The organism is Pseudalkalibacillus sp. R45, assembly GCF_052246725.1.
Lineage (GTDB): Bacteria > Bacillota > Bacilli > Bacillales > Fictibacillaceae > Pseudalkalibacillus.
Map to the genome: position 1 here is coordinate 1 of NZ_JBQQCL010000023.1, position 53154 is coordinate 53154.

General features: G+C 44.2%; 50 protein-coding genes, 2 tRNA genes, 1 rRNA gene, 2 pseudogenes and 2 riboswitches. Of the genes and pseudogenes, 51 read left to right on the forward strand and 4 right to left on the reverse strand.

Going from position 1 to position 53154, the window contains the following annotated elements; all coding sequences use genetic code 11:
* Positions 1–11 precede the first annotated feature (11 nt).
* The 22 genes and pseudogenes from rrf to ACTWQL_RS22360 all read left to right on the forward strand — a co-directional run bounded on the left by rrf (position 12) and on the right by ACTWQL_RS22360 (position 19949).
* Positions 12–127 (forward strand): 5S ribosomal RNA (rrf, locus tag ACTWQL_RS22255).
* 586 nt (positions 128–713) lie between these two features.
* Positions 714–1847, forward strand: a complete 1134-nt coding sequence (locus tag ACTWQL_RS22260; protein ID WP_443144571.1) for a trans-sulfuration enzyme family protein — start codon at positions 714–716, stop codon at positions 1845–1847.
* Between the two features lie 197 nt (positions 1848–2044).
* A complete protein-coding gene (locus ACTWQL_RS22265) occupies positions 2045–2170 on the forward strand; it encodes a hypothetical protein (protein ID WP_443144572.1) in 126 nt (41 codons plus the stop codon).
* A tRNA-Met gene (locus ACTWQL_RS22270) sits at positions 2148–2224 on the forward strand. The genes ACTWQL_RS22265 and ACTWQL_RS22270 overlap by 23 nt, the downstream gene beginning before the upstream one ends.
* A gap of 183 nt (positions 2225–2407) precedes the next feature.
* Positions 2408–2483 (forward strand) — tRNA-Asp (locus ACTWQL_RS22275).
* A 532-nt stretch (positions 2484–3015) separates the two neighbouring features.
* Positions 3016–3918, forward strand: coding sequence for a branched-chain-amino-acid transaminase (gene ilvE, locus ACTWQL_RS22280; RefSeq protein ID WP_443144573.1), 903 nt, complete (start codon positions 3016–3018; stop codon positions 3916–3918).
* 21 nt (positions 3919–3939) lie between these two features.
* A pseudogene (ilvD, locus tag ACTWQL_RS22285) lies at positions 3940–5606 on the forward strand (dihydroxy-acid dehydratase).
* A gap of 534 nt (positions 5607–6140) precedes the next feature.
* The gene (gene ilvB / locus ACTWQL_RS22290) at positions 6141–7850 is read left to right on the forward strand and encodes an acetolactate synthase large subunit (RefSeq protein WP_443144574.1); all 1710 of its coding nucleotides are present in this window, start codon (positions 6141–6143) and stop codon (positions 7848–7850) included.
* Positions 7847–8371: an acetolactate synthase small subunit gene (gene ilvN / locus ACTWQL_RS22295; RefSeq protein WP_221569091.1), complete on the forward strand. Its 525-nt coding sequence runs from the start codon at positions 7847–7849 to the stop codon at positions 8369–8371. The genes ilvB and ilvN overlap by 4 nt, the downstream gene beginning before the upstream one ends.
* 19 nt (positions 8372–8390) lie before the next feature.
* Positions 8391–9416 (forward strand): ketol-acid reductoisomerase, encoded by a 1026-nt coding sequence (gene ilvC / locus ACTWQL_RS22300; protein WP_443144575.1) that lies wholly within the window; start codon positions 8391–8393, stop codon positions 9414–9416.
* On the forward strand, positions 9403–10944 hold the full coding sequence (locus ACTWQL_RS22305; protein WP_443144576.1) for a 2-isopropylmalate synthase: 1542 nt from the start codon (positions 9403–9405) through the stop codon (positions 10942–10944). Before ilvC ends, ACTWQL_RS22305 begins: the two co-directional genes overlap by 14 nt.
* Positions 10945–11166: 222 nt before the next feature.
* Complete coding sequence (gene leuB / locus ACTWQL_RS22310; protein ID WP_443144577.1) at positions 11167–12279, forward strand: 3-isopropylmalate dehydrogenase; 1113 nt, start codon at positions 11167–11169, stop codon at positions 12277–12279.
* A 30-nt stretch (positions 12280–12309) separates the two neighbouring features.
* Positions 12310–13722: a 3-isopropylmalate dehydratase large subunit gene (gene leuC, locus ACTWQL_RS22315; protein WP_443144578.1), complete on the forward strand. Its 1413-nt coding sequence runs from the start codon at positions 12310–12312 to the stop codon at positions 13720–13722.
* A gap of 14 nt (positions 13723–13736) precedes the next feature.
* Positions 13737–14324, forward strand: coding sequence for a 3-isopropylmalate dehydratase small subunit (gene leuD, locus ACTWQL_RS22320; protein WP_443144579.1), 588 nt, complete (start codon positions 13737–13739; stop codon positions 14322–14324).
* A 56-nt stretch (positions 14325–14380) separates the two neighbouring features.
* The gene (gene ilvA / locus ACTWQL_RS22325) at positions 14381–15334 is read left to right on the forward strand and encodes a threonine ammonia-lyase (RefSeq protein ID WP_443144616.1); all 954 of its coding nucleotides are present in this window, start codon (positions 14381–14383) and stop codon (positions 15332–15334) included.
* Between the two features lie 152 nt (positions 15335–15486).
* Positions 15487–16461: a thiamine-phosphate kinase gene (gene thiL, locus ACTWQL_RS22330; protein ID WP_443144580.1), complete on the forward strand. Its 975-nt coding sequence runs from the start codon at positions 15487–15489 to the stop codon at positions 16459–16461.
* Positions 16462–16477: 16 nt separating this feature from the next.
* Entirely contained in the window at positions 16478–16948 is a 471-nt protein-coding gene (gene tsaE / locus ACTWQL_RS22335; RefSeq protein WP_443144581.1) for a tRNA (adenosine(37)-N6)-threonylcarbamoyltransferase complex ATPase subunit type 1 TsaE, read from the forward strand.
* Complete coding sequence (tsaB, locus tag ACTWQL_RS22340) at positions 16929–17621, forward strand: tRNA (adenosine(37)-N6)-threonylcarbamoyltransferase complex dimerization subunit type 1 TsaB (RefSeq protein ID WP_443144582.1); 693 nt, start codon at positions 16929–16931, stop codon at positions 17619–17621. Before tsaE ends, tsaB begins: the two co-directional genes overlap by 20 nt.
* 9 nt (positions 17622–17630) lie before the next feature.
* Positions 17631–18087 (forward strand): annotated as a pseudogene (gene rimI, locus ACTWQL_RS22345) (ribosomal protein S18-alanine N-acetyltransferase).
* The gene (gene tsaD, locus ACTWQL_RS22350; protein WP_443144583.1) at positions 18087–19109 is read left to right on the forward strand and encodes a tRNA (adenosine(37)-N6)-threonylcarbamoyltransferase complex transferase subunit TsaD; all 1023 of its coding nucleotides are present in this window, start codon (positions 18087–18089) and stop codon (positions 19107–19109) included. The pseudogene rimI and the gene tsaD overlap by 1 nt, the downstream one beginning before the upstream one ends.
* Before the next feature lie 397 nt (positions 19110–19506).
* Positions 19507–19701, forward strand: a complete 195-nt coding sequence (locus ACTWQL_RS22355) for a hypothetical protein (protein ID WP_443144584.1) — start codon at positions 19507–19509, stop codon at positions 19699–19701.
* 116 nt (positions 19702–19817) lie between these two features.
* A complete protein-coding gene (locus ACTWQL_RS22360) occupies positions 19818–19949 on the forward strand; it encodes a hypothetical protein (protein WP_443144585.1) in 132 nt (43 codons plus the stop codon).
* 330 nt (positions 19950–20279) lie between these two features.
* Here ACTWQL_RS22360 and ACTWQL_RS22365 read toward each other — a convergent pair whose 3' ends face one another.
* Positions 20280–22211, reverse strand: coding sequence for an ABC-F family ATP-binding cassette domain-containing protein (locus ACTWQL_RS22365; RefSeq protein WP_443144586.1), 1932 nt, complete (start codon positions 22209–22211; stop codon positions 20280–20282).
* Between the two features lie 311 nt (positions 22212–22522).
* Between ACTWQL_RS22365 and moaC the strand changes: the two genes are divergently transcribed.
* From moaC to tatC, 4 genes are read left to right on the forward strand one after another with little or no spacing between them, the layout of a single operon-like run.
* Positions 22523–23002: a cyclic pyranopterin monophosphate synthase MoaC gene (moaC, locus tag ACTWQL_RS22370; protein ID WP_443144587.1), complete on the forward strand. Its 480-nt coding sequence runs from the start codon at positions 22523–22525 to the stop codon at positions 23000–23002.
* A gap of 56 nt (positions 23003–23058) precedes the next feature.
* Positions 23059–23697, forward strand: coding sequence for a redox-sensing transcriptional repressor Rex (locus ACTWQL_RS22375; protein ID WP_443144588.1), 639 nt, complete (start codon positions 23059–23061; stop codon positions 23695–23697).
* A gap of 34 nt (positions 23698–23731) precedes the next feature.
* Positions 23732–23929 carry a twin-arginine translocase TatA/TatE family subunit gene (locus ACTWQL_RS22380; RefSeq protein WP_443144589.1) on the forward strand — a complete coding sequence of 66 codons (198 nt, stop codon included), beginning with the start codon at positions 23732–23734 and terminating at the stop codon, positions 23927–23929.
* 18 nt (positions 23930–23947) lie between these two features.
* Positions 23948–24703 (forward strand): twin-arginine translocase subunit TatC, encoded by a 756-nt coding sequence (tatC, locus tag ACTWQL_RS22385; RefSeq protein ID WP_443144590.1) that lies wholly within the window; start codon positions 23948–23950, stop codon positions 24701–24703.
* 281 nt (positions 24704–24984) lie between these two features.
* Here the strand turns inward: tatC and ACTWQL_RS22390 are convergent, their stop codons facing one another.
* Together ACTWQL_RS22390 and ACTWQL_RS22395 are read right to left on the reverse strand one after the other, a co-directional pair.
* Entirely contained in the window at positions 24985–25191 is a 207-nt protein-coding gene (locus tag ACTWQL_RS22390) for a YdiK family protein (protein ID WP_443144591.1), read from the reverse strand.
* The gene (locus ACTWQL_RS22395) at positions 25188–25901 is read right to left on the reverse strand and encodes a lysostaphin resistance A-like protein (protein WP_443144592.1); all 714 of its coding nucleotides are present in this window, start codon (positions 25899–25901) and stop codon (positions 25188–25190) included. The genes ACTWQL_RS22390 and ACTWQL_RS22395 overlap by 4 nt, the downstream gene beginning before the upstream one ends.
* Positions 25902–26127: 226 nt before the next feature.
* Here ACTWQL_RS22395 and groES point away from each other — a divergent pair, with 226 nt between their 5' ends.
* The 25 genes from groES to ACTWQL_RS22520 all read left to right on the forward strand — a co-directional run bounded on the left by groES (position 26128) and on the right by ACTWQL_RS22520 (position 52548).
* Positions 26128–26412: a co-chaperone GroES gene (groES, locus tag ACTWQL_RS22400; RefSeq protein WP_221569110.1), complete on the forward strand. Its 285-nt coding sequence runs from the start codon at positions 26128–26130 to the stop codon at positions 26410–26412.
* A 67-nt stretch (positions 26413–26479) separates the two neighbouring features.
* Positions 26480–28123, forward strand: a complete 1644-nt coding sequence (groL, locus tag ACTWQL_RS22405; protein WP_261134608.1) for a chaperonin GroEL — start codon at positions 26480–26482, stop codon at positions 28121–28123.
* Positions 28124–28451: 328 nt separating this feature from the next.
* The gene (locus tag ACTWQL_RS22410) at positions 28452–28631 is read left to right on the forward strand and encodes a hypothetical protein (RefSeq protein WP_443144593.1); all 180 of its coding nucleotides are present in this window, start codon (positions 28452–28454) and stop codon (positions 28629–28631) included.
* Between the two features lie 225 nt (positions 28632–28856).
* Complete coding sequence (locus ACTWQL_RS22415; protein ID WP_443144594.1) at positions 28857–29603, forward strand: hypothetical protein; 747 nt, start codon at positions 28857–28859, stop codon at positions 29601–29603.
* Positions 29604–30360: 757 nt separating this feature from the next.
* Entirely contained in the window at positions 30361–30669 is a 309-nt protein-coding gene (locus ACTWQL_RS22420) for a WGxxGxxG family protein (protein ID WP_443144595.1), read from the forward strand.
* A gap of 487 nt (positions 30670–31156) precedes the next feature.
* Positions 31157–32131, forward strand: coding sequence for an AAA family ATPase (locus ACTWQL_RS22425; RefSeq protein WP_443144596.1), 975 nt, complete (start codon positions 31157–31159; stop codon positions 32129–32131).
* Positions 32128–33393: a DUF58 domain-containing protein gene (locus ACTWQL_RS22430; RefSeq protein WP_443144597.1), complete on the forward strand. Its 1266-nt coding sequence runs from the start codon at positions 32128–32130 to the stop codon at positions 33391–33393. Before ACTWQL_RS22425 ends, ACTWQL_RS22430 begins: the two co-directional genes overlap by 4 nt.
* On the forward strand, positions 33380–35599 hold the full coding sequence (locus tag ACTWQL_RS22435) for a transglutaminase domain-containing protein (RefSeq protein ID WP_443144598.1): 2220 nt from the start codon (positions 33380–33382) through the stop codon (positions 35597–35599). Before ACTWQL_RS22430 ends, ACTWQL_RS22435 begins: the two co-directional genes overlap by 14 nt.
* A 39-nt stretch (positions 35600–35638) precedes the next feature.
* A riboswitch (purine riboswitch) is annotated at positions 35639–35740 on the forward strand.
* A gap of 226 nt (positions 35741–35966) precedes the next feature.
* On the forward strand, positions 35967–37505 hold the full coding sequence (gene guaA, locus ACTWQL_RS22440) for a glutamine-hydrolyzing GMP synthase (RefSeq protein ID WP_443144599.1): 1539 nt from the start codon (positions 35967–35969) through the stop codon (positions 37503–37505).
* 125 nt (positions 37506–37630) lie between these two features.
* A riboswitch (purine riboswitch) is annotated at positions 37631–37732 on the forward strand.
* Between the two features lie 232 nt (positions 37733–37964).
* Positions 37965–39260, forward strand: coding sequence for an NCS2 family permease (locus ACTWQL_RS22445; protein WP_443144600.1), 1296 nt, complete (start codon positions 37965–37967; stop codon positions 39258–39260).
* Between the two features lie 597 nt (positions 39261–39857).
* A complete protein-coding gene (locus ACTWQL_RS22450) occupies positions 39858–40595 on the forward strand; it encodes a hypothetical protein (RefSeq protein WP_443144601.1) in 738 nt (245 codons plus the stop codon).
* A 15-nt stretch (positions 40596–40610) separates the two neighbouring features.
* Complete coding sequence (gene cpaB / locus ACTWQL_RS22455; RefSeq protein ID WP_443144602.1) at positions 40611–41375, forward strand: Flp pilus assembly protein CpaB; 765 nt, start codon at positions 40611–40613, stop codon at positions 41373–41375.
* 14 nt (positions 41376–41389) lie between these two features.
* Positions 41390–42511 carry an AAA family ATPase gene (locus ACTWQL_RS22460; RefSeq protein ID WP_443144603.1) on the forward strand — a complete coding sequence of 374 codons (1122 nt, stop codon included), beginning with the start codon at positions 41390–41392 and terminating at the stop codon, positions 42509–42511.
* 15 nt (positions 42512–42526) lie between these two features.
* Entirely contained in the window at positions 42527–43867 is a 1341-nt protein-coding gene (locus tag ACTWQL_RS22465; RefSeq protein WP_443144604.1) for a CpaF family protein, read from the forward strand.
* The gene (locus ACTWQL_RS22470; RefSeq protein WP_443144605.1) at positions 43864–44796 is read left to right on the forward strand and encodes a type II secretion system F family protein; all 933 of its coding nucleotides are present in this window, start codon (positions 43864–43866) and stop codon (positions 44794–44796) included. Before ACTWQL_RS22465 ends, ACTWQL_RS22470 begins: the two co-directional genes overlap by 4 nt.
* 4 nt (positions 44797–44800) lie before the next feature.
* The gene (locus ACTWQL_RS22475; RefSeq protein ID WP_443144606.1) at positions 44801–45742 is read left to right on the forward strand and encodes a type II secretion system F family protein; all 942 of its coding nucleotides are present in this window, start codon (positions 44801–44803) and stop codon (positions 45740–45742) included.
* 123 nt (positions 45743–45865) lie between these two features.
* Positions 45866–46078 carry a hypothetical protein gene (locus tag ACTWQL_RS22480; protein WP_221569141.1) on the forward strand — a complete coding sequence of 71 codons (213 nt, stop codon included), beginning with the start codon at positions 45866–45868 and terminating at the stop codon, positions 46076–46078.
* Positions 46079–46090: 12 nt separating this feature from the next.
* Positions 46091–46471 (forward strand): TadE/TadG family type IV pilus assembly protein, encoded by a 381-nt coding sequence (locus ACTWQL_RS22485; RefSeq protein ID WP_443144607.1) that lies wholly within the window; start codon positions 46091–46093, stop codon positions 46469–46471.
* 5 nt (positions 46472–46476) lie between these two features.
* The gene (locus ACTWQL_RS22490) at positions 46477–47205 is read left to right on the forward strand and encodes a hypothetical protein (protein WP_443144608.1); all 729 of its coding nucleotides are present in this window, start codon (positions 46477–46479) and stop codon (positions 47203–47205) included.
* Between the two features lie 49 nt (positions 47206–47254).
* Positions 47255–48466: a hypothetical protein gene (locus ACTWQL_RS22495; RefSeq protein ID WP_443144609.1), complete on the forward strand. Its 1212-nt coding sequence runs from the start codon at positions 47255–47257 to the stop codon at positions 48464–48466.
* Between the two features lie 21 nt (positions 48467–48487).
* A complete protein-coding gene (locus tag ACTWQL_RS22500; RefSeq protein ID WP_443144610.1) occupies positions 48488–48799 on the forward strand; it encodes a hypothetical protein in 312 nt (103 codons plus the stop codon).
* A 22-nt stretch (positions 48800–48821) separates the two neighbouring features.
* Positions 48822–49118 carry a hypothetical protein gene (locus ACTWQL_RS22505; protein ID WP_443144611.1) on the forward strand — a complete coding sequence of 99 codons (297 nt, stop codon included), beginning with the start codon at positions 48822–48824 and terminating at the stop codon, positions 49116–49118.
* 39 nt (positions 49119–49157) lie between these two features.
* Complete coding sequence (locus ACTWQL_RS22510; RefSeq protein ID WP_443144612.1) at positions 49158–50489, forward strand: VWA domain-containing protein; 1332 nt, start codon at positions 49158–49160, stop codon at positions 50487–50489.
* 86 nt (positions 50490–50575) lie between these two features.
* The gene (locus tag ACTWQL_RS22515) at positions 50576–52240 is read left to right on the forward strand and encodes a transglutaminase domain-containing protein (protein WP_443144613.1); all 1665 of its coding nucleotides are present in this window, start codon (positions 50576–50578) and stop codon (positions 52238–52240) included.
* Entirely contained in the window at positions 52240–52548 is a 309-nt protein-coding gene (locus ACTWQL_RS22520) for a hypothetical protein (RefSeq protein WP_443144614.1), read from the forward strand. The genes ACTWQL_RS22515 and ACTWQL_RS22520 overlap by 1 nt, the downstream gene beginning before the upstream one ends.
* A 40-nt stretch (positions 52549–52588) precedes the next feature.
* Here ACTWQL_RS22520 and ACTWQL_RS22525 read toward each other — a convergent pair whose 3' ends face one another.
* Positions 52589–52786, reverse strand: a complete 198-nt coding sequence (locus ACTWQL_RS22525) for a hypothetical protein (protein ID WP_443144615.1) — start codon at positions 52784–52786, stop codon at positions 52589–52591.
* Positions 52787–53154 lie beyond the last annotated feature (368 nt).

Here is a 53154-nt window from a genome sequence, read left to right on the forward strand (position 1 = left end):
TTGAAACTTGGTCTGGTGACGATGGCGAAGAGGTCACACCCGTTCCCATGCCGAACACGGAAGTTAAGCTCTTCAGCGCCAATGGTAATTGGGGGCTTCCCCCTGTGAGAGTAGGACGTCGCCGGGCAATCAAGAGAGCAGCTGCAGAGCTGTTCTTTTTTGTATTTGAGAAACAAATGAAAAACTCAAGAAGGTACTGAGTACATGAAAGTACAAAAAAGCCAGTATGTTGTATTCAGGAAGCCGTTCTGAATACATGAAAAAGAAAAAAACCAGATTTGATGTATTCAGAAAGCTGTTCTGAATACATGAAAAAGAGAAAAACCAGATTTGATGTATTCAGGAAGCCGTGCTGAATACATGAAAAGGGAAAAAAACGGATTTGATGTATTCAGAAAGGTGGTTGTACAAAAAATGGGGGGCTTATACCGTTATTCGTACCGTCAAAGCGTAGATACGTGATTTGACGTACAGCAAGAGGTCTATTCGTACCGTCAAAGTGCAGAAATCGTGATTTGACGTACAGTAAGAGGGCTATTCATACCGTCAAAAAGCATAGATGGCAATTTAATGTATAGAAAGAGGCTCATTTGGATTCTGTAAACCGAGAACAATGAACTTACAAGAACTCGGAGAAAATACCATGTAAGGTGTATGATTTTCCGGTGTTGTTTCGTTCGTGTTATATTTATTTGTAGATGGAGGCGATGGTATTGGATAATTTCCGTTTTGATTCAAAAGCTGTACATTTTCATAAACGACTAAAATCAGAAGCAACAAGTAAAGCGCAACCGATCTATCAAACCTCAGCTTTCAAGTTTAAAAACCTTGAGGAGCTTGAGGGATTTTTTGAAGGTAAATCACCATTTATGTACTCGAGAGTTAATAATCCAAATACTGATGACTTGGGGAGAGGTGTAGCCCAGCTAGAGGGAGCACCAAATGGGATTGCGACCTCCTCTGGGATATCAGCAATTTTAGCAGGAATCCTCTCAGTAGCTGAACAAGGATCGCATATCGTCGCATGTGAAGATTTATACGGTGGTACATATCAGTTACTCGCTAAAGAATTACCGTCTATAGGAATTGATGTGTCATTCACTTCTTTTGAAAATGAAGAGAGCATCCGCTCAGCTATGAAGCACAATACGGTTCTACTATATTCCGAAACGATTACAAATCCATTTTTGCGAGTGGAGAATGTAGATCTAATCGTGAAAATTGCAGAAGAAACTGGCGTCCACACGATGATTGACAACACGTTTGCAACACCTTATTTGCTCCAGCCGTATTTAAAAGGAGTGAACCTGGTAGCACATAGTGCAACGAAATATATTGGAGGACATTCAGATATTTCGGCAGGTGTACTTGTCGGTGATGCTGCTCTTGTCGAAAAAGCAAGGAGCAAAGTCACGAATTTCGGGAGCAATCTAAGCCCATTTGAAGGCTGGTTGACATGCCGAGGACTAAAGACTTTAAGTCTTCGTATGGAGAGGCATGTGAGCAATGCTAATAAGCTTGCATGTTTTTTATCAGAGCACGAAGGTATAGAAAAAGTTTATTATCCGTCGGACGCATCTGAAAAAGGGAATGGAGCGATTGTATCGATTGTTTTACGTGAGGGTATCGATCCTAATCAATTTACTGAGAAGCTTGATTGGATCGGTGTAGTACCGACATTGGCAGGAGTGGAAACGACTGTATCGTATCCGATCGGGACTTCACATCGAGCTATACCGACCTCGGAGCAAGAGCGGTTAGGGATAACCAAACAATTGATTCGAATCTCAGTCGGGATTGAGGATTACCTGGATATAGAGGATGCATTCCGAATGGCTTTATCCTAATATGGCGGAAAGTGCTGCTGATTTTTGGCAGTACTTTCCTTCCCTAACAAAAAGTTTTAAAAAAAGACTTGCAGTCGTTTGGTTACCGTGGTATATTAGTTATTGTCCGGTTGAAAGGGACAACGCAAAAAAATGAGACGAAGACATCGTCCGATTACTATTATTGTCGCGGGGTGGAGCAAGGAGCATAACTCCTTATGAAATCACGTCGACTTGTCCTGACACAGCTAGCAACGATAGCAAAGCTAGTAGAGGAAAGGACAACAAACAGGACAAACATCGTCCGATTACTATTATCGTCGCGGGGTGGAGCAGTCTGGTAGCTCGTCGGGCTCATAACCCGAAGGTCGTAGGTTCAAATCCTATCCCCGCAACCAATTAAAACTCACTACGTCGAGTAATCACCTCAGTTAGTTTTGGATCGTGGTGCCAGTGGTGCAACCAAATTAAGTTCATTGCACTACGCTGAGTTATCGTGCTTTCAATGAACATAGGGAGTACCCGTATGGTGCAACCAATTAATATTTCTGAAGTACATAATGATTCAAAAATACATATTTGGACCCGTGGTGTAGGGGTTAACATGCCTGCCTGTCACGCAGGAGATCGCCGGTTCGAATCCGGTCGGGTCCGCCATCAACATGAAACAAAGGTTTCGTGTTTTTTTATATCTTAAAACGGAATCCAATGGACCTTTTTACTGTTTTACCGGCTTGCAAATAACGATTATAATAATCTTCATCTTCATCAAAAGAAATCCACCATCTTTTAATAGTCAAAAGGGATTAAAATGAAATTCCTCAAATCCCGACTTTTCTCTCAACAAATACAATTGATCCAATCAATTATGAATCCCTGTACTGTCTTCTATTCCTCTTTAATTTACCTTTAATGTGGAAACGATTCCCTTCATACCGCGAGTCGCTTTATCTTTAAAGCGCTTCCAATAAAAAAATTTTAAACCTCCAAAAAGCCCGTGGTTAATACGATGTAAGCGTTTACTAAATAACTGATTAGTCTAAATTATCAAAAAATAAGGTTGACCTCTCGAAAACATCGGAGTAATATTGTCATCAACATAATTTTCTGACAAAAGTTCATGCCCCGTCAGAAAGGGCTTCAACCAATTTATTTTAAAAGAAAAAATGATATGAAAGGAGCGATCGACATGAGCGAACAATGGATTTACCTGAACGGCCATTTTGTTAATAAAAATGAGGCTGTTGTATCTGTGTATGACCACGGATTTTTATACGGAGATGGGGTGTTCGAAGGTATTAGAATGTATGACGGCAATATATTTCGCCTGAAAGAACATGTTGATCGCCTATATGATTCGGCGAAATCAATCATGCTCGACATCCCGAAAACGAAAGAAGAATTATCGGAAATCATCGCAGAAACACTGCGTCGGAATGATTTACGTAATGCATATATTCGTGTCGTTGTATCAAGAGGAGTCGGAAACCTTGGTCTCGATCCAAATAGTTGCCGGAATCCTCAGATCATCGTCATTGCTGAACAGCTCGCTTTGTTCCCAAGGCAGCTGTATGATGCAGGTATTGAAATCGCAACAGTAGCAAGCAGAAGGAACCGTGCGGATGTATTATCTCCAAAAGTGAAATCGTTGAATTACTTGAACAACATCCTTGTGAAAATCGAAGCGAATCTCGCTGGTGTGAGCGAAGCATTGATGCTCAATGATCAAGGATATGTGGCGGAAGGTTCCGCAGATAATGTGTTCATCGTTAAAGGAAATGTCATCAAAACCCCGCCTGGCTATGTTGGCGCATTAGAAGGTGTTACAAGAAACGCAATCATCGAAATTGCCCAGCTGTTAGGCTTTGAAATGCGGGAAGAAGTATTTACTCGTCATGATGTTTATACCGCTGATGAAGTATTTCTCACTGGAACTGCTGCTGAAGTGATCGGCGTCGTAAAAGTCGATGGCAGACAGGTGGGAGATGGACGTCCAGGTAAATATACCAATCAGCTTTTAGAAGCGTTTCGAAATACAGTGGCTGAAGATGGATATAAAGTGTACTCAGATAAAAAGGTTCAAGCAGGATAATTGCAGGTTGGTGTTGATTAAATGCGAAGTGACATGATCAAAAAAGGGATAGACCGTGCACCGCACAGGAGTCTGTTGCGTGCTACGGGCGTCAAGACAAGAGATATAGAAAAACCATTCATTGGTGTTTGCAACTCTTACATCGATATCATTCCTGGCCATATGCATTTGAATGTTTTTGCTCAAGTCGTGAAAGACGCGATTCGCGAAGCAGGCGGCATTCCATTCGAATTCAACACGATTGGAGTGGATGATGGAATCGCGATGGGACATATCGGAATGCGATATTCCTTACCAAGCAGGGAAGTCATTGCTGATTCAGCCGAAACCGTAATCAACGCCCACTGGTTTGATGGGGTCTTCTTCATTCCTAACTGTGACAAAATCACACCAGGAATGCTGATGGCAGCGGCAAGGACAAATGTACCTTCTGTGTTCGTATCAGGAGGTCCGATGGAAGGTGGAACTTCCAAAGACGGTAAACCGTTATCTCTCGTATCCGTTTTTGAAGGCGTCGGTGCCCATCAATCAGGGTCAATGACATCCGAGGAACTTCTTGATATTGAACAAAACGCTTGTCCAACATGCGGTTCATGTTCAGGAATGTTCACGGCGAACTCGATGAATTCCATGATGGAGATGGTCGGCATGGCGTTACCAGGAAACGGGACGATCGTCGCTACATCAGATGAACGTCATCGACTGATTAAAGAAGCTGCTCATCATCTGATCCACATGATCAAGAAGGATATCAAACCAAGAGACATCATTACGAAAGATGCGATTGATGATGCATTCGCACTTGATATGGCGATGGGCGGATCAACGAATACCGTCCTTCACACCTTAGCGATCGCGAATGAAGCAGAGGTTGATTATGACATCAACCGAATCAATGAAATCGCAGAAAAAACGCCGTACCTGGCAAAAATTAGTCCAGCATCGGATTATACGATGGATGATGTACACCATGCTGGAGGAATCAGCGCAATCATCAAAGAGCTTTGTGAAATCGATGGATTAGTCAACCGGGATCGAATTACTGTAACCGGAAAATCGTTATATGAAACGGTCAAACCGTATGATATCAAAAATGACGAAGTGATCCGGCGAATGATAACCCTTATAGTAAAGTCGGCGGCTTATCAGTCCTCAATGGGAATATCGCTCCAGAAGGCGGCGTCATCAAAGTCGGTGCTGTCGATCCATCAATCAAGACATTCATGGGAAAAGCGATATGCTTTGACTCACAGGACGAAGCACAGCAAGGAATCGATGACGGAACAGTCCAAGAAGGCGATGTAGTCGTTATCCGATATGAAGGTCCGAAAGGCGGGCCAGGGATGCCGGAAATGTTAGCACCAACTGCAGCAATTGCAGGTCGAGGGCTGGATAAGAAAGTCGCCTTAATGACAGATGGCCGGTTCTCAGGGGCCTCCAGAGGCATCTCCGTCGGACACATCTCACCGGAGGCGGCAGAAGGCGGACCAATCGCTTTTGTACAAGATGGCGATTCGATCTTCATCGACCTTCAAAACCGTACAATCAACCTGATGATTTCAGAGGAAGAACTAGAGGAGCGCAGGCAAAATTTCGTTCAGCCTCCTCCAAAGATCAAAAAAGGTTATTTAGCTCGATATGCCAAACTAGTCACATCCGCGAGTACAGGCGGAATCATGAAAATTTGATATCACCAAATCGACGACGAGGTAAAAGTAGATGGATTCCGTATTTCCAGAGAGCCGGTACAGGTGGAAGCCGGTAATACACCCATCCACGACATCCCCTCTGAGTGTCGCATTGAACTTTAGTAGGTGCGACCGAGTGTTAGTAAACACTTGTTACTAAAAAGGGACTGACCAATTGGATCAGCCCCATGAGATAGCATCTGTAAGGGTGCTATGAACGAAGGTGGTACCATGAAGAGGATCAGATCATAGCCTTTTCATCCTTTACGAAATGAAACATTGTCGTAGTGGGTGGAAAGGCTTTTCATTTTGTGAAAAAGCCTTTATGAATACAAAGTTGATGTTCAAGAGCTACTTTCTTCAGGTGAATTCCCGCCATTCCTTCGGGAAAAGCGAGCCAAACAAGACCTCGCAACGTAACGTCGAAGCCAGTACATCGATGTCAAGTGAGGATGCTTACGGATCGCCAGCGGAAATGGAGGAGAATTCAAAAGAACCAACCATTAAGCAAAAAAAATTCAGGGAGGAGATTAAATGAAGGTGAAAATGAAGGCAGAACCTGAAGAGCAGCGGCTGACTGGTGCCGAGACTCTGATCCACGCCTTGAAGCAAGAAAAAGTCGAAGTTGTTTTTGGGTATCCGGGAGGAGCGGTTTTACCAATCTATGATGCACTTTATCGTAACCCGATCAGGCATGTACTAGCACGACATGAACAAGGAGCAATTCACGCGGCTGAAGGTTATGCAAGAGTTTCAGGTAAACCCGGCGTCGTTTTGGCAACATCAGGGCCGGGTGCTACGAATCTGATCACAGGGATTACCGACGCGATGATGGATTCACTGCCGCTTGTCATTTTTACAGGTCAGGTGGCATCTGGTGTCATCGGTACAGACGCCTTTCAAGAAGCGGATGTCACCGGGATTACGATGCCGATTACAAAGCATAATTACCAGGTCCGTGACTTGAAAGACCTCCCTAGAATTGTAAAAGAAGCATTTCATATTGCAACGCATGGTCGTCCGGGTCCAGTACTTGTCGATATTCCGAAGGATGTTTCCGCGACAGCGACGGATGTGAACTTTGACGGAGCGGTACATCTTCCGGGATTTCAGCCGACAACGAATCCGAATGTCTTGCAAATCAAAAAGCTGAATGAAGCAATCGAATCAGCAAAGAAACCAGTGATTTTAGCAGGAGCAGGTGTATTGCACGCCAAGGCATCTGAACAATTACGATCAGTAGCGGAATCGAAAAATATCCCGGTCGTCCATACATTGCTTGGATTAGGCGGTTTCCCAGCAGACCATCCGCTTTTTCTTGGAATGGGAGGAATGCATGGATGTTATGCCGCAAACATGGCGTTATACGAATGTGATCTGCTCGTGAATGTCGGTGCACGGTTTGACGATCGGCTGACTGGTGATCTTAAGACCTTCGCACCGAATGCTACAGTCGCTCACATCGATATCGATCCCGCTGAAATAGGGAAAAACGTGAAAACACACATTCCGATCGTCGGAGATGCGAAATCGGCACTGCAGAAGCTTGTAGACGAGCAAGGATCAAGTTCGGTGTGTGAGGAATGGGTCGAGCACCTGCGGCAATACAAACAAGAATATCCGTACTGGCATCAGGAGTTGGAGGATGCGATTTCTCCTCAAAAACTGATTACGGAAATCCACTCGCTGACAGACGGAGAGGCGATCGTGACAACGGATGTCGGGCAGCATCAGATGTGGGCGGCCCAATATTATACCTTCAACGACCCGCACAAATGGGTCACTTCCGGAGGACTTGGAACGATGGGATTTGGATTCCCGGCAGCAATTGGCGCCCAAATCGCAGAGCCGGATAAAAAGGTTGTAAGCATTGTCGGAGACGGCGGCTTTCAAATGACATCAGAGGAGCTCATCCTTTTAAAGGAATTGGATCTCCCGGTCAAAATCATTATCGTCAACAATGGGGCTCTCGGAATGGTAAGGCAATGGCAGGAATCCTTTTACGAACAACGGTATTCACAATCTGTCTTCAGCCTGCAACCTGACTTTGTCAAACTGGCTGACTCATATGGCGTGAGAGGGTTCAAGGTCGAAACAGAGGAAGAGGCAAAGGCATTGCTTACTGAAGTATTGGCTGACGATGAACCGGCATTGATAGATTGCCGTGTTTGCCCGGTAGAAAACGTTTATCCGATGGTAGCACCAGGAACAGGGCTCCACGAAATGATCGGGGTGAAACCATGAAAAGGAGAATCGTAACAGCAACAGTCATCAACCAGAGTGGTGTTTTGAATCGAGTGACAGGACTTTTTACGAAACGTCACTTCAACATTGAGAGTATTACAGTCGGTCATACCGAAACAGAAGGAATCTCGAAAATGACATTCGTGGTCAATGTCGAGGATGATCGGCAAATCGAACAGCTCTTGAAACAGCTGAATAAGCAGATCGATGTCCTCAAGGTATCCGACATCACCAATCAGGCGATTGTAGCCAGGGAACTTGCACTCATCAAGGTGCTCGTGAATGGGCAGACCCGAGCGGAAATCAGCGGTATCGTCGAGCCGTTCAGGGCTTTGATCATCGATATGTCCCGGGATACACTCACTGTCCAGGTGACTGGTGATACGGAAAAGATCGAAGCGATCATCGAGCTGTTAAGACCATACGGAATCAAGGAGCTTGCACGAACCGGAATCACAGCATTCACAAGAGGATTTCAGAAATCAGTCACTGACCTTAAGCAATATACACTTTTAAAATAACCTGAAAGGATGATGAAAAATGGTCAAAGTATATTATAACGATGATGTAACGAACGATGTATTGAAAGGGAGGAAAGTCGCTGTTGTCGGTTATGGTTCCCAGGGTCACGCACACGCCCAGAACTTACGCGAGAGTGGCTATGACGTTGTTGTCGGGCTTCGGCCAGGGAAGTCATGGGATCAGGCAGAAAAAGACGGATTTGCTGTAAAATCTGTACGGGAAGCGAGTGAAGAAGCGGACGTCGTCATGGTACTGCTTCCAGATGAATGGCAGCCTACCGTCTATAAGAACGAAATCAAGCCTGTATTGACACCAGGGAAAGCATTGGCTTTCGCGCACGGCTTCAACGTCCATTTCAATCAGGTGGTCCCTCCGGAAGATGTTGATGTTTTCCTTGTAGCACCTAAAGGACCAGGACATCTGGTGAGAAGAACATTTGAAAGCGGCGCTGGGGTCCCTGCACTTTTCGGTGTCCAACAGAACGTGACTGGTGAAGCGGCGAACCTTGCGTTGGCTTACGCGAAAGGCATCGGTGCCGGTCGAGCTGGAATTTTAGAAACGACCTTCAAGGAGGAAACGGAAACCGATCTATTCGGTGAACAGGCTGTCCTTTGCGGAGGACTCACTTCTCTCGTAAAGGCAGGCTTCGAAACGTTAACAGAAGCTGGTTACCAGCCAGAAGTCGCTTACTTCGAGTGTCTCCACGAGCTGAAACTGATCGTCGATCTCATGTATGAGGATGGAATCGAAGGAATGAGGTATTCGGTATCGGATACGGCACAATGGGGTGATTTCGTATCAGGTCCACGAGTCGTGAACGAAGAAACGAAAGCAAGGATGAAAGACGTATTGGAAGATATCCAATCTGGGGAATTCGCCAAGGGCTGGATTCTTGAGAACCAATTGAACCGTCCTGTCTATAACGCTACGAATGAGCGGGAGAAGAACCATCAGATCGAAGTAGTAGGAAGGAGATTACGAGAGCTGATGCCGTTCATCAAAAAAGAAAAAGAAAAGGAAGTGGTCGGCAGTGGCCAAAATTGATGTCTTTGACACAACCCTGAGAGACGGTGAACAATCAGCTGGCGTCAATCTAAACCATCTTGAGAAGCTTGAAATCGCTCATCAATTAGAACGTTTGGGCGTCGATATCATTGAAGCCGGCTTTCCGGCAGCGTCCAAAGGGGATCTGCAATCAGTCAAACGGATTGCGGAATCTGTGAAAAACAGTTCGGTGACGGGGCTTGCCCGCGCGAACCGCAAAGACATCGACGCAGCTTGGGAGGCGTTGAAGGGATCGGCTGAACCAAGACTCCATGTGTTTCTTGCAACATCACCGATCCACATGACCTACAAGCTGAAAATGACGACAGATCAGGTGCTTGAAAAAGCGGTCGAGGCTGTCAGTTATGCGAAAAAGAATTTTCCACATGTCCAATGGTCAGCGGAAGATGCGTGCCGTTCAGACAAACACTTTCTCGTAAAGATCATTACGGAGGTCATCAATGCAGGTGCGACGGTCATCAACCTTCCTGATACAGTCGGCTACATGACGCCTGAAGAATACGGCGGACTGTTCCGGTTCATCAAGGAGAACGTACCGAACGTCGATAAGGTAAAACTTTCAGCACACTGCCACAATGATCTCGGGATGGCTACAGCCAATACACTAGCCGCGATTGAAAATGGAGCGGATCAGGTCGAAGGAACGATCAATGCAATCGGTGAAAGGGCCGGAAACACAGGTCTTGAAGAAATCGCTGTTGCACTTCATATCCGGGACGATTTTTACAGGGCGAAGACAGGATTGAAGCTCGATGAATTGAAACGTACGAGCAACCTTGTCAGCAAGCTTACCGGAATGAATGTACCCGGAAACAAAGCGGTTGTTGGAAACAACGCATTTGCTCATGAATCCGGAATCCATCAGGACGGTATGTTGAAGGAGAAGACGACCTACGAAATCATCAGTCCAGAGTTAATTGGCGTACAGACCAACCGCCTTGTGTTAGGGAAGCATTCTGGACGTCATGCATTCAAGAACAAAGTGAAGGACATGGGCTTCGAATTGACGGATCAGAAGCTGAACGAAGCGTTCCAGATGTTCAAGGATCTTGCTGACAAGAAGAAAGAAGTATCCGACGATGATATCTTCGCTCTCCTTATGGAGAAGCAGACCGAAGCGGAAGGCGTGCCAACTTACGACTTGAAGAGCTTGCAAGTGCAATACGGAATGGATAACATTCCAACCGCGACGATTGCAGTCGTGAAGCCGGATGGAACGTATACTCAGGAAGCGGCGACAGGCTTCGGCAGTGTCGAAGCAATCTATAACACGATCGAGAAGCTCGTTGAAGATTCGGTCGTTCTGCTCGACTACAAGATCCACTCAGTCGGCGGGGGACGAGATGCACTGGCAGAGGTTTATGTACAAGTCAAATACAATGACGTCCAATCAAGCGGACGGGGAACTGCCCAGGACGTACTCGAAGCATCCGCCAGAGCATACCTGGATGCAGTCAACAGGGTTCGAAACGTACACCAACGCGAAAAGAAAAAAGCGTCTGTGTAAGTAAAAATAGCTAAAGATCAGACCTATTGGAAATTAACGGACATGAGAGACCCTATCTTCGGCAAAAAGGTGTGATTTAAAATATTAACGGACATGAGGGACCTTATCTGTGACAAAAGCAGTTGTTTTACGCTCATTTGAGGCAAATAAGGTCTCTGGTGTCCACTAAACTTATGTCAATTCAGCAATACAACTAAACTTTGAAAAAATGGAGGGATTATGATGAAAAAGCAAGTGGCAGTACTACCAGGTGATGGAATCGGGCAAGAAGTCATGAATGGGGCCCTTGAAGTGTTAAAAGCTGTCGAAGACCACTATGGACATCAATTCAAGGTTGTTCAAGCAGATATTGGTGGTGTTGCCATTGATCATCATGGCACTCCTCTCCCTAAGGAAACGCTTGAAGCCTGTAAACAAAGCGATGCCGTCTTACTCGGTGCAGTAGGCGGACCGAAATGGAACGATGTACCTGTAGAAATCCGCCCAGAGAAAGGTTTACTAGGAATCCGCAAAGAGCTCGGGCTGTTCGGGAACCTTCGTCCAATTAAAACATTTGAAGCTCTCGTCGACGCTTCACCACTTAAACGGAGTGTCGTCCAGGGTGTCGATTTCATCATCGTAAGGGAATTGACCGGCGGCCTTTATTTCGGTGAACCGAGAGAACGAAGAGGAAAGAATCAGGAGATTGCTGTAGATACGCTCCAATACGAGAAGAAGGAGATCGAGAAGGTCGTCCGCAAAGCATTCGAACTTGCCTCCAAACGTCGGAAGAAGCTAACTTCCGTTGATAAAGCGAATGTGTTGGAATCAAGCAGGATGTGGAGAGAGGTCGTCGATGAGCTCGCACCGGAATATCCGGATGTGGAAGTCGAGCATCTTCTTGTAGACGTAGCAGCTATGAAACTCATCTATCAACCGAACCAATTCGATGTGATGGTGACGGAGAACATGTTCGGAGACATCCTTAGTGATGAAGCCTCCATGTTGACCGGTTCTCTAGGAATGCTTCCATCCGCTAGTTTACGAGAAGACGATTTCGGACTCTATGAGCCTGTCCACGGTTCAGCACCGGACATTGCCGGTAAAGGCCAGGCGAATCCACTCGGAATGGTTTTATCCGTTGCGATGATGCTGCGCCACTCTTTCGGGATGACGGAAGAGGCAGATATGGTCGAAGCTGCCGTTGAGGAAGTCCTTCGTACCGGGGCACGTACCGCCGACTTGGCAGGCAATGCAATCGTTCCTGTTTCGAGAACGAAAGAAATGATCGACTTAGTCGTCGAACAAATGAAGCCGAATTATGCAATGTCAGGTATCCTAGCGGCATATTTGTAAGAATGACACTGTTCAGTGGAGGAAATTGAAGTGAAACCAAAAAATATCATTGAAAAGTTGTGGGATGAACATATTGTCTATAAGGAAAGCGGCAAGCCCGATCTCCTTTACATCGATCTCCACCTGGTTCATGAAGTGACGTCTCCACAAGCCTTTGAAGGACTGAGACTTAAAGGTCGATCAATGAGGCGTCCTGATCTGACTTTCGCCACGATGGATCATAATGTTCCGACGATCAATCGGACAGTGATCAAGGACGAAGTGGCAAAAACCCAGATGACCAGGCTCGAGGAAAATTGTAAGGAATTCGGGATCGAGCTTGCAGATATCCATCATCCGGATCAAGGAATCGTCCATGTCATCGGACCAGAACTTGGTCTGACGCAACCCGGTAAAACGATCGTGTGTGGAGACAGCCATACCTCCACGCACGGTGCATTCGGAGCTCTGGCATTCGGGATCGGGACGAGTGAGGTCGAACATGTCCTCGCTACCCAGACACTGTGGCAAGCCAGACCGAAAACGCTGCAGATCGAAATCACAGGAAAACTCGGTTTCGGGGTCACAGCCAAGGATCTGATTCTCGGGATCATTGCAAAATTCGGGGTCGGTGTAGGAGCAGGGCATGTCATCGAATTCACAGGAGAAGCAATTCGAAATCTCTCGATGGAAGAGAGGATGACAGTCTGCAACATGTCGATCGAAGCAGGTGCTAAAGCCGGAATCATCAGCCCGGATAAGGTTACATTCGATTATTTGGAAGGAAAGCGCCATGTTCCAGATGGAGACCGGTTCATGGCAGCTGTTGAGAAATGGAAATCATTCGCAACAGATGAAGGCGCAAGCTATGACAAAACCCTTCAAATTGATGGAGCTGAAATCGAGCCTCAAGTGACCTGGGGGACGAATCCTTCGATGGGTATCGGCATTAGCGATTTAGTGCCTTCACCAGATCAGTACGACAGGAAATCAGATCAGGATGCCGTGCAAAGAGCCCTTACCTATATGGATCTTATAGGTGGAACGAAAATCGATGAAGTTTCGATCGATTTCGTCTTCATCGGGTCCTGTACCAATTCACGGTTGAGTGACCTTCGGGCAGCCGCCGAGGTTGTGAAAGGACGGAAGGTCAAAAGGAGTGTCACAGCTCTTGTCGTTCCGGGTTCACAATCAGTCAAAAACCAGGCAGAGCAAGAAGGTTTGCACGAAATTTTCCAGGATGCCGGTTTTGAATGGCGCGAGTCCGGCTGCAGCATGTGTCTCGCCATGAATGATGACATCGTTCCGCCAGGAAAACGATGTGCGTCGACGTCGAACCGTAACTTTGAAGGGCGGCAAGGGAATGGCGCAAGAACACATCTTGTCAGTCCGGCAATGGCTGCGGCAGCTGCGATCGAAGGCCGTTTTACAGATGTCCGTGAAATGATGTCAGTAGTACACTAGAGGAAGTGAGAATCATGAAAGGAATCCGTGAAATCAGCGGGAAGGTTTTTCCGTTAAACAGGGACAATGTTGATACTGACCAGATCATCCCCAAGCAATTCCTGAAAAAGATCGACCGCCAGGGGTTTGGCAAGTTCCTTTTCTATCATTGGCGATATGACGACGATGGATCGTTGCGCAGTGATTTCCACTTGGATGATGGGAAATATGCTGAAGCCTCGGTACTGGTCGGGGGCGAGAACTTCGGCTGCGGTTCATCAAGAGAGCATGCGCCATGGGCTCTGCAAGACTTCGGTTTTGATGTGGTCATTGCACCGAGCTTTGCAGACATTTTTTACAACAATTGTTTGAAGAACGGGATGTTGCCGATCAGATTGAGCGATCAGGAAGTCAAGAGGTTGCTCGATAAAGGATTGCAATCGGATTATACGTTAACCGTAAATCTAGAGGAACAATCCGTCCGTGATGCAGAAGGATTCGAATCATCATTTGACATCGATCCTTACTGGAAGCAGATGCTGTTGAACGGATGGGATGAAATATCGATCACCCTCACCTATGTGGATCAGATCGAACAATATGAAAAATCAAGACAGGAGTGAAGTGTGTTGGGAATTTCTTAAATGGAACTGAGATCGTAAAAGCAGTAGAAAATTTGATGCATGACGTCCACAGGACACCTTTGAAACAGTCGAAAACCATTAACCGTCTAACAGGCCGTCAAGTCTTTTTGAAAATGGAGAATCAGCAACGGACCGGCTCTTTCAAATTGCGTGGAGCCTTGAATAAAATCTGTTCATTGACAGAGGAAGAGGCTTCACATGGAATCGTTTGTGCTTCAGCAGGCAACCATGCACAAGGGGTTGCGCTTGCAGCTTCAGAAAGAGGGATTTCAGCTAAAATCTTCATGCCGAAAAAAACGCCCCTCGCTAAAGTAGAAGCGACGAAATCGTATGGTGCTGAGATCAAGCTGACAGGTGAGACGTATCAGGAAGCTTTTACAGCTGCGAGTGAAGATATGCTTGCGAATGGATCTACCTTCGTCCATGCCTTTGATGATGTGAAAGTGATGGCCGGACAGGGAACAATCGCATTAGAAATGATGCAGCAATGTCCGGATTTGGATGCAATCGTTGTACCAGTCGGAGGTGGCGGCTTAATTTCAGGCATAGCTGTAGCGGCTAAGACCTTTCATCCACAGTTGAAGGTGATCGGGGTACAATCACAGGGAGCCCCGGCAACGTACAATCAGTTCACAGGGAAGAACACGGGATACATGAACCAGGCGAAAAGCATCGCGGATGGAATCGTCGTGAAAAAACCTGGGAAGCGCACCTATCCGGTCATTGAACAATTCGTCGATGAAATGGTGACGGTCAGTGATGAAGAAATCGCTTATGCCATCATGTTCATGCTCGAAAGGGAAAAGACGCTAGTTGAAGGAGCAGGTGCAGCAGCTGTTGCCTCTCTTCTATGCAACAAGATTGATGGTCAACGGAATAAGGTCGGCTGTATCGTTAGTGGAGGGAATGTCGATCTCAGTAAAATCGAACATTATAGGAAATTAAGTCATCGATTTCTGGATGAGAAACCGCTGACCTCAATGTCTTGAACTCGAATGATTGAGTGGGATTTTCATTAGAAGTAGGATAAAATAAAGAGTGTAAATGTTAGAAAAACCTTAGGAGAAAATGCCTAAGGTTTTTCTTTGGCACAATAGACTATAATGGAAAATAGATAGAGAACCAAAAGGGGTTGTATCCGATGAAGGATGAATTCGAATGGATCGAGAGCATCACACCAAAAAAGAATCATCAGCCGACAATGATCGAAGGGATTGGGGATGACGCAGCACTCATCCGCGCGGAAACAGAGTTCGATGATATTTTATGTGTGGATACGATGGTCGAAAACATCCATTTCAGCCGAAAAACGATGGGTCCTTATCAAATCGGGTACAAAGCTTTAGCTGTAAACATCAGTGATGTCGCTGCCATGGGTGGCGCACCGAAGTTTTACCTCGTATCGATCGCGATTCCTCAGGAATGGACAGAGGAAGAGCTTCAAGAGATCTACAAGGGAATGGAAGCACTCGCTGACAAATACAACGTTGATCTTATCGGCGGCGATACGGTCTCTACATCAGGTCCTCTCGTGATTTCAGTAACCGCTCAGGGCCGGGTCCAAAAGGGGCGAAAGCTGTTACGGAGAAATGCCCAGCAAGGTGATACTGTATTTTTGACAGGTCCAGTCGGTTTATCGGCTGCAGGACTTGAGCTTCTGTTGAACGATCAGGTTTCCAATGATTTCAAAAGACTGATCGATGCCCATCAGCTGCCAGAGCCGCAAGTAGGGGCGGGGTTGCTTCTCGCTGAGAGTGGGTTTAAAATTGCGTTAAACGATATTAGTGACGGACTAGCCAGTGAATCGCATGAAATTGCGGAAGCCAGCCAGGTCAGCATCCAGCTTCGATATGATCAGCTTCCTTCAGTTGATGAATACAATCACTTTAAAGCTGAACAAGTGTTGGACTGGATGCTTTATGGAGGAGAAGACTTTCAATTAGTCGGCTCTGTGCCGCGTGATGACTGGCCTGCTCTAGCAAAGCTTTTCAGTGAAAATGGACAACCGCTCCATGAAATCGGCGAAGTAGTGGAAGGGAACACAGGTGTCATCCTTCTGAAAGGCAACGATCTGATTCCGATTTCCAAAAAAGGTTATAATCATTTTAGTCAATGAGAACCAGGTGATAGAAATGGATACATTACAAATCAAACTGACAAGTCCAGAAGAAACGATACAGTTCGGAGCGCAGCTGGCGGAATACTTGAAGCCAGGCGATGTCATCACTTTAGAGGGTGACCTCGGAGCAGGGAAAACGACGTTTACGAAAGGACTTGCGAAAGGGTTACATATCAAAAGGGTTGTGAAAAGCCCGACGTTCACGATCATCCGTGAATATAAAGGACGCCTTCCCTTATATCACATGGACGTCTATCGCTTGGAAGACAGCGATGAAGACCTGGGTTTCGATGAGTATTTCGAAGGAGAGGGCGTAACGGTCGTTGAGTGGGCTCATCTCATCGAAGATTTTTTACCGGATGATCGGCTCGCAATCACGATCCGCCGTCTAAGTGATAATGAGCGTGAATTGACGATCGAACCGACAGGAGAACGTTCGAACAGCGTATGTGAGGAGTTTAGGAATGAAAGCATTAGCGATTGATACATCCAACCTTGTCATGGGTGTTTCTGTGATATCCGATGGCAAAATCGTCGGAGAACTGACGACGAATATGAAAAAGAACCATTCTGTGCGTTTGATGCCGGCGATCGACAGTCTTCTCAAAGAAGTCGATATGACACCGAAGGAACTCGACCGCATCATTGTAGCAAAAGGTCCTGGATCTTTCACAGGTGTCCGGATCGGCGTTTCTGTGGCAAAAACGATGGCATGGTCGCTCGGCATTCCGGTTACTGGTGTATCAAGCCTTGGGGTCCTAGCCCAGAACGGGAAGTATTTTGATGGATTGGTGTGCCCTTTGTTCGACGGCAGGAGAGGGCAGATTTATACCGGTCTTTATGGGGTATCGGATGGACGTTTCCAGCTTTTGCAGGAAGAGCGAATCATCCAGCTGACCGAGTGGCTCGAGCTGTTGGAGGAAGGATCTGAGAAGGTGTTGTTTTTAGGGAATGACCTTCCGCTCCATCAGGAGAAAATTGAAGAACGGTTCGGGGAGAGAGCTGTATTCGGACAAGCAGCCGATCATAATCCTCGTGCTTCAGAGCTTGCAGCACTTGGCGTGGAGCGAGAAGGAGAGGATCCTCACACCTTCACTCCAAGCTATTTGCGATTAGCTGAAGCAGAAGCCAAGTGGCTTGCGAACCAAAAAAAGTAGGTGCCTGAAATGGTTGAAAATCTGACTTTTCGCGTCATGACATTAGATGACCTCGAAGACGTGATGAAAATAGAAAAATCCTCTTTTCCGAATCCATGGATTCGGGAGCAAGGATGCATTTTACAATGAGGTCGTAAACAATCAGTTCGCCACCTATCTGATCCTCGAGGTGGATGAACGGCCGATCGGCTATTGTGGGATCTGGATCATCATCGATGAAGCGCATATCACGAATATCGCGATCATTCCTGAATTCAGAGGGAAGAAATACGGTGATGTCCTGATGAAAAAAGCGATGGAACAAGCTCGTACGATGGGTGCCAAGACGATGACACTCGAAGTCCGGTTAAGCAATGTGGTCGCGCAACGGCTCTATCGTAAATACGGATTCGAAAACGGTGGTATCCGGAAAAACTATTACACGGATAATGGAGAAGACGCGTTAGTAATGTGGGTGAATTTATAATGCAGGAAAAAGATGAAATCATATTAGGAATTGAAACAAGCTGTGACGAGACAGCAGCGGCCATTGTAAAAAACGGTACGGAGCTGCTTTCGAACGTCGTCGCCTCTCAAATTGAAAGCCATAAACGGTTTGGTGGTGTAGTACCGGAAATTGCGTCCCGCCACCATGTTGAACAGATCACAATTGTCATCGAAGAAGCGATGAAAGAAGCGGGCGTCGGTTTTGAGGATTTGTCTGCAATCGCTGTAACGGAAGGCCCTGGCTTGGTCGGTGCATTGTTGATCGGGGTCAATTCAGCGAAAGCACTCGCTTTAGCGCATAGCATACCGCTAGTATCGGTCCATCATATTGCTGGACATATCTACGCGAACCGCTTGCAGAAACCAATGGAAGAGTTCCCTTTGCTTGCGCTGGTGGTTTCGGGCGGTCACACTGAGTTGATTTTGATGCAGGAGCATGGATCCTATGAAATTATCGGGGAAACCCGTGATGACGCAGCCGGTGAGGCTTATGACAAGGTTGCTCGTACGTTGAAGCTTCCATATCCGGGTGGTCCGCATATTGATAAAATGGCGGCAGAAGGCACGACGGTCATCGATCTTCCGAGGGCTTGGCTCGAAGCCGATTCGTTCGACTTCAGCTTCAGCGGTCTGAAATCAGCGGTGATCAACACCCTTCACAATGCTTCGCAACGCGGGGAAGAGATCAACCCGAATGATCTTGCCGCAAGCTTCCAGGAGAGTGTCATCGACGTCCTTGTCGAGAAGACTTTTCGGGCTGCTAAGGAGTATGGCGTGAAGCAGGTTGTAGTAGCAGGTGGAGTAGCAGCGAATAGAGGCTTGCGGGAACGGCTGACTGGGCGGTTTGCTGAGGCAGGGATCCGGTTGTCGATCCCGCCGTTATGGTTATGTACCGATAATGCGGCGATGATTGCCGCAGCAGGTTCGATCGAGTACCAAAAAGGAAAACGCGCCGATATGAAGCTCAATGGTAACCCGGGATTGGAGCTGGAAGTATTTTAAGTGTGCCCGGCGTGGGTTCCGGCGTTTTTGCAGTTAATTTCTCGGAATTGTAGATAAAAACTTATTTTTGTAGTCAATTCTAAATTTGTGTAGTTCTACCCTGGATTTTTGTAGTTACTTTCTCGGCAGCTTGGTGGTAGAGCGTTATTTTTCAACTGAAATTTGATAAAACTCACACTTTGGTGAGTATTTACCATTAAATTGAACGAAAAGACCTGAATTGAGAAGCTTTTTCTTTATTCAGGTTGTTTTTTTGTACGCGGGAGATTAGCCAAGACCACGCTCATTTTTTTCAGTCTGATTACTACAATGTCGAAAAAGGAAAGCGGACTATAGTCGCTTTCCACCCGAACAATGTCTTTTTGAAGCTGAGGAATTTTGTTGGATTGAGGATTAAATGCAAGATTCCTCCCGTTTTTCAGCTGATTTCGCGATCGTGACAATCATCGAAATCGGGTTCTGCCATCGCCAAAGGCTTGGCTTTACCAAGTTTTCTTTAGTCGCTGATTATCAGGCGATGCGATTATCCCCAATTGTTGTGGATAAGGACAGCATCCACATCCAAATTGGAATACTCGATCAATCACCATAAATCGACAAAATGTATTATCCATCAATAATTTTGAAGGTGAATCTCAAGAAATCAAAAACGAGAAGAATGCCTTTTTAGCCATCCTTCCCCAATTTTTCGATGAGCCCCCTCAGTATGTGATCGAGTTGAAGAAACCCCAACAAGCCAGTGGTTTTTATGGGAAAAGGAAGTCTGTTTTAAAGGTCTATATTTCAATGGATGAACCCGAAGCCTTTAAAAAGGCAGTAGAATCAGAAATGGTCGAATAGCGTCGAAACGCAATGTGGAAAACTCTTATCCACAAGTTGTGAACAATGTGGATAACAGCTTGATACCAAAAGAAAATAAGCCCTTGTGGATGTGAATAATTTTTTGTGGATAAATTAAGGGTTTTGTGTGGATATTGTGGAAAAATCGACAATAAAACGGAAGAATTGCTACTGAATCTGTGTATAACTCTGTGGATTATGTGTATATGTTGATTGTTTTTGTCTGATAAAGAAAAATAAGGTTCGCAAAAAATCACACTAATCAAAAAAAGAGTCTAAATGTAAAAAAGAATGAAGGCTCAATGAGCCATTCATTCTTACCTACCCTTCCTAATTCAATTGTAAACTTTCCCATTCTTCCATAAGGTTCTCCAGCTCTTGATTGGATTCTTCCAGCTTTTGATTGTATTCCTGGGACTTTTCATAGTCTTGGAAGACTTCGGGCTTGCTGAGCTCGTTTTCATAGGTTTCGATTGCATTCTCTAATTCTTCGATTTTCACTTCAATCTCTTCGATTCGGCGGAGACGTTTCCGCTCTTCTTTTTTCGCCTGCTTATCAATCTGGAATTTTTCCTTCTGCTCTGTGGCAGGGGTGTGCTGCTGAAGTTGATTCTGCTCTTCGGCCTCAATCCGTTCAAGCTCCGCCTGTTCCGCTTTTTTCTCTGTATAATAGTCGTAATCACCAAGGTAGTTTTCCAGTCCATCTAGAGACAATTCTGCGACTCTCGTGGCGATCCGGTTGATGAAATAACGGTCGTGCGAGATGAAGAGGATCGTGCCCGGATAGTCGATCAAGGCGTTTTCCAAAACTTCTTTGCTGTCCAAATCCAGATGGTTCGTAGGTTCATCAAGAATGAGGACATTCGCTTTCTGCAGCATCAGCTTGGCAAGGGCGAGTCTAGCTTTTTGGCCACCGCTCAGTTCATTGACGCCTTTCAGGACATCATCTCCGCTGAAAAGGAAGTTTCCAAGAACCGTCCGGATATCCTTTTCAAGATGGGTAGGGTACTCATCCCAGAGCTCTTGCAACACGGTCTTATTACTATTGAGATTCGCCTGTTCCTGATCATAATATCCAATCTGCACATTAGAACCGAATTGGATTGTCCCATTTAATTTACGTTCGGGATACATGATGGTTTTGATCAACGTCGATTTGCCGATTCCGTTCGGTCCAACAAGCGCGATGCTTTCTTCTTTTTGAATCTGGGAATTGATGTTTCTCGCGAGAATTTCCTTGTTGTAGCCGATTGCCACATCATTAAGCTTCAGCACATCATTTCCAGTGGGGCGTTCAATTGTAAAACCGAACTGTGCGGATTTCTCACCGCCTTCAGGTCTGTCCAATTTTTCCATCTTGTTCAGCTGCTTCCGTTTGCTTTGTGCCCGTTTTGTTGTGGAAGCACGGGCGATGTTCCGCTGCACAAAATCCTGGAGCTTGGCAATTTCCGTCTGTTGTTTCTCGTATTCTTTCATTTCTTGCTCATATTGCTCGGCTTTCATTTCGAGGTATTTGCTATAGTTTCCGAGATACTTCTTGCTTTTTTGCCGTGAGATTTCATAAACCTGCGTGACGACCTTGTCAAGAAAGTACCGGTCATGGGATACGATGAGCAGTGCCCCAGGATAGGATTGAAGGTATCCCTCCAGCCAGTTCAGCGTTTCAATATCGAGATGGTTGGTCGGCTCGTCCAAAATCAAGAGGTCCGGACGGGTGAGAAGCAGCTTGACGAGAGCGAGTCTCGTTTTCTGTCCACCACTTAAAGAAGAGATCGGTTTATCATAATCCTCTTCAAAAAAACGGAACCCGTGAAGAATTGAACGTATATCATTCTCGTATTGATAGCCGCCTCTCAGCTGAAAGTCATGCTGAAGAGCATCGTATTCAGCCAGTACCTTAGTATAAGAAACCTCATCATTCAGGATATGCTCTTTCCCCATCTTCTCCTCAAGTGTACGGATCTGCTTTTCCATGTGTTGAAGATGACTGAAAACCCCGATCATCTCTTCCCATATCGAGTGATGGGATTCAAGGCCAGCATTCTGGGCGAGATACCCGATTTCGATTTCTTTCGGTTTCATGATGGAACCAGAATCATGGGAGAGCTGTCCGCTGATGATTTTCAGCAATGTGGATTTGCCTGCACCATTCCTGCCGACAAGCGCGATGCGGTCGCGGGATTGTACTTCAAGTTTAATATTCGATAAAATAAGGTCAGCACCAAAATATTTAGTTATGTCTTGGACTTGCATGACGATCATGTTTGTTCACCTCAGTAGTTGAGGTTCAAAGGTCAACGAATGATAAACGGCGAATTTCATCGTTACTCGGTTTTACCGGTCCTCATGTATCAATGACATACATTCCGGTCCTCAAAACCATCGTGCCTTGAACTTCTTGTTTCTAATTCGTTGATAGCATAATGAACCTTTGAACAGCTACTATTAGTGTAGCTTATCTTAGAAAGTTGAGGCAACCAAACAATATTCAAGGATTTGTGATAATTTCCCTTATTTGATGCCTTACTTTTTTATAAAAAAGGGTGTATAGTCTCTGTTAGGGTGGTGATTCTGTGGGCGATTTCACGCATTTCAATGATCAGGGCCGCGCAAGGATGGTCGATATTTCAGAAAAAGAAGAAACAGTCCGGACGGCAAGAGTACGAAGCAGTGTCCAGATGACTGAAGAAATTTACAACGCGATCCAGGGTGGTAAGGTCAAAAAAGGCGATGTCTTGTCCGTGGCCCAGGTTGCAGGGATCATGGCTGCCAAAAAGACTCCTGATATCGTTCCAATGTGTCATCCATTGCCTTTGAAAGCGGTAGATGTATCGTTTGACTGGAAAATCGAAGACAGCTATGAATTGCTCATCGATGTGATGGTCAAGACAAAGGGGAATACCGGGGTAGAGATGGAGGCTTTGACAGCCGCATCCGCAGTAGCTCTCACCGTCTACGATATGTGTAAAGCAATCGACAAAGGTATGGTGATCGGCCCGACTTACCTGCTTGAAAAGACAGGTGGTAAAAGCGGCGATTATCGTAAAAGATAAAACATAGATCAAACAATAGATTCAGTTGATGTTCTGATAACGAATGGAGGGGTCCGATGAGCGTTGAAGATCAAAAAATTCCGCAAGCTACAGCAAAACGTCTGCCATTGTACTATCGGTTTTTAAAAAATCTTTCTTCATCAGGAAAGCTTCGTGTATCCTCTTCTGAACTTAGTGAAGCTGTGAAAGTAGACTCTGCCACAATAAGAAGGGATTTTTCCTATTTTGGAGCACTAGGTAAGAAGGGTTATGGATACAATGTCAATTATCTGCTGACGTTTTTCAGGAAAACACTTGATCAAGATGAAGTGACAAAGGTCATGTTGATCGGGGTAGGAAACCTGGGGACAGCCCTATTGCATTATAACTTCTTGAAAAATGACAACACGCGTATCGAGTTGGCTTTTGACGTTGATGAAAAGAAAGTAGATACAGATATCAGTGGTGTGCCGATCCATCATTTGGATGATTTGAAGAATTTCGCTGACGCTGACGTGTCCGTCGCAATCTTGACTGTTCCTGCTAACAACGCACAGTCTGTAGCAGATCAATTGGTTGGAATCGGGGTCAAAGGGATCCTGAACTTCACACCAGCACGACTGACGGTACCCGAACACGTACGCATTCATCACATAGATCTTGCAGTTGAGTTGCAATCGTTAATTTATTTTTTAAAGCATTACCCGTTGGATTAATTTGTTCATCCATTTTTTGAGGGAGGTGACCAGGATGCTTGGTCCAGGAAGTTGGATAATAATCGGAGTTGTGGCACTATTGATTTTCGGCCCTAAAAAGTTGCCTGAGCTTGGAAGAGCGGCAGGAAAAACGTTGAAAGAGTTCAAGAACGCAACAAGCGGTCTTGTAGAAGACGATGATGATAAAAAGAAAGAAAAGAAGAACAATCAAACGAAAACAGATGAGGAATAGATAGGAAGGTAGTTTTGTATGACGGAAAAACAAATGACACTTCAAAATCATATTGAAGAACTACGCAAAAGGGTTTTTATCGTCATACTTGTTTTTGTAGGAGCGTTCATTGCGGGCTTCTTTCTAGCGATGCCGCTTATACAATATTTGCAGCAAACCCCTGAGGCGGCTGGATTGGAGCTGAACGTCTTCAATCTGACAGACCCTTTGAGGGTATTCCTGGATTTCGCCTTTCTGATTGCGTTATTGATCACTTCGCCGATTGCACTTTTTCAGCTTTGGGCGTTTATAAGTCCTGGTTTGTATGAAAAAGAGCGACAGACGACGCTGATGTATATTCCGCTTACCTTCATATTGTTTTTAGCGGGATTATCCTTCTCCTACTTCATTTTGTTTCCATTCGTCATCGATTTCATGAACGGTCTGGCTGATCTTTTGGGAGTAGAAGAAGAGTATGGAATCAATGAATACTTCCATTTCCTATTCAGGTTGACGCTGCCATTCGGGATTCTGTTCCAGTTCCCGGTTGTGATCATGTTTTTGACGCGGTTAGGGCTGGTGACGCCGTCTGTACTTCGTAAAATACGAAAGTATTCCTATTTTGTCTTGCTCGTGGTAGCAGGGCTGATCACACCGCCAGAGCTCATCTCACATTTAATGGTGACAGTGCCGTTGATCCTGTTATATGAAATCAGCATCCTGATCTCTGGATTCGCATATCGAAAAGCGATGAGGACAGCAGCAAAAGCAGAAGAGGAAGAAGACAGTGCATGATTATGAAAGTGATCGCCTCAGGGTGGTCGCTTTTTTTGCACAGTTAGAAAGTTTAAATACTTTCTTCAGTATAAGGACAGCTATGGCTCAGCCATCGCCAAAGGCTTGGCTTTACCAAGCTTTCTTTATGGGAAGAGGAGTGAACAGAATAATTAGGAAAGTGAACAGAATATTTGAAGAAGTGAACAGATTAATTAGAAAAGTGAACAGAAAAAAACAAGCCCGCTCTGAGGCAAACTTATTCCCAAAAATCAAAAAAGGACTGCGCCTGCAGTCCTCTTCTATTTCTTATTTTTCATCTTATTTATCTTTCTCCGTAATTCGATCATCCGGTATGCATTGAAGAAGTCGTATGCTGCGAGGGCCATGTTGATGAGCGGCCAGAACGACCATACCCCGTATTCTCCTGCATAGAAGATCGCTAAATACGTAAAGATCACGCCTAAGATGAAATAGGCGAAGATCCAAAATGTCGGTGAAAATTTCATAGTAAGCCTCCAATGATAAGTTGAGTGCTCTGTAGTTGTTTTTCAAGCTCTTGTATTTCGTCCCGGAAGACCACTTGTACAAGCATGACCGAGGTATTGACGGCAACATGTGCCACAATCGGTACGATCAAGCGCTTCGTTTTCACATATAAAAAACTGAAGGTGAACCCAAGCGCTGCATACACGAGAAGATGAGTGAAGTCTCGATGGACGACAGCGAATATAAGAGAGCTGATTGAAGCAGCTATGATGAAATTAGTTCGTTTATAGATTGTGCCAAAAATGACTTTCCGAAACACGATTTCTTCAAGGATCGGACCGATGACAGAAACCACAAGAATCAGTAATGGAACTGATAATGTCAAATCTACGATCATCTCCGTGTTCTTTGAGCCTGGCTCTACTCCAAAAACCTGCATTTCAATCGTAGCTGCGATGATTTGTGCAATGAAAACCATCGGGACACCAAGTAATGCCCAGCCGATGGTCTGCGGAATCGTCGCCCGCTCATCCCGGTACATCGGATTTTTGATATCCGGTATCAACATGATCAGTATGATAATGAGACCGATGGAAAAGCTGATCACGTTCCACAGTCCGGGAATTTTTTCTCTTGGAACATCTAATGAGAGTAAAAGCTGACCCCCGACGATTCCAGAAAGCAGCATCAATATATATATGATTAGGATCCATGCGTATCGTTTGTTCAAACTTTTCTCCTCTTTCATTCGAGATTTCTCGTTGACTCAATGCCCCATTTTAACATAGATTCTTCTGAAATTCCTTTTTCATGAATTCAGCAAAAATGAATTAAGAAAATTTCATCTTTCTACTTGCAAAAAAAATCAAGATTGATTAATATTAAAACTGGAATTAGCACTCGCTTGTTAAGAGTGCTAATAAATTAAAAAATTATCCTTGAGGAGGGTGTTTCACTTGTTAAAGCCGTTAGGTGATCGTATTATCGTCGAGCTTGTTGAAGGCGAAGAAACAACTGCGAGCGGAATCGTACTTCCAGACTCAGCAAAGGAAAAGCCGCAAGAAGGTAAAATCGTTGCAGTAGGTACAGGCCGAGTAACAGATAATGGAGAAAAGGTTGCTCTTGAAGTGACTGAAGGAGACACTGTTATCTATTCCAAATACGCTGGTACTGAAGTGAAATATCAAGGTAAAGAATACTTAATCCTACGTGAATCTGACGTATTGGCTATTGTTGGGTAAGCGTTGACTGTGAGTTCTTGATAGGGGTAATCCCTACATATAACCAATCAAGGAGGTTCTTTTAAAAATGGCTAAAGATATTAAATTTAGTGAAAATGCGCGTCGCTCCATGCTTCGTGGTGTGGATGCTCTTGCTGATGCAGTAAAAGTAACTCTTGGACCAAAAGGACGTAACGTGGTTCTTGAGAAAAAATTCGGTTCTCCACTTATCACAAATGACGGTGTAACCATCGCAAAAGAAATCGAACTTGAAGATGCATTCGAAAACATGGGTGCAAAATTGGTTTCAGAAGTTGCGAGCAAGACAAACGATGTAGCTGGTGACGGTACCACTACAGCGACAGTCCTTGCACAAGCAATGATCCGTGAAGGATTGAAGAATGTAACATCTGGTGCAAACCCGATGGTCATCCGTAAAGGAATCGAAAAAGCGACAGCTGCTGCTGTTGAAGAGCTTAAGAAAATTTCTAAGCCTATCGAAGGCCGCGAGTCCATCGCACAAGTAGCTGCAATTTCTTCAAGTGACAATGAAGTCGGACAATTGATTGCTGAAGCGATGGAGCGCGTTGGAAACGACGGCGTTATCACAATCGAAGAATCTAAAGGATTCGCTACTGAACTAGAAGTGGTAGAAGGTATGCAATTCGATCGTGGATATGCTTCTCCATACATGGTGTCAGACTCTGACAAAATGGAAGCAGTACTCGAGAATCCATACATCCTTGTAACTGACAAGAAAATTGGAAACATCCAAGAAGTACTTCCTGTACTTGAGCAAGTCGTACAACAAGGTAAGCCGATCTTGATCATCGCTGAAGATGTTGAAGGTGAAGCTCTTGCAACACTTGTTGTGAACAAACTTCGCGGTACATTCAATGCAGTAGCTGTTAAAGCTCCTGGATTCGGTGACCGTCGTAAAGCGATGCTAGAAGACATTGGTATCTTGACTGGTGCAGAAGTGATCACGGAAGATCTAGGTCTAGACCTAAAATCTGCAAACATCGGTCAACTTGGTACAGCGTCTAAAGTTGTGGTTACAAAAGAAAACACAACAATCGTTGAAGGTGCTGGAGATTCTGAAAAGATCGCTAGCCGCGTGAACACAATCCGAGCGCAAATGGAAGAAACAACTTCTGAATTCGATAAGGAAAAATTACAAGAGCGTCTTGCTAAGCTTGCAGGTGGAGTAGCAGTCATCAAAGTCGGTGCTGCAACTGAAACTGAATTGAAAGAACGCAAGCTCCGTATCGAAGACGCATTGAACTCAACTCGCGCAGCAGTTGAAGAGGGTATCGTATCTGGTGGTGGAACTGCACTAGTGAACGTATTGAAGGCTGTCCAAGCAATTGAAACAGCTGGAGATGAAAAAACGGGTGTGAAAATCGTTCTACGTGCCCTTGAAGAACCAATTCGTCAAATCGCACACAACGCTGGTCTTGAAGGATCTGTTGTCGTTGAACGCTTGAAAGGTGAAGACCTCGGAATCGGCTTCAACGCATTGACTGGCGAATGGGTTAACATGATTGACGCTGGTATCGTAGACCCTACAAAAGTTACTCGTTCTGCACTTCAAAACGCTGCATCCGTATCAGCAATGCTTCTTACAACTGAAGCAGTCATCGCTGACAAGCCGGAAGAAAACAACGGCGGAGGCGGAATGCCTGATATGGGCGGCATGGGCGGAATGGGTGGAATGGGCGGCATGATGTAATCTACCCCCCCTAACCCTTTAATTAAACGGAAGATGTGTGTTCATACTTTTCCTCATAGCGGGTAAAAGATGCTCATCTCAGAAGGTCTGCCATCAGTTTACTGAACTGATGGCAGGCCTTTTATATTAGAGTTCATGTGAACATATTATTTTTGTCAGTATGTTCTAACCTTTGAAATTGGAGCATTTTTCAGCAACGTGCAATTAAATCTGCCCCCAAAATAGGAATACCTATCTTCCACGTTAACAGGTTATCCTAATATTGTCTGACTTCATTCGTACTGTGTTACGAACGGTATACAGACATGTTCAAGAAGGGGGCATAGATGTGGATATAAGGAAAAACGACAATGACTCTCTGGAACAACATGCGAAAAATAAAAATAATGAGGATAAAAAAGAACCACAGCCTCGTGATACCTGCTTTGAATTAGGTACTGATGGCAGTTGGCAAATTTGTTGCTGCGACGATGAAGGGGAAAAATGTAGTTGTACAGGTATCATGTAATACAACCTGCTAAAAAAAAGTCCATTTTACGTTGGTAAATGCCAGTATACTTTAAAGATTTGTCACTTTTGTCATTAGAATGATCTAAATCTCATCTATAAAAGACTACTTCCTATAGAAAAGGAGGTAGTCTTTTTGTTATGTATTACAATTGTGTATCGCTTGCCGATATGACTTGCAATTTATGTCGAAAACCTTCATATTTAAAAGAAAAGGAGGCCCGACATGCGACGCGATATACAACCGAATGAACGAGCATTCTCTACCAAGGAAGTAGCAGAAGAAGTAGGAATTGCCACGCCAACTGTCCGTAAGTATGGGCAAATCTTAGAACGGAACGGTTACGAGTTTTTGAAAGATGGGGATCGGCGTATCTTTGTCCAATCTGATATCGAAGCGCTTGTAGCGTTACGCGATACGGACAAGCCCCTAGACCATACAGCGAAAGAGCTTGTTTCTCAACAGAAAGAAAAATTACTAAGCTCCAATGAAACAGACATAGCGCTAACCGATACATATGAAAATGTGCCCTACGACCCTAACCAATTAAAAGAAGTTTTAAAGTATGTCGTTCATGAACTCTCAGCGACACGTGAAATGAATGCCCAATTGACAAACGATATGGCACAGCTAAAAACAACGGTTTCCCGACTCCAGAATGATCACCATGCGATTAGTTCAAATATCGGAAATTCAGCACAAAAAACGAATGTTAAGATAGAAAAATTATCCAAACAACAACAGACTCATTACGAAGATTTGTTGGAACGTGAAAAAACTCATTATGAAACCTTGCTGCAACAAGAAAAGCAAAGAAGTGAAGAATTACAACAGGAACTACGAAATATGAGACAAGAACAGATTAAAGAATGGCGTCTACAGAATGATTTCAACAAACGATTAGAAGAAGCGATCCAACAAAAACCCAAAGGAAAACGGAACGGGCTTTTCTCTTTATTCCGAAGTAAATAGCCTGATGTATCAGTTAAACTCAGTTACAAGAAAATTGGGAGAGCGGTAAGCGATATGCATATGAACAATGAAAATTTTTAAACAGGAAAAATAGAATATATACATGGTGAGCTGGTCAAAATGTTTGGTCGGTTCTTTTTGTTTTGTATCGACAGGCGATATCGATACTTATTTAAAACGTTTAAATCGATAACTTTGTTTCTATGATGGGTGCATGTATATCGACAGGCGATACATGAACTCCCACTTGTAATAATGCACACTAATGAGGGTTGTGCTTAGCGGTACATAATTAACTTGACCCAGGTCCACAATTGATTAGTGCGGTTTTTTGTGTATCGCAGGGTGATATCAAGAGAAGCTAAATCGCTTCTGTTATTTCTATGCCTTCACAATTTTGCAAATCTCAACAAATTTCCCGAGAAATATCTGCAAATTCTGATTGGGATTCGACAAAAATTAATATTTCAACACTTTCCTTACCTTATAGTTAACGTTACAAAGCAGGGCGTTACGATGTATTGTCTCATTGTTCCTGCGATGCTTTTGAACCTACAAGTGGAGGTTTTTTCTGTAAGTAGAGGTAGGGGTATAATGTTATCTTCAAAAACGATGTCGCTACATTCTGGAATGCGCATGCTGGATTGTAATGCATCATTAGATCGAGCAAATAATGAAAAAATCATCTGCATAATGATCAACTTTTTGGTTAATCTATGACTGCATTAGAAATTGCGGAAATAGGAGGATTTTTAAGATGACTAAAAAGTTAATTGCAGTATTTTTTGCAGCAGCGCTTGTTCTTACATCTCTAGGGGCACCAGCGTTAGCTAATATGGATGATGATAATCGGATCATGAATGAAAACAACGACAGAGATCGAATCGGAACAGGTATCCGTACCGATAAGGACAATGACAGAGTTGGCATTCGCGATGCTGATGATCGTGTTGGAATCCGTGAAACACCCGCTCCAAGAGATCGAAACTGGGAATGGATCGGCCTAGCTGGTCTTCTGGGACTATTAGGACTTAGAAGAAGAAACGATCGCAGAGTAACAGACTGATATGGGACCCTATACTCCACTTTTGGAGTATAGGGATTTTTTTGTTTTAAGGTACAAGGATGTTTCTGCTCTTAAAAAGTGTAAAATGTAAACTTTGGCCGGAATAGTGCTGAAAACCGCCGGATTAATAGTGAAATCGGCCGGAATACTTGCTAAACTGGCCGGAATCAGAGCAAAACCTGCCGGATTCTATGAACCACACTTCCCCCTCAAATTTTCACTTTGTGTAATTCTCCATACAATCGTATCCACCAGCATGCCAATTTGTTACAATATGAGTGAATATTACAAATTAACAAGGATTTTGTCTATTCGTTACGAAATTATAATGGATGAGACTTTTGAACGTTAATAGATCAGTCGATTCATAGGGACAAATCATTGATCCTATGACCGTGACAAAATTCTAAATGAGTTTCTTCTTGTTTTCGATAACTTTTACAGGAATCAAGGCGGCAGGTAGATTGCTAGAGGGGGATTGTATTAAATGGCAGCAAACAACATCAGATATGAGTCATATCATCCACAATTAGAACAAATCGTTGAAAACGTAGAGAAAGTAATGGTCGGAAAGAGAAAAGCGACCGAATTAAGTATCATTTCATTATTGACCGGGGGACACATTTTACTTGAAGATGTGCCTGGTGTCGGGAAAACAATGATGGTCCGTTCCATCGCTCAATCGGTTGGAGCGAAATTCAATAGGATCCAGTTCACACCCGATCTTTTACCGTCGGATTTGACCGGTGTATCCGTTTATAACCAAAAGACGATGGAATTCGAATTCCGCCCAGGACCACTCATGGGGAATATTGTGCTCGCCGATGAGATCAATCGGACGTCACCGAAGACACAGTCTGCACTTTTAGAGGCGATGGAGGAACAGAGCATCACTGTTGATGGTTTTACCCATCATTTACCGAAACCGTTCTTTGTCATGGCTACACAGAATCCAATCGAATATGAAGGTACATATCCATTGCCTGAAGCGCAGCTGGACCGTTTCCTTCTGAAAATCAATATGGGCTATCCATCTGCGAACGAAGAGCTTCAGGTTTTGACAAGAAATGAAAGGGAGCATCCGATCGATGATCTGAAGCCTGTCCTCCAGCTCGATGATTTGCTCGAATTGCAGCAACAGGTGAAGGCTGTCTATGTTGAGGAAACAGTAAAACAATACATTATCGACATGGTCATCCGGACAAGAAAACACAGCGGAATCCATCTTGGTGTGAGTCCTCGTGGTTCATTAGCGCTCATGAAGACTGCACAAGCTTATGCTCTTTTGTTGAACAGAGACTATGTCGTACCTGACGATGTGAAATATTTAGCGCCGCACGTACTTTGCCACAGGATCATTTTAAAGCCTGAAGCACGTTTTGATGGGTACACACCCGAGAAGATCGTCGAAGAGATTTTGGATCGTACGCCAGTCCCGGTGCTTAGGAAAGAAAAAGCATGATCAAAAAAAGACTGGCTGAATACCGCACAATTTTCGGGATCATAGGGATCGTCCTATTGTTAGGGAGTTCATTTTCCTATGCGATGTTTCAAGGTGGATTCGTTAGCTGGTTTCTGTTCTATTCCGTACTACCGCTTGTATTGTATACCGTCTTCATATTGACATTCCGTCTATCGAGGCTTTCTGTAGAACGGCAGATCAATAAATTGAATTTCATTGCTGGAGAAAAGATGGAGGTAACCATCACCATTACCAGCGGTTTGCCGATTCCGTTGTTCTTTTTAGTGGTGAAAGACGAATTGCCAAGACTGATGGCTCCACAAGCGGATGATCAGGGATACAGCTATCAATCGGGAGCTAAAGCCCTGTTATTCCCACTCTTTAAAAGAAGGATCACCTTCACTTACCTCGTGAAGCCTGTTCCGCGTGGTATCCATAAGTTCAAAGCGGTGACATTGGAATCAGGAGACTTGTTTGGTTTCATTTCCAAATCGGTACAAATTCCGTTGAAGAAAACAATACAAGTTTATCCGAAGACACATTCGTTGGCAGGGTGGAATATATTCGAAACCCATCCTTCTGGAATGAAACGTGCAGGAAAGCAAGCCCAGCAAGATTTCACTTCTGCTGTGAGCATACGGGATTATACACCAGGAGATAAGCTGAGCTGGCTGCATTGGAAAGCGACAGCACGGTCAAACAAGCTGGTAACGAAGGTATTTGAAACGCAGCGGAATGATGATTTCGTCATTTTTCTTGATGGAAGCCATCCAAGCTATCAGCGGAATGGGCAGCAGTCATTTGAAAGGGCTGTCTCTCTCGCTGCATCGATATTGAAGTATTCGATCAGCAAAGGGACATCCGTCGAATTTCACAGCGTTTCGAAAGAACATACGAACATGTCATTTCAATCTGGACAAAATTTCGAAGCCAAGCTCATGTATCATCTTGCCAGGATACAGCCTGATACGAAAACACCGCTCTCAAATGTTTTGAAAAGGGAAGTTCATGAGATGTCGAAAGGCGTTTCTGTTCTGATCATCAGTCCGGATCTTTCTGATACATTCGTGCATACGATTGAACGAATGGCTGCGAATAAAATACAGACGATTTTCTTTTATGTGGCGAAGCAGAAAATCCTGTCGGATGAAGAAAAACATCTTTTGACCAGATTGCGCGCACGCGAGATCACCGTTTATCCAGTGAATCATGACGACTTTAGTGAAGTCGTGAAGGCAGGTGTTAAAAATGCCACAGTATGAGAATGAGCATAAGTTTTCGGTAGGTTCATTCCTCTTATATATGCTTGGATTTCTGTTGTTTTGGGAATGGCTGCGTCCATTGTCGACATTTACAAATACGGATTACCTGTCAATTTTTGTCTTGTTTTCAGCCTTTCTTTTTACACTCTCATACTTTGAGTTATCGATTTGGGTGGCATTCCCAATCAAGCTTTTGGCTTTAGCCTATGCCTTGCACTCAATCTATTTTCCAGTCTCTTTTTTCGATTTCCAGTGGGTGAGCTATCTATTGGATGACCTTGCAGGGAGCCTGAAAAATGCATTTTCACGTGATTGGGAAGGTATGACCAGCATCAGCAGAACGTTTTTGTTCCTGGTCTTGTTATGGCTGATCAGCTATTTGATGCATTACTGGCTCATCCAGGCACGCAGAATCTTTCTGTTTTTTATCATAACGGTTCTATATGTAACGGTGGTCGATACGTTCACGATGTATGATGCTTCAAGTGCAATCGTGCGGACAGTGATCATCGGTTTCGTACTCTTAGGAATCCTGAGGTTCATACGGATCATCGAATTGAAGGGATTCAGAGTCCACCAACACCAGTTTCCGCTTATGTGGATCGTGCCGCTGGCGATATTGATCGCATTTTCTTCTGTCCTTGGTTATTTCGCTCCAAAAGCTGCACCGCAATGGCCGGATCCAGTACCGTTTATTACTGCTGTCGGAAACCAGACAGATGAAGGGGATGGACCGGGTAATGGCGGAGGGATCCAAAAGATCGGCTATGGAACGAATGACAGTCGTCTGGGAGGGCCATTCGTGTTTGACGACAACCCGGTTTTCATGACCACGATTGAGGACCTGCACTACTGGCGAGTCGAATCGAAAGAAGTTTATACAGGATTAGGCTGGGATACAAATCCTGCAGAGCCTCCAAGCGAGGCAGTTCAACCGGATGATGTCTCACTAGATTCCATTCATGCTGTCACCTACGATGACAATGTACGTTCAGAAGATTTGACAGCAAAAGTAGAAGTTTTGAGGAATAACCCGTATCCATTCATAGTTTATCCTGGCGAACTTCAGTCTGTTGAAAGTGAAGAAGAGCGGGATTACCAGATGAATACGATCACAAATAAATTGATGACCTTCGAACAAGCGGGGGAATCCGGACTAGAAGAATATACAGTCAATTATAAGGTGCCGGAGTTTTCTGAAAAAGTGCTGAAGAACAGCAGCACCGATTATCCGGCTGAAATAACTGAACGCTACCTTCAACTTCCCGAGGATCTCCCGGAAGAAATCCAAGAGCTCACAGAAGATATCACCGCTGATGAAGAAGATCCTTATGGCAAGGCAAAAGCTGTGGAGGGGTATTTTGCAGCGAACGGATTTTCATATAATACGACAGACGTAGCGGTTCCCGGTCGCAATGATGACTATGTCGCTCAATTCTTATTCGAATCGAAGCTCGGTTATTGTGATAACTTCTCGACATCCATGGCTGTCATGCTTCGGACGATTGGGATTCCGACACGCTGGGTCAAGGGATTCACCCGTGGAGACTATGAACAGACACTTGAAGATGGACGTCGTATGTACGAAGTCACGAATTCAAACGCTCATTCCTGGGTGGAAGTCTATTTTGAAGGGGTCGGCTGGGTTCCATTTGAACCGACACAAGGCTTTTTGGACTTGCCTAACTTTGTAAGTGATTATGAGGAAGAAAATGCAGAAGTGGATGCGCCTGAAGAAAATGATCAACAGGAAGAGCAGGCTCGAAACGAAGATGACTCTACTGGATCCGCTGGTTTTCAGTTCCCTATCGATCTCGATAAAGTCCTCACATGGTTGAAATGGACTTCGTTGACACTTGTGACACTGTTGGTAATTTCAGGTTTAGTTGGATTCTTGACCCGTAAAAATTGGCTTCATAAATACTTCCTATGGCGGTACAGAAAACGTAAGGATGATGATGAGCGTGTGTTTAATGATGCGTATCATCGACTGCTTTGGCTGCTGGAGCAATACGGGATCAAGAAGCGTCCGCAGCAAACCTTGCGTGAGTATGCATTGGAAGTCGACCGTTACCTTGATACGGGAGATATGAGGATCTTGACGAAGAAATATGAACATACCCGTTATAGCAACAACCCAAATCAAGTGGATTGGTCTGATACAAAGGAATTGTGGGAAAATTTAATTAAAAGGATACGACCTTGACCGCGCCATAGGCGACTGTTAGAATAAATCCATATTTTATACGGATAACTCTACTCCCTTCATATATGTTCGGGGATATGGCCCGGATGTTTCTACCAGATCACCTTGAATGATCTGACTATGGAGGCAGGCCTGTTTGTGCATGTCAACCAGAACCCTGCCTTCATTGGTCTGGGTTCTTTTTCTTTTTATCAAGTGGCTCTGTGAAGCTTTTTCTAGTTTTTAATTTCGCAAAATCAACTATTAGGAATAAAAAGCTCATCGAAAAAGGGGAAAAGAAAGGTTAACGAGTAACCCTAAATGAAGGGTAGTACGATTCGAGATAGTAGACAAACTAAATAATAGATCCGTTAGAGAGGTGGCTGACATGAATTCAACTGAAGAAATGATTATCGTACTGGACTTTGGCGGCCAGTACAATCAATTGATTACAAGACGTATCCGTGACCTTGGGGTATATAGTGAGCTCCATTCACACAAAATCACTGCAGAAAAGATCAAGGAACTGAATCCGACAGGGATCATTTTCTCAGGAGGACCGAACAGCGCCTATGCGCCTGACTCTCCAAAATGTGATGAGCGAATTTTCGAGTTGGGCATTCCGATTTTGGGCATTTGCTATGGGATGCAATTGTTGACGCATCACTTCGGCGGAAAGGTTGAAAAAGCGAACCATCGTGAGTACGGAAAAGCGACGGTTGCTTCGAGAAATTACAACGACCTGTACAAGGACCTGCCTGAAGAACAAACAGTATGGATGAGCCATGGTGATTTGGTTGTAGCTCCTCCAGAAGGGTTCCAGACGGATGTCACAAGTCCTTCATGTCCTGTAGCTGGCATGAGCGATCCATCACGTAACCTGTATGGCGTTCAATTCCATCCTGAAGTAAGACACAGTGAATTCGGGATTGAATTGTTGAAGAACTTCGTCATGAACATCTGTAAGTGTGAAGCACTCTGGTCGATGGAAAACTTCATCGAGGATGAAATCGAAAAGGTCAGAGAAATCGTCGGGGATAAGAAAGTCCTTTGCGCCCTAAGTGGCGGAGTGGATTCTTCTGTTGTCGCAGCGCTTATCCAAAAGGCGATCGGTGACCAGCTCGTCTGTATGTTCGTCGACCACGGATTGCTGCGTAAAGGGGAAGCGGACAGCGTCATGAAAACTTTCGGTGAATCGTTCAATATGAATCTCATCAAAATCGATGCAAAGGATCGTTTCTTAGGAAAATTGGAGGGTGTAACTGACCCAGAGCAGAAAAGGAAAATCATCGGGAACGAATTCATCTATGTGTTCGATGAAGAAGCGTCCAAGCTAGAAGGAATCGATTATCTTGCGCAAGGAACGTTATATACAGATATCATCGAGAGCGGTACAGATACAGCCCAAACGATTAAATCACATCATAATGTCGGCGGTTTGCCGGAAGATATGAAGTTCCAATTGATCGAGCCGTTGAATGCTCTATTCAAGGATGAAGTTCGTAAAGTCGGTACGGAATTAGGGCTCCCTGATGAAATCGTCTGGCGTCAGCCGTTCCCAGGGCCGGGACTTGGAATCCGTGTCCTTGGAGAGGTAACTGAAGAAAAGCTGAAGATCGTGCGGGATTCGGATGCAATTTTAAGAGAAGAAATCAAGAATGCAGGATTGGACCGTGAAATCTGGCAATACTTCACTGCACTTCCGAACATGAGAAGTGTTGGTGTTATGGGTGATATGAGAACCTATGACTACACAGTCGGAATCCGTGCAGTCACTTCCATTGACGGGATGACTTCCGATTGGGCACGAATCCCATGGGAAGTCCTTGAACGGATTTCAAATCGGATCGTAAACGAAGTCGATCATGTGAATCGTATTGTCTATGACGTCACCTCTAAGCCGCCATCAACAATCGAATGGGAATAAATCAAATTAAGCGGATAGAACGTGGATGTGTCGACGCGGAAGGAAACGAACAATAGCAACAACCAAGATAATGAACGTTCGGTTTTTTGTTGACATTTTTCGTCAATCGCATTACACTAATGAAAAATAAAGATTAACAACATCGTCGTATAACGTCGGGGATATGGCCCGAAAGTTTCTACCAGGCTACCGTAAATAGCTTGACTACGAGGGATGGTTCAATTGGGATAACCTTGTTTGTATTGGGTGTGTTCCCATTCCCTTGTTTGTCAAAGCTTCAGGTATCATGCCTGAAGCTTTTTTGTTCGATTTTTATCAGTGCCAGGCACCATTTTGGAAGCCTTGGTACGTAAGGGTTTTGAAAGTGTGCCTGGCACCATCTGAGAACCCTTGGTACCATTGACTTCTTTTTTGGTGCCAGGCACCGGGGAAGCAAAGAGGAAAAGGAGTGTTTGGGGAATGGATCGTTTTTTTGGATTTAAGGAGTATGGAACAACATACAGAAAAGAGTTCATCGCTGGTCTTACTACGTTCTTATCTATGGCTTATATTTTATTCGTCAACCCGGCGATTCTAGGTGATGCAGGGATGGACAAAGGCGCTGTCTTCGTAGCGACGGCCCTTGCAGCAGCAATCGGTACACTAATCATGGGATTATTGGCGAACTATCCGATTGCGCTGGCACCGGGAATGGGTTTGAATGCCTTTTTCACCTATTCCGTCGTCATGGTCATGGGGATTCCCTGGCAGACCGCCCTTGCTGGAGTACTTGTTTCCGGTCTTGTCTTCATCGTTATCACTGTTTTAAAAATCAGAGAAACCATCATCAATGCGATTCCTCAAGAGTTGAAGTTTGCTGCGGCAAGCGGGATCGGGTTGTTTATCGCTTTTATTGGATTACAAAACGCGGGAATTGTAGAGAATAACGATTCGACACTCGTACAGCTTGGGAATTTGTCTAGTGGGGATACGTTACTTGCTATCTTCGGACTGATCACGATCGTCATTTTCATGGTACGAGGAATCAAAGGCGGAATCTTTTACGGAATGGTCCTCACTGCAATTGTCGGCCTTGTTTTTCAACAGATTCCACTGCCGTCAGGTATTGTCGGTGCGGTTCCGAGTTTAGAACCGACTTTCGGTGAAGCGGTTAAACATTTAGACCAGATTACGACCATCGATATGCTTGTCGTCGTATTGACTTTCTTGTTCGTCGACTTTTTTGACACAGCTGGAACGCTTATGGCAGTTGCTTCCCAGGCAGGCCTGATGAAGGATAACAAGCTTCCGAGAGCCGGACGTGCACTTATGGCTGACTCATCTGCAACAGTAATCGGAGCGGTCCTTGGAACATCTACTACTACGGCTTATATCGAATCTTCTTCAGGGGTGGCAGCCGGAGGACGTACAGGGTTCAGCTCAGTCGTCACAGCAGGCTTCTTCTTATTAGCACTGTTATTCTCACCATTGCTTGGCGTTGTCACACCTTCTGTAACGGCACCCGTACTGATCATCGTCGGTGTCTTGATGGTAGCTGTACTCGGAAAAATCGAATGGCATCGTTTCGAAATAGCAGCGCCAGCCTTTCTGACAATCATCGCCATGCCATTGACATACAGCATTGCGACAGGAATTGCGCTCGGATTCATCCTTTATCCGATCACGATGCTCGTTAAAGGGAAATCGAAAGAAGTTCACCCGATCATGTATTTCATGTTCTTCATCTTTATCTTGTACTTCGCTTTTCTGGCGTAGTTGGTATTTGTAAAAAAGAATCAGGGGATGGCCTGGAATACTTCAGGTCATCCTTTTCATTTCATTTAAAGGGCAACTAAGGCTTTTCTATATAGTGAGCAGATTATTGCTAAAAGCGAACAGAATATTTCAGTAAGTGAACAGATTATGTTGGAAAGTGAACAAATTGACCTCTGAAGTCCTTCCAAAAACATGTTTCACCGATGTTTTTCCTTATGCCTGAAAGAACGTGATTTTAGTCCTGGTAAAAGTCGATAAATAAAAATACTTGTAACAAAAATGAAATATAAAAAATCGATAAATATAACAAATATAGGTTTAGATAGGTGTGTCCTAAAGGAATTATATACGTAATCCAACAACAGGTTAAAATTACCAAAAATAATGGTCTAAGGCCTTTTTACCCTGATATGATAAGTGAAAATACCTTGAATTCAAGATGTTAGTGCGGAGGAATCAATTAAAATACAAATATTTACAGTTTTACATTAAAATCAATTTTGACGGGTATGTCATTGTTTGGTAGTTTTTCCTTATGATATGAACAATTTTTGTAATTTCAGACCATAAACAGTCGATTTTTGGAGGATGTCTTCTATGAAACTTGTAATCGATGAAACATTAGGTGACTTTCAAATGGAAGGTGTAGTCATCAAACCGGTGAACACGAAAAAGGGTCTTAAACCTATAAAAGAAGTCATCCAGGATCATCAGTCCAAAACCTTTTTGAAATCATTAGATATCACCGCATTCAACCAGCTGGACCAAATCCATTTCTTTAAGAATTTATCGGATGCTTCAGAAATCATTTATTTTTACGATCCATTTTACACCGATAGAAATATGATCCGCAGGCTGCAAAATTGGCTGTACCCACAACAGTCCTTAGTTAGCTATCCCATCTTTCATAATCGTGCAACCCTCTATATGCTGCTCGATAAAGTAACTCAATACAGTCATGAATCATCAGACTCGATCATCAATCTTGTTGAACAAGAAAGCAGTACGATACAAGAATGGATCATTACGCCTGACCCCAAAGTTTTTTATAAAAATAATATCAAATCGATTCATAAAAAGAAGAAATCAAAACCATACAAACTCCTTGTTTCAGAAAATGGGAAAGCGAAAATCAAAAAATCCGGTACGGTGGAAGAATTGATCGTGAACATCTTGCCCAGGGAGGACTCCGGGTCCAAAGCCTGGCTTGTTCATAAGGGGTTCTCAGGTGATCTGCCAATTGATGATCAGGTGAAACAACACAAATTAGAAGATGACAATTTACCTGTCAACGTACCATTTGTACATATAGTAACTCAACCTACCTTAAATTGATGGAGTGACGAAGCAATGATCGATGCCAAACGAAAAGCGTTTATTTTTTTGACGATTGCATTCATTTTAGCAGTTGCAGCAGCTGGTTTTATCATCAACCAGATCCAAAAGGCTCAAGATTCACTTGGAGAAACAGTGAAAGTAGCCGCAGCAGATAAAGATATCCAATCTTATACTTCTCTTGAGACGAGTGACATTACGTGGGTAGAAATGCCGAAAAACGCACAGGTCGAGTCGTTTATCCAACAATCGGACGATATTGATGATTCCATTGCGGTCGTCAATTTGAAAGAAGGAGACCTTGTCACAAAAAATGTAGTCAGGAAAAAGATTGATATCCCTGCAAATCACCGGATCGTCTGGCTTAACCCCAGTGAAATCGTGATTGTCGATCAGAGTGTTGCTGAAGGAGATCTAGTGGATATCATTTCTGTCACGGAAAATAAAGAAAAAGGCGTCGTTACCCAACGATTGCTGCAAAACATCAAAGTGGTCCAGATGGAAAGTAAAAGTGAGGGTCCTTCTGCCATCAAGGTCTCACTCCCAGTGAACGAGGCTGAACGATTGATTCATGCCCAGAATTCGGCTAAACAAATCCGGGTTCTTAGAGTCAATCAGGTGATCAAAGACAACAGCTCCACTCAGCAAACACCTGAACAAACAACCCCAGAGCCTGAGCAGAAAGAAGCAAAGCCGCCTGAGGAGCAGAAAGAAACGAATGAAGCAGCAAAGGATAAAACCGAAGATAAAAAATCAGAAGATAAAAAAGATGAGCAATAAGGAGACGATGTTCGATGAGCCAATTGAAAGCCTTGATCATAACAACCAATCCAACAATAAAACAATCTCTGGTCGATATCCTGGAGGCTCATGGAATTGATTCTGAAGTTGATGAACAATGGAAACGCTCGTTTTCAAACCTGAATAAGTATACTTTCTACTTCATCGATCGTGAAGCTTTGAATCAGGCAGAAGGATTCGCTTTGCCTGCATCAAGCTTTCTAATCGGTATCACTTCGGAACGTTCTTTTGAAGAAGGAAGAGAGTGGATGAAAGCCGGGGCTTTCGACGTCGTCGTCTATCCTGAAGAGCAATCCCGCCTGAATGAAATCATCCAGTCTTCTAAGGAAAAAGTGAAAAAACAGCAGGAAAGCTTCGGGGAAGCTTCGATCGGAGGCGGGCAGGTTGAAGCCTTTTACAGTGCAAAAGGTGGAAGCGGCAAGACGCTGTTAGCAGCGATGACAGCCCAATCCCTGCAAATCCATAAGGATAAACGGGTCATCCTGATCGATCTCAGTGCACAATTTGGTGGATTGGAGACGATCTATGGCGTAAAGACGAACCGTTCCTATATTGACCTCCAGCCAGTTTTGAAAGAGTTGTCTCTCAATCATATCGAAAATGTGGCAACACGCGATGAAAAGACGGGCAATTACATACTTCCAGGACCAAGCAACCCGGCTAAAGCGGAAGACATCACAGAGGAACTGATCACGAAAGTCATCCGGACGTGCAGAGCGCATTTTGATCATGTGATTTTAGATTTGCCGACAAGCATCAATACCGTCAGCTTCACCGGCTTGAATGAAGCGACAAAGATTCATTATGTGCTGAATCCTGACAGCCTTTCTTTACGCTGTTTCAAGTATGCTATGGAGCTGTTCGAGCGTTTTCAGCTTGGAACAAGGGGCAACCTTTCCATCTTGTTGAACCGTGCGCATCCGAAAAGTGAATTAGGTGAAAAAGACATCGCGAAATTGATTGGAAAAGAAGTGGACGCTTCGATCCGATCTGACTACTTTTCATTGCAGCCTCTCTTGAATATGGGGGAGAGCTTTTATAAGAAGGAAAAAGACAAAGGCCAATTCAAACCAGCAAGAGACATCCGTCTGTTTGTCGATAAAGTTTTGCTTTAAAAAGGTGGTGAAAAGATGTCCTGGTTACAAAAAGCAGTAAACACAACGCCATTGAATGGAAAGCAGGAAAATGGATGGGATGTGGAATCGGAACAGCAAGAATCCTGGGTCCGCCATTATAAAAGCAGGCTGATTAAGGAAGCGAACCTTGAATCGATCACGACATTGCCTCCCCAGGAACGAAAGCAGACGATCGAGCGATTGGTAAAACAGATGATCGAAGAAGAGAAGGTCATCATTCCACAAAGCGAGATGGATCAGATCATCAGCCAGATCATCAATGAGTCAGTAGGTTACGGTCCGCTGGAAGCCTTATTGCAGGATGACTCGATTACAGAAATCATGGTAAACGGCCCGCGAGAGGTTTATATCGAACGTGAGGGGAAACTTGAACCGGCCGATATCCGTTTCAAGGATAATCAGCATATCCGGCATATCATCGATCGCATCATTGCCCCTTTAGGACGGCGGATCGATGAGAGTTCGCCAATGGTCGATGCTCGTTTGCTCGATGGAAGCCGTGTGAATGCGGTCATTCCGCCAATTACTTTGGATGGTCCTTCGATTTCGATCCGTAAATTCAACAAAACTCCTTTTAAAATGGAAGATTTGATGGAATTCGGTTCATTCACCGATCGGATGGGGGAATTCCTGAAGGCAGCGGTCCAGGCGAAACTGAACATACTCGTTTCAGGCGGAACCGGAAGCGGGAAGACGACACTCCTCAACGTTTTGTCAGACTCGATTCCCCGTGGAGAACGGATCGTCACGATTGAGGATATGGCTGAACTACGATTCACATACGACAACCTCGTCAGGATGGAAGCGCGACCTGAAAATATGGAAGGAAAAGGGGAAGTCACCATCCGCCAGCTTGTCAAAAACGCCCTCAGGATGAGACCGGACCGTATCATTGTCGGAGAGGTGAGGAGCTCGGAAGCAATCGATATGCTTCAAGCAATGAACACAGGGCACGAAGGATCATTGACGACGGTACATGCGAATTCTCCGAAAGATGCATTGGGAAGACTTGAGGCGATGGTGATCATGTCAGGCTTACCACTGACGGTCGATGTCATCCGAGGTTATTTTGTCGGAGCGTTGGACCTGATCGTCCAAACATCAAGACAGACGGATGGAAAAAGGAAAATCGTCAGCATTGCCGAGATCTTCGAGAAAAATGGGGAGATCGTCATCAAGGATATCTTTCGGTTTGTAAGGACCGGCGTACGGTCAGACGGCAGCGTTAAAGGACATTTTGAATCTACCGTATATGTACCGAAAGCCTTTGAAAGATTCAAAGCCTTTGGCATCGAAGTCCCGGAATTGATGTTCTCAGAAGGTGTACTCGCATGACAGGGGCATGGATACTCTTAAGCGGCGCATTTTTCTCTTTTGTTCTTGCAATCTATTATTTCAAACGATTAACCACTGTCCAGAAAACCTCGAAAAGAGCGGAAGAGTGGTTTGAAGACTCGGGACAGCTGAAACGTAAAAGCTTCGTCCTTCTAATTGGAGACAAATTCGATTATTCGGAACTTGCACGGGACTTGAAGAAAAAGTTGATCCAGGCCAATATCCCGCTGCAGCCATCTGAATACATGGGCATCTATATTTTGGTGATCGCTGTCCTCTGGTTTTTCAGTTATTTTGTACTTGGATTGATTCTGTTTATGGGCTTTCTGCTTTCGTACCTCATTGCCTGGCTCGCATCCAAATTATATTTGAGCTCCAGGCAGAATAAGCGGAACGAGAGCTTCAACAAGCAGCTTCCGGAAATTTGCAGGATGATGTCCAATGCAGTAAAAGCAGGCCAGACGATACCTCAGGGAATTGAGATGGTCGGAAATGAAATCAAAGCACCATCCGGACCTGAATTCAAGAAGATGGACCAACAGCTTCGTTTGGGAGACGGACTTGATGAAGTGATGAACCGGTTCAGGGAGCGGGTTTCGAGTAATGAGATCAATATTTTTGTCAGTACGATCCTGATCCAACGCAGGGTCGGAGGGAATTTGGCGGAGGTTTTGGATTTGATGGCGACGACGCTTGAAGAACGAGCCCGTGTTTATAAGGAAATCCAAACAGTTACGGCAGAATCCAAGTCGATCGCTTATATCCTTGTCATCATGCCATTGTTGATGGCTGTCATGATGAACCTCTTCATCAAAGGTTTCTTGAATGTCATCTTCACGACATTCGGATTGATCCTACTTGCCGTATTTGCAGGTATGATCAGTATCGCATTTGTCATCATTAAACGGATTACCAGGATAAGGGTGTAGTAAAATGAGCCCACAATTCAGCGTTTATACAGTGTTGTTGTTTAGTCTGATCTTACTCTTACTATTGATCGGATTTGTATTCGTCTATCTTTATGTAGGCAAAAAGCAGCGATTGATGTCGCATTTGCAGGTATCGGAAATCAAACAGCGAAAACGGAAAAAATTGAGAGAAAGAATGGCCGGCCCAATTGTAAAAGCGGCAGAGTATGCCGGACCTACCGGCATCAAATACCCGTTTTTTTCAGATAAGGAGAAAGACGAGCAATTGTTAGTCAGAGCTGGGAATCCGATGGGACTCAGTCTTGAAAGCTTTTATGGCTTGCGATTCGTCCTTGGACTTAGCGCCTTGTTGTTTTCCATTCTCTATGTCTTTCTTGGGCTGCCTTTCGGGCTTATGACCATCGTGTTGTTTCCGTTAGCGGGATTTTTCGGTCCGAACCTATGGTTGTGGATGAAAGCCCGTGATCGCCAGGAACAAATCAGTTCGATGATGCCCGATTTCCTGGATACGGTCAGTGTAACGCTCCAGGCTGGTGTCAGTCTTGATGGCGCATTGAAACAAGTGACCAAGCAGCTGGGAGGCCCATTAAGCGAAGAAATCGACCGGTTCAATCGGGAAATCGAACTCGGGGTCCCAAGACGTACTGCATATGAAAACCTGATCAACCGTAATTCGTCCAAAGAGCTGGAAATGCTGGTCACTTCGTTATTGCAAGGGTCTTCTCTTGGGGTTCCGGTTTCTCAAACCTTCAAGATCCAGGCAGATGATCTACGGGCAATGCGGGGGTTCAAGGCAAAAGAAAAAGCAGCGAAAGCCAGCCCGCAAATCACGCTTGTCACGACGTTTTTCGTAGCTCCGGCCGTGTTTTTCCTGATCATTGGATTGCTCGCGTTGAACGTCATTTATAACCCAGAAGCATTCGGTTTGGATACCTTCTTTAAATAAGAAGGATTGACATACATTTACACTGAAAGAAAGTACTTTCAGTATAAGCGCAACTAATGGCTCACCTACGCCTACGGCTTGGCCAAGATTTCTTTATAAAAAATCAAAAGGAGAGATTTTATCATGATGAAGATGAAAAAAATGGTTGAGAACATGACAGCTGTCGTCAATAAATACGTTAATAACGAACGCGGTGCCCAGGCTCTTGAGTGGGTGGCACTTGGACTCGTCGTCTTAGCCGTGATGGCGGCAGTGGCAACAGCAGTCGATGGAAATGGAAGCAGCATCGCGAACGCCATCGTTGAAAAGATTTCAGAACTGATCGGCCGCCTGTAACCGGCGTGATGGATGATGAACAAATTCCGGAAACTGGTCAAAAATGAACGGGGATCGCAGCTGATCGAATTCGTCGCTGTGTTCCCTATGGTCATTCTAGCGATGATGATCATCTGGCAGATGGCCCTTGTGGCGTATACGGTGGTCGTAACAGAAGCAGCAGCTCGGGATGGAGCACGGGCGGCAGCAGTTGATGGAGACGCTGAAAAGGTGGCTGAACGATCTGCGGGCAATCTGGTCCTTCAGAGTGTAAACACAGACAAAGGAGACGAAGAGGTTACGGTGACAGTAGTATCTAATGTCCCAACCGTTTCAATACCGTTCATAGGTCGTCTTGAATTTACGTTTGACGCAGATGCGACGATCCCGATTGAAGAAGGTCTGAAGGATTGATGAACATGAAAAAGCATCTCAAAAATGAACGAGGGAACGGCATGCTGCTCGTGATTGTCGGTATGCTGATCGCCTCTATTTTCATAAGCTTCATGTTTTTTGATTTCTTTAATGTGTTCATTTCAAAACGAATCAGTCAAACAAGTGCGGACGCGGCGGTGCTGGCTGCAGCAAAAGAAGCTAGAGAAATCTATGAAGAGCGATATACTTCCGCAATTGAAAGTGAACTTGAAGAACTACGAGAACTTTTTGAAGATGAAAAGGAAAAGGCTGAATCAGATGAAGATGAAAGCGGAGAAGGCGATGAAGACGAAGAACCGCCCCAAGATGAAGATTCTTTTTTGGATTCAATCATCAAGGAGATCGAGAAAAAATATAGAGAGGTGACGATGCCTCCTAGTTTACGAGAATGGCTTGAAGATCCAAGTACAGAAATCGATCCGGTTGAAGCATTGAAGTATTTTTATGATGAGGATGAACTTAATTCCATGGCATGTACAGCCATTGAAGGCGACATGGAACGTATCCGGAGAGCAGCTGATGAATACGCAGAAAAAAATGGTGCGGATCGAAACGCTCAGGTTCAATTCGATCAAAGCAAGTTCAGTATTTTTGTAGAATCTGAAAAAGATGGCAGCTATGTGACTGTTGATGACTCCTTATTCGAGGGGATCGATGCTGACGCATCTGCAACGATCAAACGACCGAAGGGGCTCGACATAGCTTGCGATTAGAAAAGGGCAAAGGGTGCAGTTGCTAGGGAAGAATTCGGGAGGAAATGAAATGGTATATCAACTCAATTGGAGGAAGACAATTGTATTGACGTTAGTCGCCGCTTTTTTTGCGTTTCTGATCCCGTTGTCAGAAGCGCATGCGAACATCGGAAAATTCGAGTATGATGACAGTGGTTTGACACGTACTGTGAATGATGGTGTTGGAAGTAGTGATGAAGAAGATGATGGCGGCTGGTTCAGCTGGTGGGATGATTTCAAGGAAGGAGCCGGTGATGTTGTCGAGGATGTCGGTGATTTCTTTCAACCTGCAGTAGATGCAGTCGACAATGCTTTGGACTGGACAGGTAAAAAAATTACTGAAGGCTGGGACTGGACGACAGAAAAAGTCTCTCAAGGCTGGGATGACTTTACGAATTGGACCAGTGATGTCTGGGCGAATACACCTGACTGGGTCAAATCATCACTCGCTTTTGTCGGTGTTGCAGCTGTCGTCGTCGGTATCGCTGTCGTCGGAGTGATCTCTGCACCCGTGGCCATCGCTGCAATTATAGGAGCCGGTATTGCCGGAGGGCTCTATTATGCGTTGAATGGCGGCTCAGATAGTTACAGTTTCTTAGGAGCACTTGGTTGGTCAGCTGGAGGGGCGTTACTTGGTGGTGTCGGTCAAGCGACTGGAGCACTCGCAGCAGGAGCGAACTCTCTTCGAATTTTCGCCGGCCGTCAGCTGGCTGGTCTGCGATTAGGTTATGTATTGAATAAATTTGCAACCGGCAGTGGACTCAGAGCTGGACTTCAAGTTGCAAAAGGATTAGGAGCCGCATGGATGAAGGTCGGAGGACCAGCGGCTTTAGTGACTTTTGGTTCTCACGTTGCAAACTTTGCATTGACTGGTGAGTGGAATACTGGTGAAATTCTCTTTGACACAGGATTTGCTTTTGCAACAGCACCATTAGGTTATGGACTGACAAAGGGAATCTTGAATTCTTTCCGGTCAATTCGCACCGTGGCAGCTCCTATTGCTGGGAGTATTGCATTAGGTGGGTTTTCGAACGTGGCTATGCAATCTTTCAAAGGTGATGCCACTGCGATGGATTTCTTAATCGGTTCCGCAGTAGGCTTAACATTTGTGTTGCCTGATTCACTAGTTACCAAATATGTGAACAGCAACGCTTTGAGCAATACGTATGAATTTACGAAAAAGCAATTGAGTGATTTGCTTTCAAACAACCTGGAGAAAATTGGTTCGAACAGTAATAAATAATGCTAACACAAGGGGTAATTTATGAGTAATAAATCTTGGCGAATACTTCAAATCTTCTGTTATGTAATTGCTATAGGTGGCGGGTTGTTTGCGGTGTACTCCACCTCTGAACCTGTAGGGGACGGCGTCAGAAGGATGGTTGAAAGACCCTGGTGGTTTAATTGGGTTATAGGCTTAGTTCTTATGTCTATTTTTACTGTTGTGTTGATTGAGGTACGCAGCAGAAATGGTGGCGTGGTCAATGCCAGAGTGATTGGACAAACGCTCCTATGGATTGCGATCACTGTCGGTGGATTAATGTTTATTTGGTATTTACGTGGAGATTTCAATTAACTGATTACATGGAGTGAGAGTTATGGAGAAGCGTGGATGGGCTATATTCCAGTGGACATCAGGTGGTGCTGCCATACTGATGATCGTAACGATGTTCGTCATGACAAGCGAAATTCAAGATGACAAATTGGTGATGGTCCATCCAACTCCATGGATGTATGTGTTATTCGGATTATCCGTAATCGGAGTCTTCCTTTTTGTTGTAGGGCATCTCGCCAAAAAGAGAGAAGCCTTTGCGGTCAATAAAAGCATTTTTTTACAAGCTTTGTTGTGGACGTCGCTTTTTTACGGTCTATTGTTAGGAATCAATTTTTACTAAAACCAATACATATCCTATAGAGAACCAGGGAGGGGAACCATGTTACGTTCACTTCGTGTACACGTGCTATTTTTCATAGTATTATTCGTTATCGCAGCATGCTCGAATGAAAGCAATGGTGAACAAACGAAGGAAAAAGAAGACCCTGAGGAAAAGCAAGAAGAGAAATTCAATTATCCTGAAGCTGCAAAGGATGCAGAAGGAATCATCGAACAAGGACCTGGGGAATTAGTAGAATTCATTCAAGAAGTTGAAGACCTTGAAAGTATTGATGCAGAAGAAATGGATAAGAAGTTAAATGATGAAGTCAAGGCACTTCCTGGTGATTTGTCCGTGGATCAAGCTTATGATTTCATCATTGCAAAAGTTGGATTTCCATATAAAAAACCAGCTGAAATGTATGATGCTTTCGATTCCGAATATAAATCCCCTGGTGAACGAGCAGAAGAGGAAAAACCAAAAAACATCGTGTTCTTGTTAGACTCAAGTGGAAGTATGGCCGGACAAGTGAGTGGCGGCGTGAAAATGGATCTTGCGAAATCAGCTTTGAATCGAGTTACAGGGAATACGGATCCCAATACGAAGATAGCACTGCGTGTCTATGGCCATAAAGGGAGCAGTGAAGATAAGGATAAAAAGGTTTCCTGTGACAGCAGTGAATTGGTTTACCCATTAAATCCATATGAGGAAGGGAAATTTCAGGATGCGCTCAATGATTTCAAACCTTCTGGTTGGACGCCAATCGCCACCTCGCTCGAACTTGCTAAAGACGATTTTAACGAAGTTGGAGATGACGTTGAAAATATCATCTACATTATCAGTGACGGAATAGAGACTTGCGACGGGGACCCGGTTAAGGCTGCAAAAGAAATACATGAATCTGATTTGGACGTGACGGTAAATGTGATCGGATTCAATGTGGATACAAAAGGTCAAAAACAATTGAAAGAAACGGCTGCTGCAGGCGGCGGAGAGTATAAAGACGTCAATTCAAAAACAGACCTGAATAAAACCCTTGATGATATGATCGGTGACGTCAAGAAAAATATAGATGAAGATATCAATGAAGCGAAAACAGGAATTGATATCAATACATGGTATTCGGAACAGAGCAGTGAACTTCGGAAGATCCACGATCGATTCATAGGTATCACACAAAGAGAATATGGTTTATTGAAACGATATATCAATCTACTATACGATCATGAAAAGTTGAAAAAGGGAGCGTACACCGATTTGACTGACATGATCAAAGAAAGAAAAGAAATTATGGAAAGTTACAGCCAGGAACGTAAAGATAAACTCTTAAAAGAAGTAGAAGATTCCCGTGACAAAGCACGTGAAGAACTGGAAGAGAAAAAACAAGAATAGAAGACAAATCCTCAGAGGGCTGACACCATTTGAACGGTTCAGCCCTTCAGTGTGACGATCTCTTAAAGTGGAGAGGAGAACCTAGAATGAAAAACCAGTTGAGTTGTATTTTACTGGCTTTGCTGTTGATTCTATCGGCGTGCAGCCCGCAATTTTCTGCAGATAAAAAAGAAGAGCCAAAGGATGAATACACGGCATTAGCAGAAGAGAAAAACAAGGAAAAAGATTCTGAAAAGATCAAACTCAGCGGCTACGCAGATGAGTTCGGTGCCACATTGTCTTCCCCGAAATACAATTCCTTTTATGCGAATTCTACTTTTACGGTAAAAGGTGAAGTTGAAGATACAAGTAAATTTTCCTCTCAAAATGTATTGATTGAGGTTCGCAGTGAAAACGAAGGACCAGACGGGAAAAGGGATTTCCAATATTTCACGCCGATAAAAGATGGTAAGTTCATGCAAAAAGTTCAGCTTTTTAACGGAAAAGGCAAGTATGAAGTTACAGTCAATCTGCCCCATGAGCGAAAAGAAGATTTCTTTAGAGGGATTGCCGAATTTGAAGTGACGAATGTAAACCCTGAAGTGATAAGGGACGTATTGATGAGGAGTCCTGCATTAACCCATGAACTGAAGCTTGATGATTCAATCAGCGGGTTCTTTGAAGAGGAAGAATTTTTTACTCTGAATGGCACTATAAAAGATGCAAAAATGATTATGGTGACTGTCGAGAAAGAAGGCGAATCTTCTAAAGTTATGGTTCCTGTGGAAAATGGGAGGTTTACCGAAGAGATTCCGCTCTTTTACGGGAAAGGTGTCCATAAAGCAACGATCATGACCCCTGCTGAAGATAAAGACAATTTTTATCAGGAAGCTGCATCTATACTCGTAGATAATCAATCTGATAAGACCTATTCAGCGATCAAATATTCAAAGGTTTATCAAAAACTAGGATATTCCCTTACTCATCCGAAAGTAGGTGGAGAAGAAGCAGGACTCTCCTATCCGATTAAAGGGGAACTCGATCCGGATGCTCCATATGCTGATCAGACAGAGGTTGTATTCGTCAGCACCAAGAAAGGGGAAGACGAGGCTATGTACAGCATCCCGGTGGAAGATTACAAGTTTGATGGAGAGGTCTTCCTTCGATTCGGGCCGGGAGAATATGAGGTAAGTGTGTTTGCGCCAGATTTTGAACGTTCGAACGGTGATTACAGGAGTTTCACAGGTTTGGCGAACTTCATGCTGAAAGGAACAGCAGAAGACAAAAGGAACCTTCTCCCATCAAAAGGCATCCAATCTGACCACCTTGAAATCGAAACATTAGCAGGAGAACTGACTAACGGTATAACAGATGAAAAGGAAAAAGCGAAAGCGGTCTATGAATATGTAGCGAAGAATGTGACCTATGACGTCGACAAGCTGAACAACGAGTCGTTCGAATTCGATGACAGTGCTTTAAAAACATTGAATGAAAAAACGGGGGTCTGTGAAGATTATTCGTATCTTACGATTGCTTTGTTACGGGCGAGTGGGATGGAAGCGAGGATGGTGACAGGTAGAGCGACCTTCTCCTTTGCAAGGCACGCATGGGTAGAGACGAAAGTCGATGGAAAATGGCTTCTGATGGACCCGACATGGGGCTCTGGATACTTGAAAGACGACAAATTCGTAAAGAAATATACTGATAAATATTTTGATCAGGACCCAAAAGAATTTGATAAGGATCACAGCCGGGAGGACATCCAGTACTGATGACCGATAAACAATGGAGAATCATGCAAATCATTTGGTACGCGGTAGGAATCATTAGTGGTTTTTGTGCAGTATACTTTACATCTGAACATGTTGGTAACGGGATCTATAGGATGGTGGTCAGACCTTGGTGGTTTAACTGGGTGATCGGTTTAGTCGTTTTATCTGCCTTTATGGTTACATTAATTGAAGTGCGAAGTCGTAATGGCAGTGTAATCAATGGAAAAGTCATCAGGCAGACTCTACTCTGGATTGACGTCACGGTTGGAGGTTTGATGTTTGTCTGGTATTTAAGAGGGGATTTCTGAAAAAATAACCATGAAAAATAGCCTCCTCTAGTTATAGGGGCTATTTTTCTGGCTTGAAAGGTGTCAGCCATCCAGCAATGAAAGAAGAAAACGGTACGCCGACGATGATGGCTAAACAAATATGTACGATATCCGCCATAGAACTATACGGAACAAAGGCGTTGAAGACCAATTTAATCAGTTGCAAAAACCCGTAAAAGGACAGTAGGAAAATAACTAAATAGAAGATCCGATACATGATTGCCTCCTTTTCCTTATACAGCACTTTTTTACTATATAATCTATTTCACTAACAAGCTTAAAAATCCTTTTGAAAGTTTTTTTGCATTTATGGTTGACCGCATATATGTTAGATGATATATTAGTTAAGTCGCTTCGGGACAGAGGCGAAAAAACGCCCTTCTAAAAGGGAAACAAGCTCTTTGAAAACTGAACAAAAGCCAAGCGTGAAACGGGTCTTTTTAAAAAGAACCCTGATTAATTTTTAAGTTTTACATTAATGAGCAATCAAACGATGCTCAAAAAATTTAGTAGCAAGAAGTTCGAGGAAGCAAGGAAGGTGAACACCGGATAGTACCAAGATGTACTTGAGGATGTGAACCGACG

Coding starts and splice junctions, on each gene's coding strand:
- ACTWQL_RS22265 (WP_443144572.1), top strand. CDS start 2,045: ATGAAATCACGTCGACTTGTCCTGACACAGCTAGCAACGATAGCAAAG.
- ilvE (WP_443144573.1), top strand. CDS start 3,016: ATGAGCGAACAATGGATTTACCTGAACGGCCATTTTGTTAATAAAAAT.
- ilvB (WP_443144574.1), top strand. CDS start 6,141: ATGAAGGTGAAAATGAAGGCAGAACCTGAAGAGCAGCGGCTGACTGGT.
- ilvN (WP_221569091.1), top strand. CDS start 7,847: ATGAAAAGGAGAATCGTAACAGCAACAGTCATCAACCAGAGTGGTGTT.
- ilvC (WP_443144575.1), top strand. CDS start 8,391: ATGGTCAAAGTATATTATAACGATGATGTAACGAACGATGTATTGAAA.
- leuB (WP_443144577.1), top strand. CDS start 11,167: ATGAAAAAGCAAGTGGCAGTACTACCAGGTGATGGAATCGGGCAAGAA.
- leuD (WP_443144579.1), top strand. CDS start 13,737: ATGAAAGGAATCCGTGAAATCAGCGGGAAGGTTTTTCCGTTAAACAGG.
- ilvA (WP_443144616.1), top strand. CDS start 14,381: ATGCATGACGTCCACAGGACACCTTTGAAACAGTCGAAAACCATTAAC.
- thiL (WP_443144580.1), top strand. CDS start 15,487: ATGAAGGATGAATTCGAATGGATCGAGAGCATCACACCAAAAAAGAAT.
- tsaE (WP_443144581.1), top strand. CDS start 16,478: ATGGATACATTACAAATCAAACTGACAAGTCCAGAAGAAACGATACAG.
- tsaB (WP_443144582.1), top strand. CDS start 16,929: ATGAAAGCATTAGCGATTGATACATCCAACCTTGTCATGGGTGTTTCT.
- tsaD (WP_443144583.1), top strand. CDS start 18,087: ATGCAGGAAAAAGATGAAATCATATTAGGAATTGAAACAAGCTGTGAC.
- ACTWQL_RS22355 (WP_443144584.1), top strand. CDS start 19,507: ATGCAAGATTCCTCCCGTTTTTCAGCTGATTTCGCGATCGTGACAATC.
- ACTWQL_RS22365 (WP_443144586.1), bottom strand. CDS start 22,211: ATGATCGTCATGCAAGTCCAAGACATAACTAAATATTTTGGTGCTGAC.
- ACTWQL_RS22375 (WP_443144588.1), top strand. CDS start 23,059: ATGAGCGTTGAAGATCAAAAAATTCCGCAAGCTACAGCAAAACGTCTG.
- ACTWQL_RS22380 (WP_443144589.1), top strand. CDS start 23,732: ATGCTTGGTCCAGGAAGTTGGATAATAATCGGAGTTGTGGCACTATTG.
- tatC (WP_443144590.1), top strand. CDS start 23,948: ATGACGGAAAAACAAATGACACTTCAAAATCATATTGAAGAACTACGC.
- ACTWQL_RS22390 (WP_443144591.1), bottom strand. CDS start 25,191: ATGAAATTTTCACCGACATTTTGGATCTTCGCCTATTTCATCTTAGGC.
- groL (WP_261134608.1), top strand. CDS start 26,480: ATGGCTAAAGATATTAAATTTAGTGAAAATGCGCGTCGCTCCATGCTT.
- ACTWQL_RS22415 (WP_443144594.1), top strand. CDS start 28,857: ATGCGACGCGATATACAACCGAATGAACGAGCATTCTCTACCAAGGAA.
- ACTWQL_RS22420 (WP_443144595.1), top strand. CDS start 30,361: ATGACTAAAAAGTTAATTGCAGTATTTTTTGCAGCAGCGCTTGTTCTT.
- ACTWQL_RS22425 (WP_443144596.1), top strand. CDS start 31,157: ATGGCAGCAAACAACATCAGATATGAGTCATATCATCCACAATTAGAA.
- ACTWQL_RS22430 (WP_443144597.1), top strand. CDS start 32,128: ATGATCAAAAAAAGACTGGCTGAATACCGCACAATTTTCGGGATCATA.
- ACTWQL_RS22435 (WP_443144598.1), top strand. CDS start 33,380: ATGCCACAGTATGAGAATGAGCATAAGTTTTCGGTAGGTTCATTCCTC.
- guaA (WP_443144599.1), top strand. CDS start 35,967: ATGAATTCAACTGAAGAAATGATTATCGTACTGGACTTTGGCGGCCAG.
- ACTWQL_RS22445 (WP_443144600.1), top strand. CDS start 37,965: ATGGATCGTTTTTTTGGATTTAAGGAGTATGGAACAACATACAGAAAA.
- ACTWQL_RS22450 (WP_443144601.1), top strand. CDS start 39,858: ATGAAACTTGTAATCGATGAAACATTAGGTGACTTTCAAATGGAAGGT.
- cpaB (WP_443144602.1), top strand. CDS start 40,611: ATGATCGATGCCAAACGAAAAGCGTTTATTTTTTTGACGATTGCATTC.
- ACTWQL_RS22460 (WP_443144603.1), top strand. CDS start 41,390: ATGAGCCAATTGAAAGCCTTGATCATAACAACCAATCCAACAATAAAA.
- ACTWQL_RS22465 (WP_443144604.1), top strand. CDS start 42,527: ATGTCCTGGTTACAAAAAGCAGTAAACACAACGCCATTGAATGGAAAG.
- ACTWQL_RS22470 (WP_443144605.1), top strand. CDS start 43,864: ATGACAGGGGCATGGATACTCTTAAGCGGCGCATTTTTCTCTTTTGTT.
- ACTWQL_RS22475 (WP_443144606.1), top strand. CDS start 44,801: ATGAGCCCACAATTCAGCGTTTATACAGTGTTGTTGTTTAGTCTGATC.
- ACTWQL_RS22480 (WP_221569141.1), top strand. CDS start 45,866: ATGATGAAGATGAAAAAAATGGTTGAGAACATGACAGCTGTCGTCAAT.
- ACTWQL_RS22485 (WP_443144607.1), top strand. CDS start 46,091: ATGATGAACAAATTCCGGAAACTGGTCAAAAATGAACGGGGATCGCAG.
- ACTWQL_RS22490 (WP_443144608.1), top strand. CDS start 46,477: ATGAAAAAGCATCTCAAAAATGAACGAGGGAACGGCATGCTGCTCGTG.
- ACTWQL_RS22495 (WP_443144609.1), top strand. CDS start 47,255: ATGGTATATCAACTCAATTGGAGGAAGACAATTGTATTGACGTTAGTC.
- ACTWQL_RS22500 (WP_443144610.1), top strand. CDS start 48,488: ATGAGTAATAAATCTTGGCGAATACTTCAAATCTTCTGTTATGTAATT.
- ACTWQL_RS22505 (WP_443144611.1), top strand. CDS start 48,822: ATGGAGAAGCGTGGATGGGCTATATTCCAGTGGACATCAGGTGGTGCT.
- ACTWQL_RS22510 (WP_443144612.1), top strand. CDS start 49,158: ATGTTACGTTCACTTCGTGTACACGTGCTATTTTTCATAGTATTATTC.
- ACTWQL_RS22515 (WP_443144613.1), top strand. CDS start 50,576: ATGAAAAACCAGTTGAGTTGTATTTTACTGGCTTTGCTGTTGATTCTA.
- ACTWQL_RS22520 (WP_443144614.1), top strand. CDS start 52,240: ATGACCGATAAACAATGGAGAATCATGCAAATCATTTGGTACGCGGTA.
- ACTWQL_RS22525 (WP_443144615.1), bottom strand. CDS start 52,786: ATGTATCGGATCTTCTATTTAGTTATTTTCCTACTGTCCTTTTACGGG.